The following is a 57,671-nucleotide window of genomic DNA, read 5'->3' on the forward strand; positions in this document are numbered from 1 at the left end:
GGCAAAGAGTGGAACCAGGGGATTATATGGTGGAAGTAGAATTGCTGCCCATGGCTTTAACTGGTCCTGCGGAACCAGTGATTGCTAAAACTTCTATAGCAGTTCCAGAAGAGAATAAAATATTTAAAGATATACAGGTCAAAGGAGAAAAGGGAAAATATACTATTAAAGGTATTGCTGATACAAAAAATAAGCTTTTGTATACAATAGAGGATGGTCATAATGAACTGATTTCTAAACAATGGGTAACGAAAAAAAAGAATGGCATATTTACAATCCATGTAGATATTCCAGAGCAAGATCTGCCGAAGAATGGCACTCTTATTCTTTATTTAATTGAAGAAGCAGCTAATTATGATAAACCATATCCAATAGAATTGGAAAGTTTTTAGCCATCAATAAAAAATTTAGAAAAAGCACACTGCTGGATAATGATTGGGCGGCATAGATGATATGAAAAAGGCCTCACTATTCAGCAAGCGGATTGCTGAAAATAGTGAAGCCTTTTATGCTAAAGAAATTTAATGGCTGCTAATGGCATCAATTTCTTTTTGCAGTTCTGCTAATTGGTGTTGTTCGGCGATAGTGGTATTAGCATATGCAGAGCTGATTGCATTTTTTGCTACTGCCAGCAAATGTTCTGCATCTGCGCCTTCCGCCACTTTTAATGCTTCTACTGCTTGTCTTGCTTCTTGAAATAGTCGATTTCCCATTTATATTCCTCCATGAGTAGATTCCTTCACATTGGACATTTTATAGCTTTCTGCTTCAGCATAGGTCATGTGATAAGGGATACGTTCAGCATGCTTAGATACGGAGTCTACACCCTGTTGTACAAAGCGTTTTGATTTATTACGTTTTCCCATAGGTAATCCCTCCAAATATAAGTGGTGGAAGCAGTTCTAGAATCAATTGCTGCTTCTTTTATAGTATGGAACAAAACAGGGAGGCTTATAAACGGAAAAGTTAACCACTTTTTCTTAAATTACTTTTAAATTAAGGGCCTCATTTAGATAATGAGCAATTCCATCTTCTTCATTACTTAATGTTGTTTCATTTGCAAGCGACTGCAATTCTTTAATTCCATTTCCCATTGCAATGCCCTTTCCAGCATATTCAATCATTTCAAAATCATTATCTTCATCTCCAAAGGCAATAATATTCTCCTGTGGAATTTGATAGTACTCTGATACTCTTTTTAGACCAACTGCTTTATTTAATCCTGTTCTTACAATTTCGATAACATGAAAAGGATCTGCCCAGCGACGATGGTCAATCAAATCAGCATGTACATCAGTCAGATGGCTGCGGATCGTTTTTCCTTGTTCTTCTTCTGTATGAATAAGCAGACAAGTGGGAGGCGCTTCTAAAAAAGTAAGAAGATTTCCAGTTGTTGTTTTCGGATTGCCTAATGAAAAAATATCAATCAATTTTTCATCATGATAATGAAAGTACACGTCATCCATTACCTCTGCAATGATATTGTGAAAGGAAAATTCATGGCACGCTTCAATAATATCTTTTGCTGTTTTGATATCCAATGGAGTATGGTGAAAACCCCATTGATAATCTTTGGGATGATGAATAAATGCACCATTGAAGTTAACGATAGGAGTATCTAAATTTAATTCACGATAAATGGCTTCGCTTGCACGAAAAGGTCTCCCTGTAGCAATCATCACCATATGGCCTGCTTCTCTTGCTTTTTGAATCACTTTTTTTGTTAAGGGAGAAATAGTTTTATCATTTTTTAATAATGTTCCATCAAGGTCAAGTGCTATTAGATGTTTTTTTGTCATAGTTTCTCCTTCTATTATGTTTGATATGGTAAAAATAGCTAATCTTACATAACTGCTGCTGTTGTTTCCATAACTATTGTTTAGAAAAACTAAACACTTCATGCTAAACTTAATTTACTTTACTATTCATTATATACATATAAAATTTTATTATAATATATGCATTATTTCTACTATTTACTGTAAAGGTTTTATTTAGATTAGATGGATGGAAAGTAAACATAAGAAATTTTGAAAACTTCTGCATAACGACCAAAATAAGTAAAGCCATTATTAGTGAAAACTTTTTTATGATTTTTTCAGGAAATAGAATGGAAGGGGTTTTTGAATGATTATCATTGAAAAATTATACGTAAATGAAATACCTACACTGCATATAGTAAAAAAAGAATACTATGATCAAACATTGCCATATATTCAATTTATTCATGGATTTACAAGCGCAAAGGAGCATAATCTTCATTTTGCCTATAATTTAGCGGAAAAGGGATTTAGAGTAGTATTGCCAGATTGTCTTTACCATGGGGAAAGGGATGAAGGCTACCGCAAGATGGAGCTGAATATAAGGTTTTGGGATATTGTAGTGAAAACCATTGATGAAATTAAAATAATTAAGGATTACTTTGAGAATAGACAAATGATTGATCCAGAAAAGATTGGGCTTGTCGGCACTAGCATGGGGGGAATCACTACACTTGGAGCATTAAGAAAATATCCTTGGATCCATACAGCAGTAAGCCTTATGGGAATGCCTTATTATGAAAAATTTGCACAATATACAATTGATGAAGTAAAAAGGAGCGGCTATAATTTGCCGCTGACAGAAGATGAAATAGCTAGTCTTCTTTATCAGTTGGAACAATTGGACTTAAGCAAAGAACCAGAAAAACTGAATAATAGACCTTTAATGTTTTGGCACAGTAAACAAGACAATGTAGTGCCATATGAATATTCTTATCGATTTTATGAAAAGATTAAAAAAATGTATCAAAAGGATGCTGAAAAACTTGCTTATATTAGCGATGAAAAATCAGGACATAAAGTCAGCAGAGAGGCTATGCTGAAGACTGTTGACTGGTTTGAAAAATACATGCTTCATAAACAGCGTGTCTAATAATTGTTCTTAATTTTGTCCTTTTTCAAATAAGCTTTTTTTTGTTATGATAAAAGAAGGCAATAAAATGAAACTAACAATCAGGATTTTATGGGCAAGTTTCTATCCACCTGAATTTTTTGTTTTTTTATAATCTTTTAGGTGAGGGTAGCCCGTTAATGCGTGATAAATGTTTTTTGCCGACAATGAAGTATACTAGGGAGAATATCTTATAAATAAATGATGTTATCAACAGCAAAGGAGTGTTTTACAATGAATGAAGAATTAAAAGAAAGCATCATGGGGGCATTGGAGCTTGTCATTGACCCAGAATTAGGCGTAGATATTGTTAATCTTGGTTTAATCTATGATTTAGATTTAAAGGAAGACGGGGTATTAACGGTAAAAATGACATTAACGGCAATGGGCTGTCCATTAGCAGGCGTTATTGTTGATCAAGTGAAAGCTGCACTTAATGATATTCCGGAAATTAAAGAAACAGAAGTAAATATTGTTTGGACGCCTGCCTGGACAAAGGACCGCATGTCTCGATATGCAAAAATTGCATTAGGTGTGCAATAAAAAAAGTTTAAGCGGAAAATGGCTTTGGCTGTTATGGAATGCCATGGTTTAAATAATCCTTTTCTAAGGGAGCGATAATCTTCTTTAGAAAAGGTATAGCATATAGTCAACAAACTTTTTTATTTAACTAAAGTCCGGGATTAAGATTCTCAAAATTCTGTCTTTTTTTGATACTGTATTAAAGATGGGGTATATTAATCCTATTTTCATATTGATAATAGTACTTTTTGAAAAGTGATATTAACCTATACAAACTGGAATCAAGTCTCTAAATGGAGTTGAGAGATCATGACACTCGCTGCAATACAAGATAAATTAAATAGACCATTAAGGGATTTAAGAATAAGTGTTACCGACAAATGCAATTTTCGCTGTCAATATTGCATGCCTGCGGAAATATTTGGGCCTGATTTTCCTTTTCTTCAAAAAGATGAATTGCTTTCATTTGAAGAGATTGAAAGGTTAGCTGCGATAGTTGCAGAATTAGGGGTAGAAAAAATTAGACTTACTGGAGGCGAACCGTTAATTCGCAAAGATCTTCCTGTTTTAGTGGATAAACTAACCAAAATTAGTGGGATAAAAGACATTGCTTTAACAACAAATGGAGTGCTTCTTCCTAAGTATGCCAAAGAGTTAAAAGAAGCAGGACTCAAAAGAGTAAATGTTAGTTTAGATAGTTTGGATGATGAACTTTTTGGAAAAATAAATGGCAGAAATGTTGGCGTCGCACCTGTGAAAAAAGGGATACAGGCAGCAAAAGAAGCAGGACTTGGCGTTAAGATAAATATGGTATTAAAAAAAGGCTTAAATGATAAAGAAATATTGCCGATGGCTCAATTTTGCAAAGAAGAGGAATTAGAACTTCGCTTTATTGAATATATGGATGTTGGCAGCACAAATGGCTGGAAGCTGGATCAAGTGATGACAAAAAAAGAAATATATGAAATTCTAAAACAGCAGTATGAACTAGAGGCAATTGGTTTTGACTATTATGGGGAAGTTGCCAAAAAGTATCGCTATAAAGGAGAAAATATTCACATTGGTTTTATTACATCAGTGTCCGAATCTTTTTGCTCCACTTGCACAAGATTAAGACTATCGGCAAATGGAAAGCTTTATACATGCTTGTTTAATGGAAGCGGCCATAATATTCGCGACTTTTTGCGTCAAGGGGCATCCGATGCTGATTTAGTTAAGTATATCCAAACTATTTGGTGGAATAGGCAGGACAGGTATTCAGATGAACGTACAGAAGAAACAGCAGCATTGCGCAAAAAAGTAGAAATGTCTTATATTGGCGGCTGAGTGCTGTCCAGTAGAATAAGGAACTGGAATAGAAAAGGAATTAGAAGAAATAATGTATGATGTTTATCAGAGGCTGGATGACAAAAGCCTGCTTTCTTTGTTGCTTGTCCTGTTCGGATGCTCATTGCCTACTTTGGTAACTCCGCTCCTCTCAAGGCTTCGCTCTTTGATGTGCAGACGTTTTTAATCAGCCTGAAAATTTGTATTTTGACTTTTTCTACAATCTGAGAAATACTTTATGCTTATCATAGTATTTCTTTTTTTAGGTTTTAATAAAATGCATAAATAAGAGTTGGGGGAAAATAGAAATGGCGGTAGAAAAAAGATTTCCCATTTTAGTAGAAGATGCAATAAAAAGGGTGATGGAATATAAAAAGAAAGGAACAAAGGAGCTTGTATCAATTTTTGACAGCAATGGCCGCTATATATGTGAAGATATAGCAGCTTCACACGATATTCCCAGATTTAATCGCTCCAGCTATGATGGATTTGCATTACGATCATTAGATACGATTCATGCATCTGAGGATAATCCTATTGAATTAGAAATAATTGATGAAATAGGAGCTGGACAAGTTTTTAAAAAGAATTTGGGCAAATACCAAGGAATAAGAATAATGACAGGGGCAATGCTGCCGCAGGAGACAGATGCCGTAGTGATGTTCGAAAAAACAGTGGAATGGAAAAAAGAGAACAAAACTTATATAACTATAGATCATGCTTTAAGTAAAGGAGAAAATATATCCTTTCAAGGAGAGGATACAAAAAAAGGCACGATACTCATTCCAGAAGGAACCAAAATAAATCCAGGAATAGTAGCTCTTTTAGCAACCTTTGGAATTGAAAAGGTTCCCGTTGCGAAAAAGCCTATTATAGGGGTATTTGCTACAGGAACTGAATTAGTGGAAGTGCATGAAGAACTAGAAGAAGGGAAAATAAGAAACAGCAATGCATATATGATCTTGGCACAAATTGAAAGAGCAGGTGCTGTCCCTCACTATTTCGGCAAGTTGCCAGATATTATGGAAACAAGCTATGAAGCCATTCAACGTAAAATAGATTCTGTTGATATGCTGATTACAACAGGTGGCGTTTCTGTTGGAGATTATGATCTATTGCCAGATATTTACCGCAAAATGGGGGCAGAAGTTCTTTTTAATAAAATAGCAATGAGACCTGGAAGCGTGACTACTGTAGCGCAGTTAAATGGAAAACTATTATTTGGACTTTCAGGAAACCCTTCTGCATGTTATGTTGGGTTTGAATTATTTACAAATCCAATTATAAAAAGTTTTTTGTTTTCCAAAAATCCTCATTTGTCTGTTGTTGATGCTGTACTTATGGAGGACTTTCCGACAGCCAATCCATTTACACGCCTAATTAGAAGTAAAGTTTCCATTGTCAATGGAAAGCTAGAGGCACGGACAAGCGGGGTGGATAAATCCAATATTGTGAGCAGCTTAGCGTTTGCAAATGGGCTAATGATATTGCCTGGAGGAAATAAAGGATATAAATGCGGCGATAGGGTAAAAGTAATCCTGTTAGAAGAAGATGGGGGTCAGTTCTCATTGTAAGAAGATAAAAAAGAGAGTAAAAAATTATCAAAGAATTTTTTACTCTCTTTTTGTTAGTTGAATTTTAGGGAATCATCCAGGAAAACACATTGTTTTGCAGGAAGGTAATAATACATATTAATAACAGCAGGAATACACTATGCTTCACAGTAAAGCGAAGTAGTTCAGATTCTTTGCCTGCAAGACCTACAGCAGCACAAGCGACAGCAATAGATTGCGGGGAAATCATTTTCCCTGTAACTCCTCCACTTGAGTTGGCTGCAACTGCAAGCACAGGATCCATGCCAACAGACATGGCAGTAATTTTTTGCAGATTTCCAAATAGCAAATTGGCAGAAGTATCAGAGCCGGTGATAAATACGCCAAGCCATCCAAGGACAGGAGAGAAAAATGGAAACAATGCTCCTGTTTTAGCTAATGTCATTCCAAGAGTTGTCGACATTCCGGATGCATTTGTTACATAGGCAAACCCAACTACAGATGAAATTGTTAATATTGGCAATTTTAATTCATAAAGTGTTTCCTTTGTTGTTTCATACACATCTTTCCAAGAAAGGCGAGAGATATATTTAGTGATAATACATGCAAATAATATAGCAGTGCCTGCAGCTCCTAAAACTTCTATTTTATAGATGGCGGCCACTGCTTCACCAGCACCGTTGATAATTTTATTATGAATCAATGGCACTTCAGGCATAAAGGTAAGTAGTTCCCCTAGCTTGTTAAGCCCTTTTAAAATAGCGTTTGCACCTTCGTAATGACCAGTCAGTGCTGATTTCACAGCAGGAATTCCCCAAAGCGAGATAAATGCAGTCAACACTAAAAAAGGAGACCAAGCATGAAAAATTTGACCAGCTGTATATGTAGATTCTGTTGTTTTCTTTTGCTCAGCTGATGCAGCTGCAATTTCTGCTTCTCCTTTAAAACGGAAAATAGTTTTTGGTTTCCAGAATTTCAAGAAGATAACAAGAGCAAATAAGGAAACTAATGCAGATAAAATATCCGGCAATTCAGGTCCAAGGAAATTAGATGATAGATATTGTGTAACAGCAAAAGATACGCCGGATATTAAAATGGCAGGCATTACTTCCCATACTCGTTTAAATCCAGCCATAATAATAACTAAATAAAATGGGATAAAGACTGAAATAAATGGAAGCTGACGTCCAACCATTTTGGAAATTTCCATAGCTGGAATGCCGGTAGGGCCTTCTACAGCAGTAATTGGGATACCGATTGCTCCAAATGCAACAGGAGCGGTATTTGCCAGCAAACAGATACCGGCGGCATATAATGGGTTAAAGCCTAGTCCAACTAGAAGGGCAGCGGAAATGGCAACAGGTGCCCCAAATCCAGCAGCCCCTTCTAAAAACGCTCCGAATGAGAAAGCAACAAGCAATGCTTGAAGTCTGCGGTCTTCTGTAATAGATAAAATAAAGTTGCGGATAATGGAAAATTGGCCGCTTTTAACAGTTAATTTATACAAAAGCACCGATGTGACAATAATCCAGCCAATTGGCAAGAGACCATAAACAATTCCTTGGCTTGCTGACATAACACTCATTCCAACAGGCATTTTGAAAGCGATTACAGAAAGAAGCAAAGCAAGCAGCAAGGTTGTAACACCTGCGATATGTCCTTTCATCCGTTTAATAGCGAGTGCCCAAAAAAAGTACAAAATTGGAATTAACGCTACTATAGCAGATAATGCCAGATTGTCGCCAACGACGGTAAAGTTTTGTGTAAACGTCATAAATTCATCTCCTTTATTTTCTTTCAATGTTGCGTTTTCACTTTTCACTTTTTAATTTATTATTTATTGCTTCATCATCAGACGAAAGAAACCGTTTGCAATTTTACGCATCATAAAACTTGGTCATCTGATGACTTGATGAACTTATTATAAAATGATATTTTCCAAAAAACAACATAAAATTGACGATTTATTGTCTTTTTTTATGCACATTGCAACTTTTAGCAGTATAATAACATAAAAAGGATGGGCGCGTTGGAGGTACAACAATGGAATTTAAGCAGATTCGACCTAAAAAAATCTATGAAGAAATAGCAGAAGCTTTACATGAAGGAATTCGTTCAGGCGATTTAAAGCCTGGTGAAAAACTGGCATCTGTTCAACAGCTTGCAGAAAATTTCCAAGTAAGTCGTTCAGCCGTTAGAGAAGCGCTTTCTGCATTAAAAGCAAAAGGATTAATCGAAATGAGGCAAGGGGAAGGAACCTATGTAAAAAAATTTGAAGCAGATCAAATTATGTTTTCCCTTCCTTCTGCTATTCTGATGAAAAAGAAGGATATTAATCATCTCCTTGAAGTAAGAAGAATCATGGAACTAGGAGCAGCAGCGGCTGCAGCAAATAATCGAACAAATGAAGATTTGAAAACAATGAAAGCAGCTTTAGATGAAATGAAACTGGCAAATGGCGTAGAAGAACTAGGAGAAAAATCAGACCTAAACTTTCATTTGGCAGTTGCTGCAGCTTCGCAAAATCCTTTGCTTGTAAACTTATTGCTTAATGTTTCCGATATAATGCAGGAAGCGATGAAAGAAACGAGACGATTATGGCTATTTTCTAAACAAACAACAACAGAACGTCTGTATGAAGAGCATCTTACGATTTATGAGGCTATTGTGAAGAAAGATGAAAATAAAGCAAGTGAGGCTATGCTTTATCATCTGCAAAAGGTAGAGGAAGTCCTCAAAAAATATTTTGATGAAAAAGAGCATCACGAATAAATTTCAGCTTAAAAAGCAAAGACAAAAAAAATTTTTCTTGCAAATTGAAAAAATTAGGAATATATTAATGAAAACGCTTAATTTAAGAATATATAAAATATGGTAGTTTATTTGGCTTTTGTTAAAAGTGAATAGAATCAATAAAAAAACACTCTATGGAGGCATATAGAGTGATTTTACAAAAAAAAGGTCATCAGATGACCTGTTCACATGTATATTTAAAAAGGATAATGGATTGTTTAGGGGGATGTCATAATGAAAGTGACTTTATTTGCAACTTGTTTAGTTGATATGTTTCAAAGTGATGTTGGGAAAGCAACAGTAGAATTATTAGAACGTTTAGGATGTGAAATTGATTTTCCGACTACACAAATTTGCTGTGGTCAGCCTTCTTATAATAGCGGCTATGTAGAGGAAACCAAAGGTGCCATGAAAACAATGATAAAAGCATTTGAACATGCTGAATATATTGTTTGTCCTTCAGGATCTTGTGCTTATATGTTCCATGAATATCAGCATATTTTTAAAGGAAATCCTATCTGGGAGCCAAAAGCGAAAGAACTTGCCAAAAAAACATATGAATTAACTCAATTTATTGTAGATGTGCTAAAAGTAGAAGATGTTGGAGCAAGTTTTAATGGAAAAGTAACTTACCATACTTCTTGTCATATGACTAGATTATTAGGTGTCAAAGAAGCTCCTATTAAACTGCTGAAAAATGTAAAGGGTTTAGAATATGAAGATTTGCCAGGAAAACAAAACTGTTGTGGATTTGGCGGAACTTTTTCGGTGAAAATGGGGCAAATATCTGAACAAATGGTAGATGAAAAGGTTAGTTGTATAGAAGAAACAGGAGCAGATTATATTATTAGTGCAGATGCAGGCTGTTTAATGAATATTGGCGGACGTTTGGGAAGAAAAGGAAAACCGGTTAAAGCGCTTCATATTGCAGAAGTTTTAAATAGCCGTTTATAAAAGGGGAGGGAGATTTTAGCTATGTCAATGAAAACTAGCTCCGTAGAATTTAAGTCTAGGGTAAAAAGCGAATTGCAAAATGAATTTATGCGTGGTGCTGTTTCAAAAGCACAAGAAACTATTCAAGGAAGAAAAAACGCAGTTACAGATGAAATGGGAAACTGGGAAGAATGGCGTTCACATGGGGAAGAAATACGCCAGCATGTCCTGGAGAATCTTGACTATTATTTATACGAATTAAGTGAAAATGTGGCCAAAAGAGGAGGGCATGTATTTTTTGCAAAAACAGCAGAAGAAGCGAGCACCTATATTGAAGAGATAGCCAAAAAGAAAAATGCTAAAAAGGTAGTAAAAGCAAAATCAATGGTGACAGAAGAGATTTCTCTTAATCAAAAGCTCGAAGGCACTGGCTGCAAGGTTATTGAAACAGATCTAGGAGAATACATTTTGCAAGTAGATGATCATGATCCTCCGTCGCATATTGTTGTTCCAGCATTACATAAAAATAAAGAACAAATTCGTGATGTATTTGCAAAAAAACTAAATTATACGAATACAGAAAGACCAGAGGAACTGGCATGGCATGCCCGCCAAGTCCTTCGTGAGGAATATTTAACGGCAGATATTGGGATAACTGGCTGCAACTTTGCAGTAGCAGAAACGGGTTCCATTACCCTTGTAACAAATGAAGGGAATGCAGATCTTGTTGCAGCATTGCCTAAAACACAGATTGTTGTAATGGGAATGGAAAGGATTGTTCCCACATTTGATGAAATGGAAGTACTTGTTGGAATGTTGACAAGAAGTGCAGTAGGCCAAAAGCTGACGAGTTATGTAACTACTCTAACAGGCCCTAAAGAAGCAGGGGATGTAGATGGGCCAGAGGAATTCCATTTAGTTATAGTGGATAACGGAAGATCAGATATACTTGGCGGAGAATTCCAATCGGTTCTTCAATGCATTCGCTGTGCAGCATGTGTAAATGTTTGTCCTGTCTACAGACAAGTAGGCGGACATTCTTATGGGTCTATTTATTCAGGTCCAATTGGAGCTGTATTATCCCCACTTTTAGGTGGGTATGATGAATTTAAAGAGCTTCCATATGCATCTACATTATGTGCAGCTTGTACAGATGCATGTCCAGTGAAAATCCCTCTTCATGAATTATTGCATAAACATCGCCAAGTCATTGTAGAGAGGGAAGGAAAAGCTCCAGTATCAGAAAAGCTGATCTTTAAGGCATTTGGTCTTGGAGCTGCTTCGCCAGCTTTATATAATATCGGTTCAAAAATGGCGCCGGCATTAACAAAACCTTTATCTAAGGGAGACAAAATTACTAAAGGAGTCGGGTTAATAAAAGAATGGACGGATATCCGCGACTTCCCTGCTCCAACCAAAGAGAGATTCCGTGACTGGTATAAAAACCGCGATAAAGGAGGCAAAAGCTAATGCAAGGAACTATTCAAAATAGAGATGCCTTTTTAAAAAACATTGCAACAAGATTGGGCAGAGAAAGAAAAGTAGAAGTGGCAAAACCTGCATGGGCATATAATCCTCAGGAGCAAGTGTTAAAAGATGCAACAAAAGATGAATTATTAGAAGTATTAAAAACACAGTGTTTAAAAATTCATACAGATCTAATCATTACAACTAAAGCAGATCTCCCGCAAAAGTTAGAGGATTTGATTTCAGAATATGGCGGCGGACCAATCGTTACTTGGAAAGACTCCCGCTACGGGGAATATGGTGTCAGCAATTTATTAACACAAGATTTGCCTAATAAAAATATAGAAGTATACGAATGGCAAGCATCAAAAGGCAAAGAAAATATTCAAAAAGCAGAAAATGCTAATATTGGCATAACAATCAGTGAAATAACGTTAGCCGAATCAGGCACAGTAGTTTTGTATAGTGGCAATGATCGAGGCAGAACCGTCAGCTTTTTGCCAACAAACTCTATTATGCTTATACCAAAAAGCACACTAGTGCCACGAATGACACAAGCAGCACATAAATTAAGAGAAAAAGTGCAAAATGGAGAAAAAATCCCAAGCTGCATCAATTATATTACAGGGCCAAGCAACTCAGCCGATATCGAAATGGATTTAGTTGTAGGTGTGCATGGACCTGTAAAAGCATCGTATATTGTAATAGAAGATTTATAAATTGATTGCAATGAAAAAGCTGTCCTAATGCAGGGCAGCTTTATTTGTGTTGATGGAAAGAATGGACAATGAAAAGATTCGGTAAGTAGCAATATGGTGAATAAAAGGAGTGGGACGGCGAATGAATAGCTGATAACCATGGAATAATCTCAAGCCAATGCAAACCAAGCATTAAAAATATAATGTGGAGAGTAAATTTATTCGTTCTTCATCCGCAACAATTCAGTTAAATTTTATTTCTATGTATTTCACTCTAATAAACTGCCGAAAAAGTTAGAAAACTAAAACTTTTATGAAAAAACAGGTTGATTTTATAATGCTAAGTTTTTATAATAAGAGAATCGAATATTAATAAATATAAAAAAAAATGATTAAATATACATCATTTCCTATTGAAGGAGGAAATTATGAAGGCAGCAATCATCGGTACTACAGGCTATGGCGGGGTAGAATTAATTAGGATTTTGCATACACATCCAACCATTAATATACATTCTGTTCATACAACAAGAGAAGAGGTTCCAGTTTGGAACGAATATCCTCATTTATATAATATTATTGAAAATAAATTAGAAAAAATAAATGTTGCGAAAATAGCAGAGGAAAGTGATATCGTATTTTTTGCCACTCCATCAGGTGTATCCAGTAAATTAGTGGAAGAATTTTCTCATACAGCAATCAAAATGGTCGATTTGTCTGGTGATTTGCGATTAAGGAATACAGAAGATTATAAAACATGGTATAAAAAAGAGCCTGCAAAAGCGGAGTTGATTAATAAATTTGTATATGGTCTTACAGAGTGGAACAGAGAAGAAATCGCAAAAGCAAAATGGATTTCCAACCCAGGCTGCTATCCTACCGCAGCATTATTGGGATTGGCTCCAGCAGTAAAAGAAAAAATAATTCGAACAGATAGTATTATCATTGATGCAAAGTCGGGAATTTCAGGTGCAGGAAGAAGTCCATCAAGGGATACCATGCTTGCAGAAATGAATGAAAATTTCAAAATTTATAAGGTAAATAAACATCAGCATATTCCAGAGATTGAACAGCAATTATCAGATTGGAACAGCGATATTAAACCAATTACATTTTCAACACATTTATTGCCTATCAATAGAGGGATTATGTCGACGATACATGTTTCATTAAAAGAAGAATATACAACGAGTACTATTCATGAATTATATGAAGAAGCATACAAAAATCATCCTTTTGTCCGTGTTCGACCATTAGGGCATTTTCCGACTATTAAAGAGGTCAGCGGGTCGAATTACTGTGATCTTGGTGTGGATGTGGATGAAAGAACAGGAAGACTAACTATTATATCTGTCATTGACAATTTAATGAAAGGGGCAGCAGGGCAGGCGGTTCAAAATGCAAATATAATGAATGGATTGCATGAAACGACAGGGCTCAACTTTTTACCGCTGTACCCATAAGAAAGGAGCAAAAAAAGTGCAGGTTATATCAAATATCAATGAAGAACAATCATCATGTATAAAAGAAATCGTAGATGGAAGCATTGTTACACCAATCGGATTTAGTGCGGCAGGTGTACATGCCGGACTGCGTTATAACAAAAAGGATTTGGGAGCAATTGTTAGCGAGGTGCCTGCAAATGCTGCTGCTGTATATACAACAAGCCATTTTCAAGCAGCTCCATTAAAAGTAACTCAAGAATCAATTCAAGCAGAAAAGCTAATTCAGGCAGTTGTCGTAAATAGTGCATGTGCAAATGCTTGTACAGGAGAAAAAGGGATTCAGGATGCATATGAAATGCGTCAATTATTGGCTGAACATCTGCAAGTCAAAAAAGAATACGTAGCCGTTTCGTCAACAGGCGTTATTGGAGAATATTTAAAAATGGATAAAATTGCTGCAGGAATCCAACAAATAAGCGCAGGAAATACAGCGAGCCATGCAGATGCATTTCAAGAAGCAATTTTAACAACAGACACAGTCATGAAGAAATGCTGTTATACGGCAAAAATCAACGGTGTGACAGTGACGATGGGCGGAACTTCTAAAGGATCAGGAATGATTCATCCTAATATGGCAACAATGCTTGCATTTATTACAACCGATGCCAAAATAGATTCTGATTGTCTGCAAAGCTCATTAAGCAAGGTCATTCCGACGACCTTTAATCAAATAACAGTAGATGGAGATACATCAACAAATGATACGGTTTTGGTGATGGCAAATGGAATGGCCGCAAACGAAGCACTAACAGCGGAACATCCTGATTATCCAGTATTTTTAGAACTTTTAGCAAAAACATGCGAAAGTTTGGCAAAGCAAATTGCTAAGGATGGAGAAGGAGCAACGAAGCTTATTGAAGTAGAAGTGTCAGGAAGCAAAACAGAAGAAGAGGCAAGAGCCATTGCAAAACAAATTGTTGGCTCTAACTTAGTGAAAACAGCTGTTTATGGTTCTGATGCTAACTGGGGCCGCATTATTACAGCGATTGGGCAAACGAATACAGATGTTAATCCAGCTTCAGTAGATATTGCAATCGGAAATATTGTGATGCTGAAAAATAGTGAACCACAAGATTTTTCTGAAGAAGAAGCAATAAACTATCTTGAACAGGATTTTATAAAAATAACAGTTGATCTTCATAATGGAGAGGCAAAAGGAAAAGCTTGGGGCTGCGATTTATCTTATGATTACGTCAAAATAAATGCAAGCTATCGGACATAAGAGGTGACTTCGATGAAAACAATCCTTATAAAATGCGGTGGCAGTGTTATAGATCAATTGAAGGAAGATTTTTTTGCCAGTTTAGCAGAATTGCAAAGAGCTGGCTTTCAATTAGTTTTTGTTCATGGAGGCGGCCCTGATATTAATGAAATGCTGGAACTTACAGGAGTTGCACCAGAATTTCATAATGGTTTACGGAAAACAACAAAAGAAACACTGAATATTGTAGAGATGGTGCTCTCAGGAAAAACGAATAGAAAACTTGTGCACTTATTAAATAGCCATCATTTGGAAGCAATCGGAATAAATGGCACAGATAATCAAATTATTCAAGGATCTCTTATTGATGAGGCAGCACTAGGATATGTTGGAAATGTGGAAGCCGTGAATAATAAGTTAATCACAAAGCTTTTAACAGCTGGATTAATTCCTGTCATAACGCCGCTTGGCATTACAGAAAATGGGCAAATTTTAAATATTAATGCAGATTATGCAGCAGCAGCAGTTGCCAAAAGCTTAAATGCAGAACATTGTTTATTTGTGACAGATGTTGATGGCATTTTAATAGATGGAAAAGTAGCGAATATTCTTGAACAAAAAGAAGTTCACCAGTATATAGAAGAAGGACAAATAACAGGCGGCATGATTCCAAAAGTGACATCCTCACTTGCAGCGTTAGAGAGCGGTTTAAAAAGTGTTATGATTGTCTCAGGAAAAAAAGCGATTTATGATGGGAAAACATTGTTTGGCACACAAATTGTTGAGAAACTGGAGGTCATAAAATGAGTCATTTATTTCCAACTTATGCAAAATGGGAAATTGAACCTGAAGCGGCAAAAGGCAGCTGCTTAATAGGAACGGATGGAAAAAAATATTTGGATTTTACTTCAGGAATTGGTGTTTGCGGTTTAGGACATTGCAATGAGGAAGTAAAAAAAGCAGTTGAAGAACAGTTAAACAAGTTTTGGCATGTATCTAATCTATTTCCTGTTGCATTGCAAGAGAAAGCTGCAGAATTAATCGTTAAAGGAAGCGGAATGGATTGTGTTTTCTTCAGCAATAGCGGTGCAGAGGCAAATGAAGCGGCTATTAAGCTAGCTAGAAAAGCGACCGGCAAATCAAAGATTATTACATTCTTATCCTCCTTTCATGGCAGAACATTTGCAACGATGTCGGCAACGGGCCAAGATAAAATAAAGAATGGATATGGACCCATGCTAGAAACATTTGAATATGTTCCTTTTAATGATATATATGCATTAGAACAGCAATTAACGGATGATACAGCAGCTGTTATGCTAGAAGTAGTTCAAGGAGAAGGAGGCATTCATGTAGCTGCAAAAGAATTCCTTCAAAAGGCAGAAGCGCTTTGCAAAGAAAAAGGGGCACTTTTGATTATTGATGAAATTCAAACAGGAATAGGCAGAACCGGCACTCCATTTGCATTTCAGCAATTTGATTTAAACCCAGATATCATTTCTATAGCAAAAGGACTTGCAAATGGCATTCCAGTTGGCGCTATTGCTGCGAAAGAAAATTTAAAAGAATTTTTTGGCGCAGGAAGCCATGGAACCACATTTGGAGGAAACCCATTAGCTATGGCAGCAGCCAGCAAAACAATGGAGATTGTCTTTAATGAAGCCTTTTTACAAGAGGTCAATGAAAAAAGCAACTATTTAATTCATGCACTCCAAGACAAATTAAAATCAAACAAATATGTAAAAGATATTCGCGGCTTAGGGTTAATGATCGGAATTGAAGTAGATTTGGAAGTGGCGACTATTTTAAGCGAGCTAAGAAAAGCAGAATTTATTGCATTGCCTGCTGGCACTAATGTTATTAGACTGCTTCCGGCATTAACGACTACAAAAGAAGAGATAGACTCGGCAGTAGAAATAATCGGAAAACTTTTAAATTCTTACACAAAAATGACAGTTTAAGATGTATTTTCTTGCAAGTTAATGTATAATTATAAGAAATGAAAAATAAATATACAGTCTGAATCAATCGATCAATAAATTCAGATCAACTTAAAAGAAGTGTAAAATTGAGATATAGAGGTGTACAAAATGGAAGGATACTTGCACTTAAAGAATGGAGCGAAATATAAAGGAACATTTCAAACAAAAGCTGTGAATCAAACAGCAAGTGGAGAAATTGTTTTTTTTACTGGAATGACAGGTTACCAAGAGGTGCTGACAGATCCTTCTTATAAAGATCAAATCATTGTTTTTACTTATCCATTAATTGGTAATTACGGAATAAATAATGAAGACTTTGAAAGCAAAAAGCCACATGTAGCTGGAGTGGTTGTATATGAAGCAAATAAAGACGCTTTTCATTACCAATCACAGCATTCATTGTTGGAATATTTAGATAAGTGGAATATTCCTTTAATATCACATGTGGATACGAGAGCAATTGTAAAAAATATCCGTCAGGCTGGTTCAATGCCTGCTGTTTTAACAACAGAGGAAATGCCTCGAAAAGAAGACTTTTCTCTTATAAAGGATACAAAAAAAGTGGCAAAAGTTTCTGAAAGCGATTTGCAGCAATATGGCAACGGTGATCATCATATTGTTTTAGTGGATTTCGGCAAAAAGGAATCAATGGTGGACTGCTTATTAGAAAGAGGCTGCAAAGTAACGGTTGTGCCATACAACACAGAATTTGAAAATATTCAAAATTTAGCTCCAAATGGAATTTTATTATCAAATGGACCTGGGGATCCAAAAGAATTAAAAGAAGTATTGCCAACTGTGCAAGCGCTAATTCAACATTATCCAACGTTAGGCATTTGCTTAGGCCATCAGCTAGCAGCCTTAGCATTGGGTGCTGAAACTAGCAAACTATCGTTTGGGCACCGCGGTGCCAATCATCCAGTAATGGACAAAAAAAATCAAAAAGTAATTATGTCTTCCCAAAATCACAGCTATGTGGTTGTAGAAGACAGTTTAAAAAATACAGGATGTACAGCACGTTTTTACAATTTGCATGATGGATCTGTAGAGGGCCTGTCTCATGATATCTATCCATTGCAAACCGTACAATTCCATCCAGAAGCAAATCCAGGTCCTGCTGAAGGACAGTATATCTTTGATGAATTTATAGAAAATGTTAAAGCAAATTATGGGAGAGTTTTCGCACATGCCTAAAGACACAACTATTCAAACAATACTCGTAATCGGATCAGGTCCAATCGTTATCGGTCAAGCAGCGGAATTTGATTATGCTGGAACGCAAGCATGTATGGTGCTAAAAGAAGAAGGGTATAAAGTTATACTTGTAAACAATAATCCAGCAACTATTATGACAGATCAAACATTTGCAGATTCTATCTATTTTGAGCCGCTCACAGTGGATGTTTTAGAAATGATTATCCAAAAGGAAAAACCAGATGGTTTGCTTGCAACACTAGGTGGGCAAACGGGCTTAAACTTAGCTTTTCAATTAAGTGAAAAAGGAATTTTGGATAAATATAATGTCAAACTTCTTGGAAGCTCTATTGAATCGATAAAAAAAGGGGAAGATCGTGAAGCATTCCGTGAATTGATGTATGAATTAAATGAACCAGTGCCAGAAAGCAAAATTGTTCATCATGTCGAAGAAGCTGTTCAATTTGCAGAAGAAATCGGCTTTCCAATTATTGTGCGCCCGGCCTATACGTTAGGAGGAACAGGCGGTGGGATTGCAGCAAGCATGGATGAGTTTACAAGACTTGTTTCTGGCGGTTTACAGGAAAGTGCTATCGGACAATGTTTGGTGGAACGAAGCATTGCAGGATTTAAAGAAGTAGAATATGAAGTAATGCGTGATCATATGAATACATGCATCACTATCTGTAATATGGAAAATATTGATCCAGTTGGCATTCATACAGGTGACAGCATCGTTGTTGCACCTTCGCAAACATTAACAGATGTGGAATATCAAATGCTTCGTTCTGCATCTATTAAAATTATTTCCGCATTAGGCATTATTGGTGGATGCAATATTCAATTTGCCCTTGATCCAAAGAGCAAAAAATATTATTTAATTGAAGTTAATCCTAGGGTGAGCCGATCTTCTGCCTTAGCATCAAAAGCAACTGGCTATCCTATTGCCAGAATGGCAGCCAAACTTGCTGTAGGTTATACATTAAATGAAATTATCAATCCAGTAACCGGCGACACTTTTGCTAGTTTTGAACCAGCTCTTGATTATGTGGTGGTGAAATTTCCAAAATGGCCTTTTGATAAATTTCCAAATGTTTCTCGAAACCTTGGAACACAAATGAAGGCAACTGGTGAGGTAATGGGAATTGACCGTAATTTAGAAAGAGCACTATTAAAGGCAATTCGATCATTGGAGATAAAAGTAAATGATTTAGAACAGCCAAACTTAGCGGATAAAACAGTGGATGAGTTATTCACTAAGCTAAAAGAACAATCAGATGAAAGATTTTTTGTTGTTTTAGAGTTAATGAGAAAAGGCATTAGTGTTGATGAACTTCATTATTTAACAAAGATAGATCTATTCTATCTTCATCTATTCCAACGATTAATTAATATGGAAATAGAAATAGCGGCAGCAAGTCTTGAGGCTGCTACTAAAGAAATGTTTTCTAAATGGAAAGAAAAAGGCTTTAGCGATGCGTTTCTTGCTAGCAAATGGAATGTAGAAGAAAAGGAAATCCGCAAAAAACGCAAGTCTTTAAATATCTTGCCGATTTATAAAATGGTCGATACATGTGCTGCAGAGTTTGAGGCAAAAACAAATTACTATTACTCTAGCTATTATGGTGAAAATGAACAGACAGAAAGCAATAAAAGAAAAGTTTTAGTAATCGGAAGTGGGCCAATTCGAATCGGCCAAGGAATTGAATTTGATTACTGTTCTGTTCATGGTGTATTCGCTCTTAAAGAAGAGAATATTGAAACGATTATTATCAATAATAATCCAGAAACAGTAAGTACAGATTTTGCTACTGCCGATAAACTTTATTTTGAACCGTTAGTAATTGAAGATATTATGAATGTAATTGAGTCAGAAGGCATCGAGGAAGTAATTGTTCAATTAGGCGGCCAGACTGCTCTAAATGTTGCCAAAGGCTTAGAAGAATATGGTGTAAAGATTTTAGGCAATAGCAGTCATGTGATTGATCTTTTAGAAGATAGAGACTTGTTTTATCAATTATTAGATGAAGAAGATATTCCTCATATTAAAGGAGATATTGTTTTTGCAGAAGAAGAATTATTAGCCTCTGTTGAAAAATTAGGATTTCCTATTCTTATTAGACCATCCTATGTAATTGGCGGTAAAGGGATGGAACGAATTGAAACAGAACATGATTTGCAAAAATATTTGCAGACAGATATTCCATATCCCGTTCTTGTTGATCAGTTTATGTATGCAAGCGAAGCAGAATTAGATGTTGCAGCAGATGGATTTGATATTTGCGTTCCAGCAATTATGGAGCATATTGAAAAAACTGGCGTACATTCAGGTGATAGCTTGTCTATTTTGCCAGCTAAAAACTTATCACAGCAAGTGAAAGAAAAAATGCTTGCTTATGCGCAAAAAATTGTCAGACATACTTCTTATAAAGGTTTAATGAATATTCAATACATTATTGATGCAGATAATGTGTATGTGCTCGAAGTTAACCCTCGAGCAAGCAGAACAGTGCCGATTGTAAGCAAAGTAACAGGGATTCCATTAGTGCAAATTGCCACAAAAATAATGCTTGGAAAATATGTTTTGACAGAGGAAGAAAAAACATTTAAAGACAATATCCCATTTACTTGCATTAAATATCCTGTGTATTCTAATTATGCCTTAAAAGGGCTTGATTCAAAGCTTGGGCCTGAAATGCGATCAACTGGTGAAGGCATAGCACTTGCAAGTTCTATGGAAGAAGCTTTAAAGAAAGTGTTCCATCCTTCTTTAAAGAAAACAGAAAAGAAACAAATTGTCATCAAAACAGATAAAGATGCAGCTGCGCTTTGCGCCAAGGCAGAAACACAAGGACTGGTTGTAAAAACAGGAGCAGCAGGGATGCATGCTTTGCTTGCTGAACCTGAAACAGTCGCTTTTTATAATAATACTGGTCTTGAAAGTGATCAAACATTAAGGGAATTAGCGACAAGAAACCGTATTATTACTTTTACGCAAGAAGAAAGTGCAGAAGCATTTATAGATTCTTTTAAAGCAGATAAATTTAGTGTGAATTCAATCGATGAATGGCATGATATGTTAAAAAAGGACGTGAGTACAGTATGATTACAGCATCAAGTACCAGCTTAAAAGGCAAAGATCTGTTGACATTGGCGGATGTTTCACCTGAAACGATTTTAAATCTTTTAAATAAAGCACAAGAAATTAAAAAAGCAAAGGTAAATGGAGAGGAATATACGCCTCTAAAAGGAAAAACATTAGGGATGATTTTTGAGAAATCCTCTACAAGAACAAGAGTATCTTTTGAAGCTGGAATGCTGCAGTTAGGGGGCCATGCTTTATACTTAAATAGTCGTGATCTTCAAATCGGCAGAGGAGAGCCAATCTCTGATACAGCTAAAGTGTTATCAGAATATCTTGATGCAATTATGATTCGGACTTTCTCTCATGATACAGTTATTGAATTAGCGGAGTATGCATCTATTCCCGTTATAAATGGTTTGACAGATCTTTATCATCCTTGCCAGGCATTGGCAGATTTACTTACTATTTTAGAAGTAAAAGGTACACTGAAGGGATTAAAGCTTGCCTATATAGGTGATGGAAATAATGTAGCGCATTCTCTTTTAATGGCTTGTTCAAAAGTCGGCATTGATATTGCAATTGCGACACCAGAAAACTACGAAGCAAATAAAGAAGTAGTTGCAAAAGCAGAAAGTTTTGCAAGTGCAAGCGGTAGTACGATTTGTTTAACAACAAATCCAATTGAAGCAGTTGCAAATGCAGATATTATCTATTCAGATGTCTGGACTAGCATGGGCCAAGAAGAAGAAAATGAACAACGATTAAAAGATTTCCAAGGTTTCCAAATTAATAGGGAATTAGTGCAGCATGCAAAAGATGATTATATGTTTTTGCATTGCTTGCCGGCTCATCGGGAAGAAGAAGTAACAGCCGAAATCATTGATGGCAGCAACTCATATATATTCCAGCAAGCTGGCAATAGATTACACGCCCAAAAAGCATTATTAGTTGAAATTTTAGCTTAAAAAACCCCTTTAAAGGGGTTTTTTTAGTATGCCCTGGTTCTTTAAAATTACTCTATGGAAAAAAGTTGTTCCGTTGTGCCAGTTTCTTTTATTTTTCCTTCAATTATCTAATGATTTGTTTCATTTTTTTTAAAATAGCTATTTTTTTACAAAAAATGTCGTGTTCGAATATTCATTTTTTCAGCTTAATGATTTAAACAATATTTTCCTTAATGACAACAGGGAAATCGGAAATAATAAAAAAGCAGTTAAGAATGCAATTAACTGTATGTATGGTGTAAGGAGGAATTTTATGGGACAGAATAGACAGTTTCGTGCCGGTCAAAAAGCGCCGAATAATGGAATGTATATAGAGATTGGTGAAACAGGAAGCAATGTCAATAATCCTCAGTTTTTAAAAATGAGGGCAGGAGATCGATTCCCAGAAAACTCTAATCATAATAGAGTATGGACATATCAAAGAAAGCCATAACTTAAAACAGTGAATAAAAGCATGGATGAAATTAGTCCAACAATACAAATGAATTTGTCGTTATCTAAAAGCCATCCGGATTTTGCGGATGGCTTTACATATGATTAGAAAAGCCTATAATAATATTAAAGGTCAAAAAAGGTCAAAGGAGGCTTTTTGTCATGAATATGGATCAAATGACAGAAAGAGCGCAGCTGGCAATAAATGAAGCGCAAAGTCTTGCTGTAAAGGAAAGTCATCAAGAAGTGGATGATATTCATTTATTCATCGCAATGATGAAGCAGGAAGATAATCTATTAACTGCTGTACTGCACAAACTTCATAAAGAACCAAAAATATTAATTGAAAAATTAACAAAAGAACTAGTCAAAAAACCACAAGTAACAGTAAGCAATGCAGCACAAGGTCATATTTATATAACGAGCAGTCTACAACGAATATTGGTTCAAGCAGAAGAGGAAAGAAAAAACATGGAAGATGATTATCTTTCTATAGAACATCTTATTGTCGCTGTTTTTTCTGAGAAGAGTTCAACTGTTGGAAAGTTATTAAATGAAATGGACGTTTATAAAGAGGATGTAAACAATAAGATTATGGAGATAAGGGGGAGCCAGAAGGTGACATCAAAAAATCCAGAAGCAACTTATGATGCTTTAAAAAAATATGGCCGTGATTTAGTAGCCGAAGTTAGAGCGGGGAAAGTCGATCCAGTAATAGGAAGAGATAATGAAATACGCCATGTAATTCGCATTCTTTCAAGAAAAACAAAAAACAATCCTGTATTGATTGGAGAGCCAGGTGTTGGAAAAACAGCGATTGTAGAAGGTCTGGCTCAAAGAATTGTACGCAAAGATGTGCCAGAAGGATTAAAGGATAAAACAATTTTTTCATTAGATATGGGTGCACTTATTGCAGGCGCCAAATTTCGTGGCGAGTTTGAAGAAAGATTAAAAGCAGTGCTTCAAGAAGTGAAAATGAGCAATGGACAAATTTTATTGTTTATTGATGAACTTCATACAATTGTTGGAGCAGGAAAAACCGATGGAGCGATGGATGCTGGCAATATGCTAAAGCCAATGCTTGCAAGAGGAGAACTGCATTGTATTGGTGCGACAACATTAAATGAGCATCGCCAGTATATTGAAAAGGATCCAGCGCTAGAACGCCGTTTTCAGCAAGTGCTTGTGAAAGAGCCAACCGTGATGGATACAATATCTATCTTAAGAGGTTTAAAGGAGCGTTTTGAAATTCATCATGGTGTTGCTATCCAAGATCGTGCAATTATTGTAGCTGCAACAATGTCAGACCGCTATATAACAGATCGTTTTCTTCCAGATAAAGCGATTGATTTAATTGATGAAGCATGTGCGATGATCCGGACAGAAATTGATTCCATGCCTATTGAAATTGATGAATTAACAAGAAAAATTATGCAATTAGAAATAGAGGAAGCGGCATTAAGAAGAGAAAAAGATAGCTTGAGCCAAAAAAGATTAGCAACTATCGGAAAAGAACTAGCCGATTTAAAGGAAAAGGCCAATGCGTTGCAAGCTAAATGGCAATTAGAAAAAGAAGGCTTGCAAAGAATCCAAGAAAAAAAAGAAGAAATAGAAAAAAAGAAAAGAGAATTAGAAGCTGCTGAAGGAAAATATGATTTGAATAAAGCAGCAGAGCTAAGACATGGAACGATTCCTTTATTGGAAAAACAATTAAAGGATTTAGAAGAAAAGGTCAGCAAAAAAACAGAAGAAAAACTGTTAAGAGAAGAAGTAACAGAAGATGAAATTGCAGGCATTGTTGCTAGATGGACAGGCATACCTGTTTCTAAATTAGTCGAAAAAGAAAGAGAAAAATTGCTGCGGCTAGAATCTATCCTTCAGGAAAGAGTGGTTGGACAAACAGAAGCTGTTCATCTGGTGAGTGACGCTGTATTAAGAGCGCGAGCTGGCATTAAAGATCCCAATAGACCGATTGGATCCTTTCTATTTTTAGGGCCGACAGGCGTGGGGAAAACTGAATTGGCAAAAGCATTGGCTGCTAGTTTATTTGATAGTGAAGATCAAATCATTAGAATTGACATGTCTGAATACATGGAAAAACATGCAGTATCCCGTTTAATTGGTGCACCTCCTGGATATATAGGGTATGAAGAAGGGGGACAATTAACGGAAGCTATTAGAAGAAAGCCATATTCTGTGGTGTTATTAGATGAAGTAGAGAAGGCTCATCCCGAAGTATTTAATATTTTATTGCAAGTTTTAGATGATGGGCGGATTACTGATTCACAAGGAAGAATGGTTGACTTTAAAAATACAGTCATTATTATGACTTCTAATATAGGATCACACTTATTATTAGAGAACAAAATAATGGACTTTATTCCAGAGGAAACAAGAGAAGGGGTAATGAATCAATTAAAGATGCATTTTCGTCCAGAATTTTTAAATAGAATTGATGAAATAATCTTGTTTAAACCTCTTGCAGTTTCCGAAATAAAGGAAATTGTCACGAAACTTATTGCACAATTGCAGTCAAGATTAGCAGAACAACAAATAGTGATTTCTATTACAAATGAAGCAAAAGAATATATAGCGCTAAATGGTTTTGATCCAGTTTACGGTGCAAGACCTTTAAAAAGATTTTTGCAGCGGACAGTGGAAACTTATTTAGCGAAAGATATTATTGCCGAAAAGATAAAGGAAAATGATCATGTAGTAATCGATGTAGAAGAAGGAAAGATCATGCTTCTGAATGAACGATAAAATTATGGGCATATGCAAAAAAAGAGAACTGGCTAAAAGTCCAGTTCTCTTTTTTGCATACATAAATAATCTCTTTTGATGGATATATTTTTTTCGTTTTACTAGGTCATCTGTTTTATAATGATTAATGAGCACTTTCTTCACGATTAGGTTCATTTGGAATAATGGCTCCTAGTACAAAAACTAATACAGTAAAGATAATGCTTAAAATAAAGCCAGTACTAAGGCTAAATGAACTGCCATTCATGGAGCTAACAACGTATGTAAGCATTTGCGCAAGTAAGAATGACCAAATAAATGTAAACAAATAACGCACTTTAATTCACCTCACAACAATTTTCAATTCTTTGTTCATCTTATCATATTGTCAGAAATTAATAAATGTCTATTGCTTTAACTTATTATGAAAAGGCTGTTTTCCTAAAACTTGTGGTTGTTTAACAGAAAAAATGGGAGAAAAAAGATATAAAGCCTGAATATAGGTAGACTCCTGTAGGGGTGCAAGAAAGGAGTCCATGCGACGAGGAGGATCAGCGCTCCCCCATAGAAAATAAAGTGTAATCAGGCTGTGTTTTTAAAAGCAACAATGCATACAAAAACAGCCTATGAAAAAGCAAACTTTAATAATTGAATCTTTTTATAAGAGGAACAGGACTATTTTTAAGTTCAATGCAGTATAGTCAAAAATGTGCGCGCATAATATTATTGTAAGTATATGTGTATGCTGGAAAAGAAAGCGAAGTCCTAACCCTTTTTTGTATGCCTTATGTACAAATTCATCATAAAGAAGATAGAGAAAATAGGCAAACTCCCTTACATTTTTAAAAAATGCTCATACATTATTAAAAGGAAAATGTTATAAAGGAGTTTTAGAGATGGAGAACCGGAACTTCCAATTGGATACCGAATGGAATATGATACATTACCCTCCTCAACCAAACGGTTTCGGTGTCTTGATAATCGGGGATGACAGAAACTTTGTAAATCAGTCAACAAGTTTTTGGACACAAAATGAAGGGAAAAAGCAATTGGTTGAATCACTTCTTGAAAAAGGCTACACTATATTTTATTCTAATTTATATGGAAAAAATTGGGGTAGCAATCAAGCTTGTCAATTAGCAGAACGGTTATATCGATATGTAATACGTTCAGAAATCCTCAATCAGAAAATTCATTTAATAGCGGAAGGAATGGGGGCGCTAACCGCCATCCAGCTAATGAAAGAAATGAAAGTCAATATTCGCTCCGTTGTTTTATTTAATCCTATTTTATCATTAAAGGATCATATAGAAAGAGAAAAGGAACATAAATTTTTTTTTAAGAAGTTATGTAATGAAATATCAGTAGCTTTTCATTTGAATGAAGAGGAAGTTTTGCCATTTTTAAAGGGGCGAAAGGAAATTTTATTAGAAGAAACGTCTGCTCCTGTGAAAATTATTCAAATTTTGCATGATGGCAAATCCTATTATCAATCTAACTATTTAAAAAAAGAATCTACAGAATGGAAGAAAAAAAAGCTGCCAATTATTGTTTCATATGTTGTGCCAGAAAAAAGAAGTACTCTTCCAAAGCACATACATTTGTTTTTTCAAGCTAATGAAAAATATTTATAAAGTGAAACGGCAAGCGGTGATTTCTGCATTCCCCATTGCTTAAGGCGCAAGAATAGGATGATATAATATAAATCGATCACACAGAGTCTGCCGCAGAATTTGTGAGGGTTATAGCTTGTTAAATAGAGATAAAAATGAATAAGGAATTCTCTGGGGTTAGAGGATTCCTTTTTCTTATGCAAAAATCAAGATGAAATAATTAATAAATGGAAGCATATTATACAATAATGAGTTTTTAGGGAGGCACAAAGATGGATAATTTTATAATAATTGGAAAATATCATTTTATTGGCTTGCATCTTTGTTCGGCATTATTGGAAAAGGGGCTTAAAATAAAAGGGCTATCTTACCCTGGTTTTTCTGTACATCAATTGGAAGAAAAAGAAATGGTTTTTGGGAGAAATGCTAATTTTATTGATATAGACTGGGAGCAGCGATTAAAACAGATAAAGGAAGGAGAGACAATCATTATTTTTGATTGTTATACATTAGATAAGCTAGATGACTTAATTACTGCGATGCAAGAATTTTTCAAAGGAAATCGGCGGAAAATGCCTAAAAAAGTGGTGGCTATTTGTCCTGTTACAATGGAAGAATCACAAAATAAACAATGTGTGAAGTTTTTTAGCGAAATGAAGATACCATATCAATTTATATATTTACCAACGATTTACGGTCCTTGGCAGCCAGAAAATTTTTTGTTTCAACAAATCTTCTTAAAGGAAACAACAAAAAACTTGCTTCCAAGGCAAAATGAATATACTAAAGATGCTATTTTTGTGGAAGATGCGGTGGAAGAGATAATTGAGCAGATAAAAAATCAGCAAAATGAAGCCATCTTACTGCGAAGTGCTGTACAAAAACATTGGCAAAAATGTATGGATGTACTAAACTATTCAATAGATTATGTAGAGGATAGTGAAAATTATTTTGCAGAGAATAACTTTACAATTAATGTAAAAAATAAAAATAGAATCACAGATAATTTAGCTTTGCAAAAAAAAATATTAAAATGTATATAAATCCTTTTTAATCTCTTTGACATGAAAACAATATAGGAATTTTGGGAAAGGCATAAACAATGCGAAAACTTAAGAAAATTTTATTGATTTTCCTTCTGTTATTTTCTTTTTTACTGCTGTCTTGTGAGCATGCTGTAGAAAAAAAAGGGAAAATTCAAAAAGTTGGACTCCTTGTGGAGGGAACAGTGAGTGATCAAGGATGGGGAACAAAGGCCTATACCGGGTTACTTAATATTCAATCAAAATATGATGTTGATATATTTTATAAAGAGGGAATTACTTCAGAACAAATTGCCGAAAGAGCGATTAAAGAATTTCAAAATAAAGGTGTAAACCTTATTTTCGGAAATAGTTCAGCGTTTGGCACTTTTTTTAATGCTCTTTCCAAAAAATATCCCAATATACATTTTGTTAGTTTTAATAGCAATGCTAAAAATCAAAATACGACAAGTATGATATTGGATGGCTATTCAATAGGATTTTTTGGGGGGAAGGTTGCAGGTTATATGACAAAAACAAATATAATTGGAATTGTAGCCGCTTTTGAAAATCAGCCAGAAGTGCAAGGGTTTACGGATGGAGCAAAATTTGAAAATAAACAGGTGAAAGTATTAACAAAGTATGTACATAGTTGGGATAATCGGGAAAAAGCTAGCTTATTACTCGAACAATTATTGTCACAGAATGTTGATATTGTTTATCCGACAGGAAATAGTTATAATCAGGAAATCATTGAAAAAGCAAAAGCAGAGGATTTATATTCCATTGGTTTCGCTACAGATCGCACAGATTTAGGTGATGGAAATGTATTAACTAGCACCATTCAAGATATAGCTGAACTATATGCATATACAGCAAAAAAATTTAATGAGGGTGACTTGTCCGCTGGAAATATGTATTTTGGGATGAGCGACAATTTTACTTCAATAGGTGAATTTAGTGAACATGTAGATAAAGAATTTATTTTAAAAATAAATAAAGAAATAAATGACTTTAAAAAATCAGGCAAATTGCCAAATGAACAAAAAGCGGAGGATAATGAAGATGACAACAAATGATAAAACAATGGAATTTATGCAAATAGCTATGAAATATCTGCCAGAAGCAAAAGAGGAATTAGACAGAGCAGGTGTAGAGTTATCTTTTGAGATGATTCAGCCATTTATGAATCTTTTTACAAAGGTAATGAATGAAGCATATGAACTAGGCAAACTGGATGGTGCTGGAGATAAGCAAGGTATCTAAACCGAAATTCCAATACTAGCTTAATAAGGGAAACAAAGACAATTTTACTGTGAAAATTCAGAGTGAAATTGTCTTTGTTTTGTTTATATGGAAATGTACTGATAGTGCAAGGATTTTCACGTTTGTGTGAAAATCTCTGTATTAATTTAAGCTTCCTTTCATTTTATACTAAAAACATCAAATGAAAACGCTTAAAGAAAATGGAGGTTAACATAAATGAAAAATACATGGTTAGCATTAGAAGGTAAAGTAGCTGTTGTAACAGGGGGATCTTCAGGAATTGGATTGCATATTGCACAAGAATTAGTAAAAAACGGCGCTCAAGTAATTATTTCTGATTTAAATGGAGAAGAAGGTCAACAGGCTGATGGCTCTTATTTAATCAAGTGTGATGTAACAAATAAAGCAAGTGTCGATGGAATGATTGCAAAAGTAGTTGATCACTTTGGAACCATCGATATTCTTATTAATAATGCAGGCATCAATTTGCCGAGACTATTGATTGATGTAAAAGGTGAGAAACCAGAATATGAGCTAAGCGAAAAAGACTTTGATTTAATGGTTGCAGTAAATCAAAAAGGTCCTTATTTATGTGCACAGGCTGCTGCAAAAGAAATGGTCAAGAAAAAAAACGGTGTCATTATCAACGTTGCATCTGAAGCAGGGCAAGAAGGATCAGCAGGCCAGAGCTGCTATTCAGCAACAAAAGGTGCAGTGATTTCATTTAGCCGTGCTTGGGCAAAGGAATTAGGCCCTTACAACATTCGTGTGGTAGCAATTGCACCTGGAATTCTTGAAAAAACAGGATTAAGAACGAATGCATATAATGAGGCCCTTGCCTATACTCGTGGGGTAACCGTAGATGGACTATCAACAGATTACAGCAAATCTATTCCATTGGGGAGAGAAGGTTTATTAAAAGAAGTTGGAGATCTTGTATCTTACCTAGCATCCGAGAGAGCAAGCTATATTACAGGAACAACTTTTAATATTTCAGGTGGTAAATCACGTGGATAACAATGAATGCATAAAGGTTTGAAGAATATCAGATATTGGCCTTTTTGCAAAATTGCTCTACTAGAATAGTAAAGAAAAATTTTATAACAAAAAAATTTTTTTTCTATATACTTAACAAAGGAACATGCAGCAAAAGGTGGTATAGAAAGATGTCTGATATAAATAATGATTTACGGATTGTGCAAATAATTGATTTAACCAGAAAAAAATCATATGTTTCGTTAGATTATATAGCAGAGTCAACTGGTGTCAGCACACGAACAATTAGAAATTATATAAAGCAGCTAAATTCTGATTGGAATGGAACTGCAGAACTTGTTAATGAACGAGGAAAGGGCCTTCGCTTACTAATAAATAACCAAAATCTTTTTGATCATTATTTAGAGAAGTTGAATAAAGAGAGGATATTACAAGATTCTCCACAAAAAAGGCTTGCTGCTATTATAGATTGCCTGCTTAATAATGACATAATTACTTTAGATGAGATAGCTATGAGACTCAATATTGGCAGAACAACATTGGTTAATGAATTAAAAAAAGCGACTGTCTCATTGGAATCTTATAGTCTATCTATTGCAGGAAAACAAAATGAAGGAATGCATCTAACAGGAAATGAATTAAATTTGCGTTTTTTCATCCTTGATCATGTATTTGAATACCTATATGGCGATTATCCCTTAGATGAAGACATTAAAGAGGAATTAATAAATGTTATCGATCAATATGATTTAGAATGCACAACACAAAGTCGATTAATGCAATCAATAACTATTATGCTGGATCGATTGTTAAAGGGATATGCCATTTTAAAGGTAGAAGATAAATATAAGGCGTTATTAAAGTCCAAGGATTTCCAAATTGCAACAGAATTAGCACGAGTAATAGAAAAAGGTTTGCCTATTAATATACCAATTCAGGAAGTATTGTTCATAACACTTCCAATTGCCGGGAGAAGAACGCCGACAAATAACCGGACAATGGCAGAAATCAAAATAACGGATGAAATAGATAATCTGCTGGAGAGGATTTTTGATCGACTAGGTTTTCGAAAAGAAATTATTTATGAAAAGGGCGAATTTTTTGAAGACTTGCAGTATCATATTACCTTTATGCTTAATCGATTAATGTTTAATATTCGTTTGAAAAATCCCTTGCTAAATGATGTCAATCAAAAATATCCTCTTGCTTACAAAATGGCAGAAATAGCAGGCAAAGTAATCAAAGAGAAATATGAGCTAGAAGTTTCGGAAGATGAACTTGGTTATCTTGCTTTCTACTTTAGTGTATATATCGCTCAAACTGATGTAAAAGTTAGAACATTGCAGAAAGTAGCAGTTGTTTGCGGTACAGGCAGGGGAACTTCCAAATTAATAAGCATCCAATTACAGCGTGTGCTTCATCAGAATACCAGAATAAATCTCTTTTCAGAGAAAGAAGTATCGAAAGAGCTGCTGAAAGATTATGATATCGTTTTTTCTACAGTAAAATTATCTTTTGAAACAGATGCATCTTTAATAATGATAAATGAAATATTTGATGAAAGCACTATTGCACGACAAATTGAAAAAGTGACTTATTTACAGAAGTTTAAACTAAGAGATATTGGTAATGGCCATTCTATTTTAAAATTATTAACAAATGAAAATAAGGTATTTTTTCTGGATAATAAGCAGACATATCATCAAAATGTAGAAATGATGATTAATCAATTAACAAATTTAGGATTTTTAGATGAAGGATTTAAAGAGAGACTTATTAAACGTGAGGAAAAGGGATCGATGATCTTTGATAAATCTATCGCTTTGCCACATACCATAAATTATCAATCTAATAAATTGGAAGTAGCTTTAGGAGTTTCTTCAGAAAAAATAGAGGAAAATGGCAAAGAAATTAAATTAATATTTTTATTGGGAATACCAAATCAGACTGATAATGATGATAGTTTAATTGTAAAAATATATGAAGAAATCATTCGATTGGCATCAAATGATTTACTTGTTCAAAAGCTAGCTGGATCGAAGACTTATGAGGAAATAGCAAACTACCTCGAAGAAATAGCCGACAAATAAGGAACCTGTAGATTGGAAGTGAAAAAATGCAAATATATATAATCATGATTTTTATAGCAGGTGCGTTTCTTGTCCAATTAGGGCTGGGATATTTGCAGATCAAACATTTTACAAAAGCATATATGGAAATGAGGAAGCTTGGGAAAGTAGCAATTGGAAAAAGGCCAGGAAAGCTCCGCGCTGGTACAATTGTTTTCTTTGCTATAAATAATAATGGGAAAATTTTAAAGGCGAAAAAAATGCAAGGGGTTACAGTGATGGCGAAGTTCCGCGATTTGAATGGTTTTACAGATAAAAATATTAAAACCATTCAAGATGAGGATATGAAGCATTGTAATAAATTATTGAAATTAGCTATTCTTGATGCAGTAAATAATTACAAAATTATTATGAGCGGTGGAGAAATACCAGAGAAAAACAGCTTCTTTAAGAACATGATATTGAAGGCAGAACAAGTAGTTTCAATAAAAAAATAATTAAGAGGTGATCACTATGGATCTGATCGTACATTTTGCAGAAGGCTTTTTAAAATTATTCCAAACAGGTGCAGATACATTTGTTTCATGGATGAAAGGTATTGTTCCGGTTGTATTATTATTGATGGTTGCTATGAATACATTAATCCAGTTAATCGGAGAAAATAGAATTAATCGTTTAGCAATGGCATCATCTAAAAATCCGCTATTAAGATACATGGTATTGCCATTTCTAGGTTCGTTTATGCTAGCTAACCCAATGGCTTTATCTTTAGGACGTTTTTTGCCGGAAAAGTATAAACCCAGCTATTATGCGTCTGGAGCTTATTTCTGTCATACAAGTAATGGTTTATTCCCACATATCAATCCAGGAGAATTATTTATCTTCCTAGGAATTGCAGCTGGAATTGAACAACTTGGCTTTAGCACTGCTGAATTAGCGGTCCGCTATTGTTTAGTTGGGATTGTAATGAACTTCTTTGCAGGATGGATTACTGACTTCACAACAAAAATGGTAGAAAAGCAACAAGGCATTAAATTAAAAACAGAAGTTAAATTACATCATTAAGAGAAAGTTGAAGGAGGTTATTAAAATGACAGAATATCGATCCGTTAAAATAGTAAAAGGAAACGGTGGTTTTGGAGGACCTTTAACGATTGCTCCAACGCCTGAAAAAAATAAAATTGTTTATATTACTGGCGGCGGCGCTAAGCCAGACATCGTGGATAAAATTGCAGAACTAACTGGAGCTGAGGCTGTTAACGGCTTTAAAACTTCTGTTCCTGATGAATCTATTGTACTTGCCATTATTGATTGCGGCGGAACCTTGCGATGTGGCATTTATCCGCAGAAAAGAATTCCTACAGTTAATATAATGCCTACTGGAAGAAGTGGTCCTTTAGCTAAATTTATAACAGAAGATATATATGTATCTGCAGTTGATGTAGATCAAATAGAATTAATTGAAAACGGTGCACAAATGCATATAGCAGCAGCGGCAGAAAAAATTCCAGAAGAGAAAAAAGAGTTTAAATATAGCAGTGATCAAAAGATCTCGCAAACAATGGCTGCAAGTAGCAACAAAAGCTTTTTAACTAAAATTGGCCTTGGAGCAGGTAAGGTAATTAATACATTTTACCAGGCAGGCCGTGATGCTGTTCAAACATTAATTAATACGATTATCCCATTTATGGCTTTTGTTTCATTGTTAATTGGTATAATTCAAGGATCTGGAATCGGAAACTTTTTTGCTAAATTAATGTCACCGCTTGCAGGGAATGTTTGGGGGCTGTTATTGATTGGATTTATTTGTTCGTTGCCATTCTTATCTCCACTATTAGGGCCTGGAGGAGTTATCGCACAAATTATAGGTACTCTCATTGGTGTAGAAATTGGGAAAGGCAATATTCCACCGAACTTAGCATTGCCAGCACTATTTGCAATCAATACACAAAACGCTTGTGACTTTATTCCAGTAGGTTTAGGACTTGCAGAAGCGGAAGCAGAAACAGTAGAAGTAGGAGTTCCAGCAGTGCTTTATTCAAGATTTTTGATTGGTGTGCCAAGGGTATTTGTAGCATGGCTAGCAAGTTTCGGATTATATTCAAACGGTTAACAGGTTTTTGAAACTGCATAAAACTCAAATTTAAATAAATGACAATGGGGAGGGAAGAGCATCTTGCGTGAGAGATGCTGAGATATTATGAAAACAATTTATGAGAATAAAATTCAAAGTATTGGTGATTTTGCAGATACTTTTTTGGAAGAAAAAATGGTTATTTTATTTGGTGATGGTGCACCTCAAGATTTAAAGGATTTTTGCTATAACATTGATGTCGTTGAGACAGATGGAGAAATTGAGGAAGGACAATATCTTTTAATTAATGGCGATCAATATAAAATAACTTCTGTTGGAGATGTTGTACAAAGAAACTTGACTACGCTAGGGCATATCACAATAAAATTTGACGGTTCAACAACGGCAGAATTGCCAGGAACATTATATGTAGAAGATAAAATTTTGCCTAAATTTGATTTAGGAACAGAATTGAAAATAATTAATGAATAAATACGCTTATCGCAAAAAAGTCTAATTGCGACTTTTGCGTGGAAAGGGATGCCAAAAATAAGAAAGGTTATAACTAAATTCTCTTAAGTTTGATGTGGAGAAGGAGATAACTAGTCTTTACTTGCCGGCATCCTTTTCTATTTGAATTAGTCTATGCAGTGCAAGGGAATTAGCGTCTATTCCTCTTTCACTAAAGCATTAGAATTGGGGGAATTAAATTGAGACTTTATATTGATTCAGCAAATTTAGAACAAATTGCGTATTTAAATGACTACTTTCCAATAGCTGGAGTAACAACAAACCCATCTATTATAGTTAAAGAAAAGAAACCGTATATGGAGCTCCTTAAAGAAATTAGGGGAATCATCGGAGAGGAAAAAGAATTGTTTGTTCAATTAATTGGTGATACAGCAGAGGAAATGATGGCAGAAGCACAATATATTAATCGTGCTATTGCTGGAAAAGTAGTTGTGAAAATACCTGTTACAACAGAAGGCATTAAAGCAATAAAATTAATTAGCGCCTATAAAATTCCTGTATTAGCAACAACCATTTATACTTCTATGCAAGCATTAACTGCATCTATGGCAGGTGCTGATTATGTTGCTCCATATGTGAATCGAATTGATAATTTAACTGGAAATGGGATAAAGGTCGTACAGGAAATCAGTGAATTATTTTCTGCATATAACTGTAAAACAAAAATATTAGCGGCAAGTTTTAAAAATGTCCAACAAGTTCATGATGTTTGTTTAGCTGGTGCACATTCTGTGACTGTCAGTGCAGAATTAATGGGAAAACTTATTGATTTTCCCTCTACCAATGCAGATGTAGCAGCATTTAAGAAGCAGTGGCAAGGTTATTATGGAATGGATAAACAATCATTAAATTAGACTAGTTTTTCGATCCTATTGTGCTAGTAACATAGATTGCTACTTTTTTAAGAAGGCTATTGATGGTTGGAGGGGAGAGCCCTCTTATTATGGCCTAGAAGACGAAAAAATAACCGCTTACGAATAAACGGAAACTGATTTATCGACAATTTTTATGAAAATGATGTTAGGAAATAATCTAATGTAAGGATGGATAAAATGAAAGATAAAAAAGTTGTTTTTTTTGATTTAGATGGAACACTTTTAACTAGAGATTTATCAGTTGCTCCAAGTTCTATCGAAGCAATCCATAAGTTGAAATCATGTGGCATCGATCCTATTATTGCTACAGGCAGAACCCTAATGGAAATAGACTATGTTTTGAAGGCTACTGGTATAACATCCTGTGTTGCAATGAATGGACAATATGTACTATATAATGGAGAGGTTATTTATGAAAACCCTTTAAATAAGAAGGAAGTTACAGAACTACATATAGCTGCGAAAAAAAATGGTCATGAAATGGCTTTTTATAATGCTGATAAAATAACAGTAACAGCAGCAGGATCTATCTTAATAACAAAAAACTATGAGCGTGTTGGCGGGAATTACCCACCGTTAGATGATCGACTGTATTTAGATGAATTCATTCATTTAATGCTGATATTTTGCGAACCTGGAGAAGAGGCATATTATCAGAAGAAATTCCCTAACTTTCAATTTGTTCGTAACTCTCCATATGGGTGTGATATTTATCCTGCGGGGTCATCAAAAGCAACTGGGATAGAGCGGCTAATATCTCATTTGGAACTGTCATTAGAAAATACATACGCTTTTGGAGATGGTTTAAATGATTTAGAAATGTTTGATCTAGTTAAGTATTCTGTGGCGATGGGTAATGCTTTAGATATTGTCAAAAAATCGGCATCATATATTACTAGTTCCCATAATAATAACGGAATAGCAGAGGGACTTCAGGTTTTGGGTTTATTAGATCAGTCAGTTTCTAAATAAATAATTTAGGTCTAATCTCTGACAAAAAATATGGGGATTAGACCTTTTGTTGGGGAGAAGCAGCTAAGAAATATCAGTCTATCCATTTTTTTATAAATGGTGTAATTTTTTTTATGATCGGTTTAAACTCATTGGCAGAAGTCATGAAGCTATCTACACTTTTCATCAATAATTCGAGATCAATTTGCTCTAAAAAGTTTGCAATTGCATCAAATTGTTGATTTTCCTCTTGCTGTTGGTTATTCTCATGTTTTTTTTCTTCTTTTTGTGCATGTTTGCTGTTCATCCCTAAAATCCATGCATCACCGCGATGACGCTCAGGTCTATTCTTTTCCTGTGTTTTGCTATGTGAGTTTTCTTCTTGATCTTCCGTCTTTTTTCTTATTGAGGAATAGTTTGTACCAAACATAAACAGGCGAAAATGATCTGTTCTTTCCCCATCTTCGTTTTTCTCTAATTCATCTTCCATTAACATTCTCCCTCTTCCATTTATTCATATTTTGCCTTAATAGTATCCTATGAGAGAAAAATAATAGATGATTAGACAAGTGCATAGAAGATATAAATTATTATGTTGCAATTTCCATTAAAAATTTGATAAAATTAGTACCAAGTCATAATAATTGATAATAATATATTGTAAACTGATTAATGTATAAAAATAAAAGATGAACAATAGAAGAAATCATGCAAACATAAGCTGACCATTAAATTTTGAAAAAAGATGTTTATGCCGTATAATCGGTTTTATTAAAGGAGCTGAGCACTTTGAGCACAGGAGTAATTGGGATTGGACGGGCATTGCCCGAAAAAATATTAACAAACTTTGATTTAGAAAAAATGGTGGATACAAATGATGAATGGATTCGAACAAGAACAGGAATCGAAGAAAGAAGAATAGCAGATGATAACACAAATACATCCGATATTGGATATGAAGCTGCGAAAAAGGCAATAGAAAATGCTAATATTTCTGCAGAAGATATTGATCTTATTTTAGTTGCTACAGTAACACCAGATCAGCCATTTCCTTCGGTAGCATGTATGCTGCAAGAACGATTAGGAGCAAAAAAAGCAGCAGCCTTGGATATAAGTGCAGCATGTGCTGGTTTTATGTATGGAATGGTTACAGCTAAACAGTTTATTGATAATAATGTTTATAAGTACGTTTTAGTAGTAGGTGTAGAGAAGCTTTCAAAAATTACAAATTGGGAAGACCGAAATACTGCTGTTCTTTTTGGGGATGGTGCAGGTGCAGCTGTACTAGGAAAAGTAACAGAAGGAAGAGGCATTCTTTCATTTGAACTAGGCGCTGATGGTACTGGAGGCAAACATCTGTATCAAGATGATTTTATTCAAATGAATGGAAGAGAAGTCTTTAAATTTGCAGTTCGCCAAATGGGAGAAAGCAGTGAAAATGTTTTAGAAAAAGCGGGACTTTCTAAAGAAGATGTAGATTTCCTTATTCCGCACCAAGCAAATATTCGCATTATGGAAGCATCTAGACAAAGGTTGAATCTTCCAGAAGAAAAACTATCAAAAACAGTGCATAAGTATGGAAATACAAGTGCTGCATCCATTCCAATTTCTCTTGTAGAAGAAGTAGAAGCAGGCAAAATCAAAGACGATGATGTTATTGTTTTGGTTGGCTTTGGCGGCGGTTTAACATGGGGGGCCATCGCACTTCGTTGGGGAAAATAATTGATTACAAATTAAATAAATAAAAAATCAAAGCCTAATATTTCATGTAGAAACGAATGAAAGAAAAAGGAGAGTTATAATCATGAATAAAAGAAGAGTAGTTGTTACAGGAATAGGTGCAGTTACGCCTTTAGGCAAGGATGCAGCAATTACCTGGGAAAATATTGTCAATGGTGTTTCGGGCATCGGGCCATTAACTAGAGTCAATGCAGATGAATATCCTGCAAAAGTTGCAGCAGAAATTAAAGATTTTAATCCAGAAGATTTTATGGATAAAAAAGATGCGAGAAAAATGGATCGTTTTACACAATATGCACTAGCAGCATCATTAATGGCGGTAAAAGATGCTGATTTGAAAATAACAGAAGAAAATGCAGCGCGGATTGGTGTTTGGATTGGATCAGGAATCGGCGGGATGGAAACATTTGAAAATCAATATGAAATCTTCCAAAAAAGAGGCTATAAACGTGTGAGTCCTTTTTTTGTGCCAATGTTAATTCCTGATATGGCAACAGGACAAGTATCCATTACGCTTGGTGCAAAAGGGGTAAACTCTTGTACTGTAACAGCATGTGCAACTGGTACCAACTCGATTGGAGATGCATTTAAGGTCATTCAGCGTGGAGATGCAGATGCGATGGTTACAGGTGGTGCTGAAGCGCCGATTACAAAAATGTCCGTTGCTGGATTTTGTGCGAACACAGCATTATCGACTAATCCAGACCCTAAAACAGCAAGCAGACCATTTGATGCAAATCGCGATGGGTTTGTAATGGGAGAGGGAGCAGGAATTATTGTATTAGAAGAATTAGAGCATGCGTTAAAAAGAGGCGCTACTATTTATGCAGAAATAGTAGGATATGGAGCAACAGGTGATGCTTATCATATTACTTCCCCAGCACCAGGGGGAGAAGGCGGAGCAAGAGCAATGAAAATGGCCATCGATGATGCTGGTTTGAAACCAGAAGATGTGTCCTATATTAATGCACATGGAACTAGCACAGCCTATAATGATAAATTTGAAACAATGGCAGTGAAAGAAGTATTTGGAGAATATGCTTATAAAGTTCCAATGAGCAGCACAAAATCTATGACAGGCCATTTATTAGGGGCAGCAGGAGGAGTGGAAGCGATCTTTAGCATTTTGGCTATTAGAGATAGCGTCCTTCCACCAACGATAAACTTTGAAACTCCAGATCCTGATTGTGATTTAGATTATGTAGTTAATAAACATCGTAAACAAGATGTAAATATTGCTATGAGTAACTCTTTAGGATTTGGCGGCCATAATGCAACTATTATCTTTAAAAAATACCAATAAAATAATTAAAAGGACAGTTCCTTATTATAAATAGGGGGGCTGTCTTTTTTTTAGGATATATTAAAGCTTATGGACGATTTTGAGAAATTTTATTGATTGGATCGAACGCCTGAAGCGGAAAACAACAGGAAAATTTAACAGAGTCTTTTTATAAAAATGCTTTCTAATATTAATTTGTAATAATTACAAATTAATATTGACTATAATGAAAAAGTATATATAATTATAAATAAAGATAGCAACATGAGGAAAGCGTTATCAATATAGAGTTAATCATTGGCATAAAATGATTAAAGAAATTGCTGGTGAAAAAATGAATTTGCCGCCTTTCATTATATTTTATTAAAAAGGAGGTTCCTATGCTTAGTGTTGATATGGCCATGAAGGCATTAAAGGAAAAAAAAATTCGATTAACTCCTCAGAGGCTTGAATTAATTAATATTCTGTCACAGGAAAACAAACATTGGACGGTTGAAGAGTTATACCATATATTAAATGAACGAATGCCATCTGTCAGCATTACGACGATATATAATAATATTAATTTATTTTGCGAATTGGAAATGGTGAAAGAAATCCAGTTTGGTGAAAGCTTAAGCAAGTATGAATGGAAAAAACGGGATCATTATCATATAGTGTGCAAGGCATGTGGAGACATAGTAGATGTGTGGTATCCAACTTTAAAGGAGGTTGAAACTGTTGCAGAATCTATATCAAAATTCCAAATCAGCTCCCATAACCTTCAATTTTACGGAGTGTGCAGCCAATGTTCGGAGTAATAAATCAGAGAAAGAAAACGAAATGTGTTTGCAATGTAATCAGCCGATTAAACGGTTAAAACATTCCATTATTTGTGGATGTGGGTTTAAAATAAGAAAAATAACCTAAAAACTTGTATGAGCAATTCATACAAGTTTTTTTTTCACACTTATTGATTATAAACATACAGTAATAAATCAAGAATGCAAAGTTTTAGAGAGTGCCAGTATTTTCTTTATGGAAGATAAAATGTAAAGGAGAAAAATAAATGGGGTAATAAAAACAGATAAATGGCTGGAAACTAATTTTTCAAAACCTGTTGCTATATGCGAAGAATTTGCAGATTTGTTTAAAGAAGATCGTCCTAAACGAGTTTATCAATATTTAGTGAATTTCGGCATGTATCGCCCAAATCGCCAAACAAAAGAAATTTATGAAAAACTAGTGGAAATGAAAGTATGGGATAAAGTGCAAAATATCTTTGCAAAGTATAAAAAATTATGGAAAGGCCCAGATATCCCTATTTATATTTTTCCATTTGAGCCCCATAGAAAAAGCAAGGAAACGAAGTCTGGTGTATCATTTCCTGATAAATTATTTTTGTTTATCGGGTATATAGAAGATGATAAAGAACTAGAAGCCTTGTTGATTCATGAGTATCACCATGTATGCCGCATCCATAATCAAAAGAAACAAATAGAAGAGTATACTTTGCTAGATTCCATTATTATGGAAGGATTGGCAGAACATGCTGTAAGGCAATATTGTGGGGAAAAATATAATGCCCATTGGTGTCAAATGTATAAAGAAAAGGAAATACTAAAATATTGGGAAGAAGATTTCAAGGAAAATTTGAACATATTGAAAACAGAAAAATTACATGATGCATTACTTTTTGGTTTAGGACCTCATCCAGACATGGTTGGCTACTGTTTAGGATATTATTTGGTAAGCAATTATCTGGATCAGAGAAATTCAACAGACATAACATTATTTAAGGCAGATAGTAGAGTATTCATTCAGAAAATGCTTGATGAATAATTTGATTGTTAAGCAAGAGGATACAGCACAAATGATGGAGATACATAACTTTTTATCATGCATCTCCATTATCTGTAGCTAAGGTATTTATGAACTTGTACATATAAATAAAACAAGAGCATATAAATAGAGATAAATAGAGTTTACTAAAAAAACTGTTTGCCTATTAGTAAGGGATAAATAGATAAAAAGAGATCAAAAAAGGGAAAAAACAATTAGTTTTATTTAAGAAGAAAATTTTAACAAAACCTTAAAAATCAGGAATAAAATGCCTGATCTATGCCCATACTGATTGACAAACAGATGTTGAAGTGAGGGGTTATAATATGCAGTATCTTCATGATGTTTGGGTAAATTGGTTTGAAGGGGAAGAAAATGGCTATAATGTTTGTCATTTTCACGAATGGAGGAAAGATGATGGAGTAGAGCTGCTGGATCAAGTTCCGCTATTAAAAATAGATTCCGTTTTATTTAACTACATAGAAAATGATTTAGCAGAGCTGCCGCAGCAATTATTGGATGAAATATACCAGAAAGCCTATTTACGAAAAAATCACGAACGAATTCAACTTGAGTATTGTTTTGTTGTATCAGACGGTGTAGGGATTTTGGTTGTTGATACGCTTGGATATTCGGTGCCGATTAGAAAAAGCAGAATGATACCGAGACAAGAACAACTTGCTTATGAGTTATTAGAGAGCCAAGAAACAATTTCTTATACGTATAAAGTCAATGAAGAGCAAAAGGAATTTCATATTTTATCGCCTGAACCGGAAATTATGAATGGACTAACGAGAAAAGAACGACAATTAAAGCAATTATTGTTTATGGCGCTAGACCAGCTTTATTCTTCAGAAAATGTAGCGGAAGTGCGATATTGGTATACGGAGTGGAGTCCAGAACGCTATTTTGAAATTCAACGTTTAGATTTTGAGAATGCTTGGAAAGAACTATATGAGAATACCAAATATGGATGGACTGCTAAACATGAGCAATTTTGCGAAAAATTAATAAAAGGACAGCCATTTTTTGAAAAAATGTGGGAAGTGGAAAATGGCCCACGTGTAAATTAATAAAAAGCTGCAGCCCTGTTAATTGGCTGCAGCTTTTTGCTGGATATTAAGTCTCTGTAATCGCTGTTATAACAGAATGGTAAGAAAGGAGATTTATTATCGGCGTTTTCTGCCCAATCCCATTGCATTCTCCATTTTTTTGACCATTTTTCCTGCGACTTTATTAGCTTTTTCTGCTCCTAGATCTAAAATGTCATCAAGTTCAGTAGAATTCATCAACTCTTTATATTTTTCTTGTATCGGCTTAAGGCTTTCTACGACTACTTCTGCCAAATCTGCCTTAAAGTCGCCATAACCTTTTCCTTCATATCGCGCTTCAAGTGCCTCGATGCTTTCGCCTGAAAGGATGGAGTAAATAGATAAAAGGTTAGATACACCTGGTTTATTTTCTTTATCGTATTTTACAATGCCTTCTGAGTCGGTAACTGCACTTTTAATCTTTTTTACAATTTGAGATGGTTCATCTAATAATGTGATAGTCGCTTTTTTATTTGGATCAGATTTGCTCATTTTTTTTGTTGGTTCTTGCAAAGACATAATGCGCGCTCCAACTTTTGGAATGCGAACTTCTGGAATCGTTAAAATATCATTATATTTTTTATTGAATCTTTCTGCTAAATCACGAGTTAATTCTAAATGCTGCTTTTGATCTTCGCCAACGGGAACAATGTCTGTTCCATATAATAATATATCTGCGGCCATTAGAGGAGGATAGGTTAACAGCGCTGAAGAAACAGCATCCTTACCTGCTGATTTATCTTTAAACTGTGTCATTCTTTCTAATTCTCCAATATAAGAGATGCATTGCATAATCCAAGCACCTTGAGCATGCGCCGGCACCTCTGACTGAATAAATAATGTTGCTTTAGATGGATCAATTCCTACTGCAACATAAAGTGCTGCAAGAGAGCGAATATTATTGCGCAAAGTTAGCCGATCTTGGGGCACGGTAATTGCATGCTGGTCCACAATGCAAAAGTAACAGTTGTATTCGTCTTGCAGTTCTACAAATTGACTTAATGCCCCGATATAATTTCCTAATGTAATAGTGCCGCTTGGCTGTATTCCTGAAAAAATGGTTTTCATAATAGCCTCCTGATTTTTATAGGTGAATGTTTTTTCTTCTCTTAATGAATAATCCTTGATACTATATTTAAACAAATACAAAAAGGACCATACGTCTCCTATTATTGGAATAGGGACGAATGGTCCGCGGTGCCACCCTAAATTGCTTTAAAAAAAGCCACTTAAAGCCTTGGTATCGAAAGGCAATCGCTGAAAGTATAGTTTGCAAACTTTATGCATTTCCACTTCAGTGCTCAAAAGTCCATTCCTTATACACGGTTGTTTGTTTTCACCATCCACAAACTCTCTTTTAAACCGAATATATAAGTACTACTCTTTATCACAGCATCATTTTAGAGATATTTTTATATTTCTAAATTAAACTAATTTGCATGAAAAATCAAGAAAAGCGCAGAATTTAATTATCTAGAAGTAAAGCTATTTTAAAAATATAACAAAAAAACTTGCTGTAGAAATGCATCAAGGAGAAAAGTTAAATATTGCAATGTTTTAATGTATTAAAATATTTCTAAATAGTATTTTATTCTACGAAATTCTACAAAAAATTCTTGCAATATATTATATGCATATATATAATTGAAAATACGAGTGGACAGGAAATTAATATTTCAGACTATTTAAACAAAGGATGCATAACAAATACATAATTATTTGTTTATTATTATTATTATAGTAAACTATGAAAATAATATGGGGTTAAAGTGAAAATGATATTTTTCTTTTTCTTAATATAATAGGTAGGTTAAGTATATTTAAATTAACTGACTATTCTGTGAAAACACCTGGGATGTATTCTTGTTTTTTTTCTGGAGAACCTAATTTTCGAAAGATCCACACGTGGAAAAAATATAGGGGGGTAATAACTATGAAGAAAAAAACGCTTGTACTTCTTAGTCTAGTGCTTGCACTTAGTGCATTTCTTGCTGCATGCGGCGGCGGAAAAAGCGGTGATGACAAGAAAAAAGTATCACAAGATTTACGTTTGAATCTTACAACTGAACCATTTTCTTTAAACCCTGGTTTAGCGAATGATTCTGCATCAGGTAACGTATTGCGTCAAACATTTGACGGTTTAACTCGAATCGGCAAAGATGGAGAGCCGGAAAACGCAATCGCTGAAGACATTCAAGTATCAGATGACCAAAAAACATATACATTCAAACTTCGTGATGCAAAATGGACAAACGGTGATGCAGTAACTGCAGAAGATTTCGTTTATGCTTGGAAATGGGCATTAGATCCTAAAAATGAATCACAATATGCTTATCAATTGTACTACATCAAAGGCGCTGAAGCTGCTAACATGGGCAAAGGCAAATTGGATGATGTAGCAGTAAAAGCAGTAGATGATAAAACATTAGAAGTAACGCTTGCGAACCCAACACCATATTTCACTCAATTAACAGCATTTTATACTTATTTGCCTGTTAACCATAAAGTAGCTGAAGCAAATCCAGACTGGTACAAAGATGCTGGCGATGATTATGTTTCAAACGGACCATTCAAAATGACTACATGGAAACACTCAGAACAAATCGTTCTTGAGAAAAATGATACTTACTGGGATAAAGATACTGTAAAACTTGATTCTGTTGAGTTTTCAATGATCAATGATCCAAATACTACATTAAGCATGTTTGATAATGATGAATTAGATCGTGCTGGAGCTCCTTTTGATACAGTGCCAACTGATTCTATGAAAGCTTTAAAAGATAAAGGTACACTGCAAACACAAGCAATTGCTGGTACTTACTGGTATAAATTTAATACAGAAGTAAAACCATTAAACAACGTAAATATTCGTAAAGCATTAACATATGCAATTGATCGTCAATCTATTGTTGATCAGATTACACAAGGTGGACAAATTCCAGCAATGGCAGCTGTTCCTCCAAGTATGTTTGCTGAAAATGAAAAAGGCTATTTTAAAGATAATGATGTAGCTGCAGCTAAAGAAGCATTAGCAAAAGGATTAAAAGAATTAGGCTTAAAAGATGCATCTGAATTACCTGCAATCACTTTATCTTATAATACAGATGAAGCACATGCGAAAATTGCACAGGCAGTTCAAGATATGTGGAAAAAGAATTTAGGAATCAACGTTAAATTAGGAAACGAAGAATGGGCAGTTTATATTGATAAACTACATTCTGGAGATTACCAAATTGGACGTATGGGCTGGTTAGGCGACTTTAACGATGCAATCAACTTCCTTGAGTTATACCGCGACAAAAAAGGCGGAAATAATGATACAAACTGGGAAAATGCAGAGTTCAAAAAACTTCTTGTTGATTCTCAAACAGAAACAGATTCAACTAAACGTCAACAAATGTTAAAAGATGCAGAAACAATTCTTATGAATGAGCTTCCAATTGCTCCTATCTACTTCTACACAGATAGCTGGGTACAAAAAGACAACCTTAAAGGCATTGTAATTTCTGGTCTTGGTGATGCTCAATTAAAATGGGCGTATTTCGAATAATAAAGTAAATTAAAAGTTAAAAGGTATATGGAGCAATAGCTTCATATACCTTCCTTTCTAATTGGAGCTAATTAGAAAATAATGGAGGTTAAACCATGATAAAGTATTTGACAAGACGTCTGCTGTTTATGATTCTGTCTTTACTGCTTATTGTTACAGCAACGTTTTTCTTCATGCGCTTGGCACCAGGTAATCCATTTACATCAGAAAAGCAGCTGCCGCCAGCGATTGAAGCTAATTTAAATGAGCACTATGGATTAAATGACCCATGGTATGTACAGTACGGAGAATATTTACTACGAATAGTACAGTGGGATTTTGGCCCATCTTTTAAATATAAAAGTCAAACAGTAAACGATTTAATTAATGAAGGTTTCCCAGTTTCTTTAGTATTAGGGCTTGAAGCGATATTTATTGCTTTAGCTGTTGGGGTAACATTGGGAATTATCGCAGCATTAAAACATAATAAATGGCAAGACTATTTAGCAATGATTATTGCAGTACTAGGGATTTCTGTGCCTTCTTTTATAATGGCGGCCTTTTTGCAATATATATTTGCAATAAAATTAGGCTGGTTCCCAGTTGCAAGATGGGGAACATTCTCTCAAAGCGTGCTTCCGGCAATCGCACTTGCTGCAGGACCAACAGCATTTATTGCAAGGCTAACTCGATCTTCTATGCTTGAAGTGCTAAACAATGATTATATTAAAACTGCAAAAGCAAAAGGTCTAGGAGAGTTTGTTATAACAGTGAAGCATACTATTAGAAATGCAATTCTTCCAGTTGTATCTTATATGGGACCATTATCAGCAGGGGTTGTAACAGGAAGTTTTGTTATTGAAAAAATCTTTGGTATTCCAGGGCTTGGCGCTCACTTTGTAAAAAGTATCGGAAACCGTGACTATACAGTTATTATGGGTGTAACAGTATTCTATAGTATTATCCTATTAGTATCTGTTCTTCTTGTCGATATCTTGTATGGATTAATCGATCCGCGCATTAAATTAGCTGGCGGGAAGAAAGGAGAGTAAGCATGCAGCAAATTTCAAAGGATAAATTTAAAGTAGTAGGCAACAGCAGAATAGAGGCCGAAAAAATTACGAAACCTAGTCTTTCTTTCTGGAAAGATGTTTTTATGCGTTTCAGAAAAAATAAACTTGCTATTTCAGGGCTAGTGATATTAATTATTCTTATTGTTATGGCACTTATTGGTCCATTACTAACGCCGTATAATTATTATCAAAACGATTTAATGAAAGCAAATCAACCTCCAAGTGCTGAGCATTATTTTGGTACAGATGATCTTGGGCGGGATATGTTTGCACGTATCTGGTATGGTGCAAAAATTTCATTGTTTATCGGAATTGCAGCAGCTTTAATTGACTTGGCAATTGGTGTAATTTGGGGAGGTATTTCCGGTTATAAAGGCGGCAAAACAGATGAAGTGATGATGCGTATTGCCGATGTGTTATATGGGATTCCATACTTATTATTAGTAATTCTATTAATGGTTGTCCTTGGGCAAGGATTGGGAACAATGATTCTTGCTATGAGTATCACTGGGTGGATTAATATGGCTCGTATTGTACGTGGACAGGTATTATCCTTAAAAAATCAAGAATACATTTTAGCTTCCAGAACATTAGGTTCAGGGATTACAAGAATTATGAGCAAACATTTAATTCCGAATGCAATGGGACCAATCTTAGTTACATTAACATTAACAGTTCCAACTGCAATTTTTACAGAGGCATTTTTAAGCTATTTGGGATTAGGCTTAACGCCGCCATTAGCAAGTTGGGGGACAATGGCAAATGATGGGATTTCTGCTATGACGTATTATCCATGGCGCTTATTTTTCCCAGCTATGTTTATTTGTTTAACTATCTTTGCATTTAACGTTATTGGCGACGGAATTCGCGATGCATTAGATCCAAGACAACGTAAGTAAGGAGTGAGATAGATGGAAAAATTATTAGAAGTAAAAGATTTAAAGGTCTCATTCCATACGTATGGAGGAGAAGTGCAAGCAGTGCGCGGTGTTTCCTTTGATTTATATAAAGGAGAAACATTGGCAATCGTAGGAGAATCAGGTTCTGGAAAGAGTGTAACATCTCAAACATTAATGAAACTGATTCCAATGCCTCCAGGGGAGATTAAAGGCGGGCAAATTTTGTTTAATGGAGTCGATATTGTTCCAAAAACAGAAAAGCAAATGCAGCAAATTCGCGGAAAAGAAATGAGTATGATTTTCCAAGACCCAATGACATCATTGAATCCGACGATGCGCATTGGAAATCAAATTATGGAAGTATTGATTAAACATCAAAATATGTCCAAAGATGCTGCGAAAAAAAGAGCAATTGAATTGTTGACACTTGTAGGGATTGCCATGCCTGAAAAGCGTGTTAATCAATATCCCCATGAGTTTTCTGGCGGTATGAGACAACGGGCAATGATCGCTATCGCATTGGCAGCGAACCCTCATTTGCTGATTGCTGATGAACCGACGACAGCACTAGATGTAACAATTCAAGCGCAAATTCTTGATTTAATGAAAGAACTGCAAAATAAATTAGAAACAAGCATCATCTTTATTACCCATGATCTTGGTGTTGTAGCAAATGTTGCTGATCGGGTAGCTGTAATGTATGCTGGACAAATTGTAGAAATGGGAACTGTTGATGAAATTTTCTATGATCCAAGACATCCATATACATGGGGACTTTTAGCATCTATGCCGAGTTTGGATAATGATGATCAAACAGAATTGGCAGCTATTCCTGGAACACCGCCAGATTTAACACATCCGCCGGTTGGAGATGCGTTTGCGGCAAGAAATCCATATGCTTTGGCAATTGATTTTGAACAAGAACCGCCTGTTTATCAAGTGTCGGAAACTCATTTTGTGAAGTCTTGGCTATTGCATCCAGATGCTCCAAATGTTGAGCCGCCTGCATCTGTTAAAGAAAAAATTCGTCCGTTAGCCTCTAATTTTGCAAAACCAGTACTAGTAGAGGGGGATAAAATCAATGGCTGAGAAACTACTTGAAATTAAACATTTAAAACAGCATTTCAATGTGGGAAGACCAAATTTAGTAAAAGCAGTTGATGATGTGACATTCGACATTTATAAAGGGGAAACACTTGGACTTGTTGGAGAATCGGGCTGCGGCAAATCAACAACAGGAAGAACGATTATCCGTTTATATGAAGCAACAGGTGGAGAAGTTTTATTTAATGGAGAAAATGTGCACGGGAAAAAATCAAAAGCAGATTTGAAAAAATTCAACCGCAAAATGCAAATGATTTTCCAAGATCCTTACGCTTCTTTAAACCCAAGAATGACTGTTGCTGATATTATTGCAGAGGGAATCGATATTCATGGCTTAGCAAAAACGAAACAAGAGCGTATGGAAAGGGTATATGAGCTGCTTAATACAGTTGGTTTAAATAAAGAGCATGCCAACCGTTATCCTCATGAGTTTTCCGGCGGACAAAGACAGCGTATTGGAATTGCAAGAGCGCTTGCTGTTGATCCAGATTTCATTATTGCGGATGAACCGATTTCAGCTTTGGACGTTTCTATTCAGGCGCAGGTTGTTAACTTAATGAAAAAACTTCAAAAAGAAAAAGGATTAACGTATTTATTTATTGCCCATGATTTATCCATGGTAAAATATATAAGCGATCGAATTGGCGTAATGTATTTCGGCAAATTGGTGGAACTTGCACCAGCAGATGATCTATATAATAATCCAATTCATCCATATACGAAATCTCTTTTATCTGCCATTCCTTTGCCAGATCCTGAAACAGAGCGTACTCGTAAAAGAACAACTTATGATCCTCGTGTTCATCAATATAAAGAAGGCGAAGAAGTAAAAATGCGTGAAATAAGACCAGGTCATTTTGTTTATTGTTCAGAAGCAGAATTTAAAAAATACCAGGCACAATATAAAGATTAACCAATAACGATCTCTAGATATGAGATCGTTATTTTTTTATGTCTAATAAGCTTTAAAAAATAGTCCTGGTAACTTGCTGGCTGCTTTTTGAGTGCGATCCTAGAGAAACATCCCTTTGACTCGCCTTTTTCGCAGAAATCTCACACCTTTACTTCCAATCAATAAAGGAGCAAAATCATCAATGAACTTTAACATAGCAAGAAAAATAAAAAAGAAGGAAGCTATTTTAAAGATGATTAGGGTATGTTAATAATAGATAATACATAAAGTGAATTTTAAATCATGTAATAAGGAGTTTTATTTATGCATTGGTATGATAAATTAAATGAATATTTTCCAATCGAGGAAATGAAATCACAAGATCATATGGAGACATTGCTGGAGGATTTTCCAGAGCTGTATCATAAAGACGAGGGGAAATACCATGTGTTGATGTATGTAGAAGCGGATGAGTTTGTTTTTATAGACTATCTATTTGTATCAGCCGAGTCAAGAGGGATGGGAATTGGCCATCAGCTAATAGAAAAATTAAAAGGGAAAAATAAACCGATCATTTTAGAAGTGGAGCCTGTCAATTATAAAGATTCAGACACTAAAAAAAGATTGATGTTTTATCAGCGAGAAGGCTTTCAACATGCATCTTCTATCGGGTATAAAAGAAAGTCATTGGCAACTAAAGAAATTAATGAGATGGAAATTTTGTATTGGGCTCCAAATGAAGAAGGAGAAGAGGTTGTTTTACAAGCGCTAGTGAAAACTTATAAAAAAATTCATACGTATAAAGATACACATTTTTATGGGGAGCCGTATGAGCCTGCGGATGAAGCAATTCAAATAAATGCTGAAGATAAAAGAAAAGATATTTTTGATGAAATTTGACTAATAATGTAAAAGTTTTAAAAATAGTATGTATGTTTCTATCATATTTTCAATGAAATTGTCGTAATTGAGAATCTATTTAGTTGGTTTATAAAATAAGTAGGACGGGTATAAAAAAGTAGCAGTTTTTAAAATAATAAAAAAACAAAAAAAAAATAATATTTAATAATAAAAATGAAACCTTTTTCTATCTTAATCGTCTATATTAATAAGTTAAAAATAAACAGAGGAATTCTGTGGAAAAAGTGCAGAATTCTCCAAAATAAAAGGAGGAAATCACAGCAAAAAGTATAAATGATAAGCAGATGGAACTTTTCCGAAATTGTTTGCATAATTGACTGATGATATTAAAAAAACATATACCAAAATATATATAATTAGTGTATAATATTTAATATAAATTACTTGATTAAATTAATTACAATTTAATAATATATAATATTCAAGTGTTTATACTATTTTAAAATTATTTCCATTACATGTCTAAATAAAGGGAGCGTGAATTTGTAAAATGGTAACATTATACACTTCACCAAGTTGTACATCCTGCAGAAAAGCAAAAGCATGGTTAGAAGAACATGATATAGCTTATAAAGAAAGAAACATTTTTTCTGAACCATTATCTATCGAAGAAATCAAAGAGATTCTTCGCATGACAGAAGATGGAACAGACGAAATTATTTCAACAAGAAGCAAAACATTTCAAAAATTAAATGTAAATTTAGAAACGATGCCATTACAAGATCTATTTGGATTAATTAAAGATAATCCAGGGCTGTTGCGTCGTCCTATTATCATTGACGAGAAAAGACTTCAAGTTGGATATAACGAGGATGAAATTCGTCGTTTCTTGCCAAGAAAAGTACGCACATTCCAATTGCGTGAAGCGCAGCGTTTAGTAAATTAATAAAGTATATAATTTATAGGGTCTGACGGGTTTCTATCTTTTGTGTTTTGGATAGAAGAGTCAGGCCTTTTCATATATATAGTATGCAGAATGCAAGCAGAGAATGATAAAAACACACATTAAATTTGTGAAGAAAGATTGTTTTTGATAAAATACAAGAAATAAAAGCAACTTATTTTTATCATATATTCACGGTCTTTTGATTCCTTCTCAAGGATAATAAGAGAAAAGGCGAGATTTAGGCAGAAACTTGTACACAAAGGCATGATTGAAGGTTCACTTTATGTATTCCTTGCCTTTAATATTTTTAATATTCCTTTAAAAGCTGCAAGGATTGAAATTATTAGGAACGGCTATAATACTAAATATAATTCTTTTTGAATAGGTTAGTTAATATAAATAAGTAAGAAGAAAGTTTAAATAGGCGAATAATGGTTTTTAAAATTCTCAGTATATTTTAATTCCCTTTGCATCACTTTTGTCATAAAATATAGAAGTACAAGGTACAAAATACGGAAATGACTAAGTACGAATATGATAAATTGGGTAAAGAGTAACTAAATTATCTGTATGGGGGTATTAGTCCCTTCCATCATAGCCTGAAGGGAGTTTTGCAGAATGGAAATAGAACGCATTAATGATCATACAGTTAAGTTTTACATTTCGTACATTGATATAGAAGAGCGTGGATTTAAGCGAGAGGAAATATGGTACAACAGAGAACGAAGCGAAGAATTATTTTGGGAAATGATGGATGAAGTTCATCAAGAAGAAGACTTTATTCTAGATGGACCGCTTTGGATTCAAGTTCAAGCATTAGATAAAGGCTTAGAGATATTAGTGACAAGAGCACAATTATCTAAAGATGGACAAAAATTTGAAATTTCCATACCAGAGGATAAGCTAAAGGATTTGCCGTTAGATGAACGTTTCGAAGATTTAATTGATCAGCAGTTTTCTGTTAAAGATATTGAGGAAGATTATGATGAAATTTTAGAATTTGTAATTGAATTCAAAGATTTTGAAGATGTTATTGCACTTTCAAAAGTACATGGCTTAGAAGATGTGGATTTAAAACTTTATAGCTATAAAAATATATATTATGTATTTATGCGTTTTTTAGAAGATGTAGAAGAGGAAGAAGTAGATAACCTTTTAAGCATTCTTTTGGAATATGGGCAGGAAACAAAAACAACAATTCATATACTAGAAGAGTATGGAAAAACAATTATTGAAAATAATTTAATGGAAGAATTAAGAAAGTACTTTTCTTAAAATACCGATTTTTAATGAAATCGGTATTTTTTTTTGATTAGATGACATATTGTCTAGGAAGAGGCATGTATTATCCACCTTCAGGGTACATATAGAATTAAGAGGGAAGAATATTAACAGCAAATGATATAAAAGAAATATGGGCAGGTGTTCAGAGATGAATCATACAGCTAGATTAAGTATTTTTTTAGCAGTTTCAGGACTGTTTGTTTATATTTCTAATTTTTTTATTACGATAAAAGGAGGATTTTATGGACAGTTAAGCATGCTGATTAGCTTTTCTGTTATTTTTATTGGATTTGTTATCTTTTTTGAAAATAGACATCCAACCCAAACATTAACTTGGCTTATTGTTTTGGGGAGTTTTCCTATAGTTGGATTTATTTTTTATTTATTATTTGGCAGGAATTATCGAAAAGAGCGAATGTATAGAAAAAAGTATTTTCTTGATAAAGAGGCGTTTCTTAAGATTGAAAGGGAAATTAGTTATGGTACTGAAGAACGAATAGAACAGTTAGAAGTGCATCAAAAAAACTTATTTCGTCTTGCTGAAAAATTGAGCAATACCCCTATTTCCTTTGGTTCATCAACAAATATTCTCACAAATGGGGAAGAGACTTTTTCTGCAATACTTGAATCGATTAAAGGAGCAAAGCATCATATCCATTTAGAATACTATATTGTCCGCCATGATAAAATTGGCGAAGAAATAAAAGAAATATTAGTAAAAAAGGCAAAAGAGGGAGTGAAAATCAGATTTTTATATGATGCAGTAGGTTCTTGGCAGTTATCAAAAAAATATATTCAGCATCTTAAATTAGCTGGTGTTGAAATGATTGCATTTGGACCAGTTAGAATGCCTGTATTAAATAGTAAATTTAACTTTCGAAATCACCGAAAGATTATTGTGATTGATGGCAATATAGGATTTGTTGGAGGCTTAAATATTGGGGATGAATATTTAAGCAGAAATCCTTCTATTGGCTTCTGGCGTGATACTCATTTAATGGTAAAGGGAGAAGCTGTTAGATCTTTGCAGCTTATTTTTTTGCAAGATTGGTTTTATATGACAAACAGCAGTTTTTTGACAATCGACTATTTAACTCCTGCTTCGGAAGAAAATACACATGGTGGTGTTCAATTGATTGCTGGCGGTCCTGATAATGAATGGAGTGTGATAAAAAATATATTTTTTAGCATGATGGCAACAGCCACAAAATCTATCTGGATTGCCACCCCTTATTTCATTCCAGATGAAGATATCTTTTCAGCCATTAAGATTGCTTCATTAAGTGGACTTGATGTCAGACTGCTTGTCCCAAATAAACCAGATAAGCGAATTGTTTTTCATGCATCGCGTTCCTATTTCACAGATTTATTAGAAGCTGGAGTCCGTGTATACGAGTATGAAAAAGGGTTTATGCATAGCAAAATTGTTGTAGTAGATGGAGAAATCGCCTCGATTGGAACATGCAATATGGACATGCGGAGTTTTCATTTGAATTTTGAGGTCAGTGCTTTTTTGTATAAAACAAATAGTACAGAGAAATTAGTAAAAGAATTAGTGCATGATATGCAGCATTCTAAGGAGCTTCATTTAACTGAATTTAATAAAAGGCATGTAGGGTTTCGGATATTAGAATCTACCTCTAGACTATTGTCACCATTATTATAGCATGCCGCTTTAATGAGTTTTTGCCACGTCCGCCAACAATTTGTTGCTTAAGGAGTTTTAGGCTGCATAGAAGCTGTCACAGGACGTGGTGTAGTCTGTGTTCAAAGGGATGAATAATATTAATATTGGAGCAGCTGAATTTTTATCACGCATTAACGGGCAGTAAAATCCCTACTGATTGAAGTTTCACTTTATGAGCAAAACTTGGCGGTGCTAGTTAAACTGACTTTTTATTCGCAGTTTTTAGAAAAAAAAATTGCAGCCAGATAGATAATTAATGAAGGAAATAAACAATCTTAGGGAGAATAGAAGTATAGTAAAAAAAGGAGTGTGATTTAGATTGTTTACCGCCAAGCTAGGCAATGGACAAATAATTAATTTATGGAAGATAAAAAGGGACAATCTCAAAAAAATGCGTCAAAACGTTTCTTTTTACTGTCCTGAATGCAACGGAAAAGTGATTTTGAAAATGGGGGAGAAAAAAATTATGCATTTTGCCCATGAAAAAGACATGGGGTGTCAAGCAAATGCAGAAGCTGAGTCAAGTTATCATCTGGAGGGAAAACGACAATTATATTATTATTTGAAAAAAATTGGATTACATCCAGAATTAGAGCCATATTTTTCTTCTATTAAACAACGGGGAGATATAGGAGTTGTAATCAATAATCAGTACTATGTGATAGAATATCAATGTTCTCCCATTAATCCAGACTTATTAAGAAAACGAACATCTGGTTATTTAAATAGAAAGATTATGCCCATTTGGATTCTTGGATTTAAAAATATGAAAAAAATAACAAGAGGCACGCTCCGGTTATCTGCATTTTCAGCTCAATTCATCGTAAACTATCATGAGCAGTATATTCTTCCATCTTATTGCCCCGTACAACAAAAATTCTACTTCTTCCATTCCTTTTTTCCTTTGACAATTAATAAGACTTATTGCATATGCGAATCACAATCATTAAGTGAGTTAGCCTCTTTTCCTTTTCTTCAGAATTCTAAGCTTATGCTTCCCTTGGATGAATGGAAGCATGGAATTAGAAAACAGAAAATGCATCATATTCATTACCATACAACTATCAATAACCAGTTTTTAAAAGAAATCTATCCTCATAATCTCCATCCGCATTTTTTGCCTCCATATACGGGCATTCCGCTTCCAACTGCTATCATATTTGAGACACCTCCTTTATTTTGGCAAACATTTATTATTGTCGATAGTTTTTTAGGAGAAAATAAAGGGAAAATAATTTCTTTTCAAAAAATATTGGACTATTTTTCTTGGAGAATCGACAGCCAGCATATTAAAATAAGAAAATTTCCATTAGCAGCTGATGAAAGCAGATGGAAACATGCTGTTTTAGACTATTTGCAAATTCTTGTGCAAATAAATATAGTACAAGAAATTAAACCCAAATTTTTTTTGTTTCAAGGAGAGATACAAACAGATTTTCATTATCAAAAACAGCATAATTGGGAAGATGAATTTTATAAAAAATATGCTGAAGTTCTGCTGGCAAAGAAAATAAATAAAGGAGAAATAGGGTAAATTAATGGAGCATAAAGATATGCTTTTTAGAAAAATGACCGCTAAAGCAGGAAATCTTAAAAAAAAGTAGAATTATTGAAGGATAGTATAAAGTTTCGCCATGCGAAATTTAGGACTGGGGGACTAAAAATGACAAAAGAGTCAAATGTAAAAAAATTGCCGCTCCGCAAAGAAGTGCCAGCAGAGGATACATGGAAGCTAGAAGATATATATGCAACAGATGAAGAATGGGAAAAGGAATTTAAAGAAGTACAGCAGCTTTCAGAACATGCGGCTGAATATCAAGGGAAATTGGCAGAAGGAGCAGATACCCTTTACAAGGCCCTTGACTTTCAAGATAAGCTGCTAAGCCGTTTAGGCAAATTATATACATATGCTCATATGCGTTATGATCAAGACACGACAAATAGTTTCTATCAAGGATTTGATGGAAGAATTAAAAATCTTTATGCTCAAGCAGCCAGCTCGCTTAGTTTTATTGTTCCAGAAATTTTATCCATCGAAGAAGCAACAATCAAAGGCTTTTTAGAGGAAAAGGAAGAATTGAAGCTATATGAAAAAGCATTGGAAGAAATTAATCTGCAGCGTCCACATGTTCTTTCAGCAGAGCAGGAAGCTTTGCTTGCACAAGCTTCAGAAGTATTGGATGCATCCAGTAATACATTTGGCATGTTGAATAATGCAGATTTAGAATTTCCGAGCATTAAAGATGAAAATGGAGAAGAAGTGGAAGTGACACATGGCAGATACTCTCGTTTTCTTGAAAGCGAAGATCAGAGAGTGCGTCGCGATGCATTCATGGCAGTATATGAAACATATGGGAAATTTAAAAATACGTTTTCCTCTACATTAAGCGGAACAGTAAAAAATCATACATTTAATGCAAAAGTCCGCAATTATAAATCAGCGCGACATGCTGCACTTTCTGCAAATAATATTCCAGAGCAAGTCTACGAAAATTTGGTGGAAACGATTAATGAATATTTGCCTCTTCTCCATCGCTATATTAAGCTTCGCAAAAAAGTGCTGAGTATAGAAGAATTGCATATGTATGACCTTTATACACCATTGGTGAAAGATGTGAAAATGGAAGTCAGCTATGAAGAAGCAAAAGATTATATGATAAAAGGGCTGGCGCCGCTTGGAGAAGAATATGCCTCTAT

Annotated in this window: 53 protein-coding genes and 1 other annotated feature (2 of these 54 running past the window's edge); of the genes, 46 read left to right on the forward strand and 7 right to left on the reverse strand. The window is 34.7% G+C overall.

The genetic code is table 11. From position 1 onward, the window contains the following. A protein-coding gene (locus NCCP28_RS05730) for a BsuPI-related putative proteinase inhibitor (protein WP_248560447.1) crosses the window boundary here: on the forward strand, positions 1–392 show its 3' portion. Its footprint begins 343 nt before the window's first position; the window shows 392 of its 735 coding nt (coding positions 344–735); the start codon falls outside the window, past its left edge; it ends in the stop codon at positions 390–392. A gap of 129 nt (positions 393–521) precedes the next feature. Here the strand turns inward: NCCP28_RS05730 and NCCP28_RS05735 are convergent, their stop codons facing one another. The 3 genes from NCCP28_RS05735 to NCCP28_RS05745 all read right to left on the reverse strand — a co-directional run bounded on the left by NCCP28_RS05735 (position 522) and on the right by NCCP28_RS05745 (position 1,799). Further along, positions 522–713 carry a DUF3813 domain-containing protein gene (locus tag NCCP28_RS05735; RefSeq protein ID WP_248560448.1) on the reverse strand — a complete coding sequence of 64 codons (192 nt, stop codon included), beginning with the start codon at positions 711–713 and terminating at the stop codon, positions 522–524. Beyond that, positions 714–866: a hypothetical protein gene (locus NCCP28_RS05740; RefSeq protein ID WP_248560449.1), complete on the reverse strand. Its 153-nt coding sequence runs from the start codon at positions 864–866 to the stop codon at positions 714–716. A gap of 114 nt (positions 867–980) precedes the next feature. Beyond that, positions 981–1,799, reverse strand: coding sequence for a Cof-type HAD-IIB family hydrolase (locus NCCP28_RS05745; protein WP_248560450.1), 819 nt, complete (start codon positions 1,797–1,799; stop codon positions 981–983). 328 nt (positions 1,800–2,127) lie between these two features. Between NCCP28_RS05745 and NCCP28_RS05750 the strand changes: the two genes are divergently transcribed. The 4 genes from NCCP28_RS05750 (at position 2,128) to NCCP28_RS05765 (ending at position 6,353) form a co-directional block, all read left to right on the forward strand. Further along, complete coding sequence (locus NCCP28_RS05750; protein ID WP_248560451.1) at positions 2,128–2,913, forward strand: alpha/beta fold hydrolase; 786 nt, start codon at positions 2,128–2,130, stop codon at positions 2,911–2,913. Positions 2,914–3,165: 252 nt separating this feature from the next. Then, entirely contained in the window at positions 3,166–3,474 is a 309-nt protein-coding gene (locus NCCP28_RS05755) for a metal-sulfur cluster assembly factor (RefSeq protein WP_248560452.1), read from the forward strand. Positions 3,475–3,762: 288 nt separating this feature from the next. Further along, positions 3,763–4,779: a GTP 3',8-cyclase MoaA gene (gene moaA, locus NCCP28_RS05760; RefSeq protein WP_248560453.1), complete on the forward strand. Its 1,017-nt coding sequence runs from the start codon at positions 3,763–3,765 to the stop codon at positions 4,777–4,779. Between the two features lie 308 nt (positions 4,780–5,087). Further along, complete coding sequence (locus NCCP28_RS05765) at positions 5,088–6,353, forward strand: molybdopterin molybdotransferase MoeA (protein ID WP_248560454.1); 1,266 nt, start codon at positions 5,088–5,090, stop codon at positions 6,351–6,353. A 64-nt stretch (positions 6,354–6,417) separates the two neighbouring features. Here NCCP28_RS05765 and NCCP28_RS05770 read toward each other — a convergent pair whose 3' ends face one another. Beyond that, positions 6,418–8,106: an L-lactate permease gene (locus NCCP28_RS05770; RefSeq protein ID WP_248560455.1), complete on the reverse strand. Its 1,689-nt coding sequence runs from the start codon at positions 8,104–8,106 to the stop codon at positions 6,418–6,420. Positions 8,107–8,375: 269 nt separating this feature from the next. On the opposite strand from NCCP28_RS05770, the gene NCCP28_RS05775 reads away from it, so the two are divergent. From NCCP28_RS05775 to clpB, 13 genes are all read left to right on the forward strand, one after another. After that, on the forward strand, positions 8,376–9,104 hold the full coding sequence (locus tag NCCP28_RS05775; RefSeq protein WP_248560456.1) for a FadR/GntR family transcriptional regulator: 729 nt from the start codon (positions 8,376–8,378) through the stop codon (positions 9,102–9,104). A 255-nt stretch (positions 9,105–9,359) separates the two neighbouring features. Beyond that, complete coding sequence (locus NCCP28_RS05780) at positions 9,360–10,079, forward strand: (Fe-S)-binding protein (protein ID WP_248560457.1); 720 nt, start codon at positions 9,360–9,362, stop codon at positions 10,077–10,079. A 21-nt stretch (positions 10,080–10,100) separates the two neighbouring features. Beyond that, a complete protein-coding gene (locus NCCP28_RS05785) occupies positions 10,101–11,528 on the forward strand; it encodes a LutB/LldF family L-lactate oxidation iron-sulfur protein (RefSeq protein ID WP_248560458.1) in 1,428 nt (475 codons plus the stop codon). After that, on the forward strand, positions 11,528–12,244 hold the full coding sequence (locus NCCP28_RS05790) for a LutC/YkgG family protein (protein ID WP_248560459.1): 717 nt from the start codon (positions 11,528–11,530) through the stop codon (positions 12,242–12,244). Before NCCP28_RS05785 ends, NCCP28_RS05790 begins: the two co-directional genes overlap by 1 nt. 407 nt (positions 12,245–12,651) lie before the next feature. Beyond that, the gene (gene argC / locus NCCP28_RS05795) at positions 12,652–13,686 is read left to right on the forward strand and encodes an N-acetyl-gamma-glutamyl-phosphate reductase (protein ID WP_248560460.1); all 1,035 of its coding nucleotides are present in this window, start codon (positions 12,652–12,654) and stop codon (positions 13,684–13,686) included. Between the two features lie 16 nt (positions 13,687–13,702). Further along, entirely contained in the window at positions 13,703–14,950 is a 1,248-nt protein-coding gene (gene argJ, locus NCCP28_RS05800) for a bifunctional ornithine acetyltransferase/N-acetylglutamate synthase (RefSeq protein WP_248560461.1), read from the forward strand. Positions 14,951–14,962: 12 nt separating this feature from the next. Further along, entirely contained in the window at positions 14,963–15,736 is a 774-nt protein-coding gene (argB, locus tag NCCP28_RS05805) for an acetylglutamate kinase (RefSeq protein WP_248560462.1), read from the forward strand. Continuing rightward, on the forward strand, positions 15,733–16,890 hold the full coding sequence (locus NCCP28_RS05810; protein WP_248560463.1) for an acetylornithine transaminase: 1,158 nt from the start codon (positions 15,733–15,735) through the stop codon (positions 16,888–16,890). The genes argB and NCCP28_RS05810 overlap by 4 nt, the downstream gene beginning before the upstream one ends. Positions 16,891–17,019: 129 nt before the next feature. Continuing rightward, positions 17,020–18,105, forward strand: a complete 1,086-nt coding sequence (locus tag NCCP28_RS05815) for a carbamoyl phosphate synthase small subunit (RefSeq protein WP_248560464.1) — start codon at positions 17,020–17,022, stop codon at positions 18,103–18,105. Further along, entirely contained in the window at positions 18,098–21,211 is a 3,114-nt protein-coding gene (locus NCCP28_RS05820) for a carbamoyl-phosphate synthase (glutamine-hydrolyzing) large subunit (RefSeq protein WP_248560465.1), read from the forward strand. Before NCCP28_RS05815 ends, NCCP28_RS05820 begins: the two co-directional genes overlap by 8 nt. Continuing rightward, complete coding sequence (gene argF / locus NCCP28_RS05825; RefSeq protein ID WP_248560466.1) at positions 21,208–22,155, forward strand: ornithine carbamoyltransferase; 948 nt, start codon at positions 21,208–21,210, stop codon at positions 22,153–22,155. The genes NCCP28_RS05820 and argF overlap by 4 nt, the downstream gene beginning before the upstream one ends. A 292-nt stretch (positions 22,156–22,447) precedes the next feature. Next, entirely contained in the window at positions 22,448–22,627 is a 180-nt protein-coding gene (locus NCCP28_RS05830) for a YjzC family protein (protein WP_248560467.1), read from the forward strand. A 161-nt stretch (positions 22,628–22,788) separates the two neighbouring features. Further along, positions 22,789–25,389 (forward strand): ATP-dependent chaperone ClpB, encoded by a 2,601-nt coding sequence (clpB, locus tag NCCP28_RS05835; protein WP_248560468.1) that lies wholly within the window; start codon positions 22,789–22,791, stop codon positions 25,387–25,389. Positions 25,390–25,513: 124 nt separating this feature from the next. On the opposite strand, the gene NCCP28_RS05840 is transcribed toward clpB, so the two are convergent. Next, positions 25,514–25,705 (reverse strand): YjzD family protein, encoded by a 192-nt coding sequence (locus NCCP28_RS05840; protein WP_248560469.1) that lies wholly within the window; start codon positions 25,703–25,705, stop codon positions 25,514–25,516. Positions 25,706–26,264: 559 nt separating this feature from the next. On the opposite strand from NCCP28_RS05840, the gene NCCP28_RS05845 reads away from it, so the two are divergent. The 12 genes from NCCP28_RS05845 (at position 26,265) to NCCP28_RS05900 (ending at position 36,786) form a co-directional block, all read left to right on the forward strand. Beyond that, positions 26,265–27,002 carry a hydrolase gene (locus tag NCCP28_RS05845; RefSeq protein WP_248560470.1) on the forward strand — a complete coding sequence of 246 codons (738 nt, stop codon included), beginning with the start codon at positions 26,265–26,267 and terminating at the stop codon, positions 27,000–27,002. A 251-nt stretch (positions 27,003–27,253) separates the two neighbouring features. Then, positions 27,254–28,024, forward strand: coding sequence for a hypothetical protein (locus NCCP28_RS05850; RefSeq protein WP_248560471.1), 771 nt, complete (start codon positions 27,254–27,256; stop codon positions 28,022–28,024). Between the two features lie 185 nt (positions 28,025–28,209). Then, entirely contained in the window at positions 28,210–29,082 is an 873-nt protein-coding gene (locus tag NCCP28_RS05855; RefSeq protein WP_248560472.1) for a BMP family ABC transporter substrate-binding protein, read from the forward strand. Beyond that, positions 29,069–29,269 (forward strand): ComZ family protein, encoded by a 201-nt coding sequence (locus NCCP28_RS05860; protein ID WP_248560473.1) that lies wholly within the window; start codon positions 29,069–29,071, stop codon positions 29,267–29,269. Before NCCP28_RS05855 ends, NCCP28_RS05860 begins: the two co-directional genes overlap by 14 nt. Positions 29,270–29,485: 216 nt before the next feature. After that, a complete protein-coding gene (locus NCCP28_RS05865; RefSeq protein WP_248560474.1) occupies positions 29,486–30,286 on the forward strand; it encodes an SDR family oxidoreductase in 801 nt (266 codons plus the stop codon). 149 nt (positions 30,287–30,435) lie between these two features. Next, positions 30,436–32,355 (forward strand): BglG family transcription antiterminator, encoded by a 1,920-nt coding sequence (locus NCCP28_RS05870; protein WP_248560475.1) that lies wholly within the window; start codon positions 30,436–30,438, stop codon positions 32,353–32,355. Between the two features lie 26 nt (positions 32,356–32,381). Further along, positions 32,382–32,831 (forward strand): transcriptional regulator GutM, encoded by a 450-nt coding sequence (locus NCCP28_RS05875; protein ID WP_248560476.1) that lies wholly within the window; start codon positions 32,382–32,384, stop codon positions 32,829–32,831. Between the two features lie 16 nt (positions 32,832–32,847). Beyond that, positions 32,848–33,399 (forward strand): PTS glucitol/sorbitol transporter subunit IIC, encoded by a 552-nt coding sequence (gene srlA / locus NCCP28_RS05880; RefSeq protein ID WP_248560477.1) that lies wholly within the window; start codon positions 32,848–32,850, stop codon positions 33,397–33,399. 25 nt (positions 33,400–33,424) lie between these two features. Continuing rightward, positions 33,425–34,447: a PTS glucitol/sorbitol transporter subunit IIB gene (gene srlE, locus NCCP28_RS05885; protein WP_248560478.1), complete on the forward strand. Its 1,023-nt coding sequence runs from the start codon at positions 33,425–33,427 to the stop codon at positions 34,445–34,447. Positions 34,448–34,534: 87 nt separating this feature from the next. Further along, positions 34,535–34,900: a PTS glucitol/sorbitol transporter subunit IIA gene (locus NCCP28_RS05890; RefSeq protein ID WP_248560479.1), complete on the forward strand. Its 366-nt coding sequence runs from the start codon at positions 34,535–34,537 to the stop codon at positions 34,898–34,900. Positions 34,901–35,118: 218 nt separating this feature from the next. Next, positions 35,119–35,793 (forward strand): transaldolase family protein, encoded by a 675-nt coding sequence (locus NCCP28_RS05895; RefSeq protein WP_248560480.1) that lies wholly within the window; start codon positions 35,119–35,121, stop codon positions 35,791–35,793. A 198-nt stretch (positions 35,794–35,991) separates the two neighbouring features. Further along, positions 35,992–36,786: a Cof-type HAD-IIB family hydrolase gene (locus NCCP28_RS05900; protein ID WP_248560481.1), complete on the forward strand. Its 795-nt coding sequence runs from the start codon at positions 35,992–35,994 to the stop codon at positions 36,784–36,786. A 73-nt stretch (positions 36,787–36,859) separates the two neighbouring features. Here NCCP28_RS05900 and NCCP28_RS05905 read toward each other — a convergent pair whose 3' ends face one another. After that, positions 36,860–37,255, reverse strand: coding sequence for a hypothetical protein (locus tag NCCP28_RS05905; RefSeq protein ID WP_248560482.1), 396 nt, complete (start codon positions 37,253–37,255; stop codon positions 36,860–36,862). Positions 37,256–37,554: 299 nt separating this feature from the next. On the opposite strand from NCCP28_RS05905, the gene NCCP28_RS05910 reads away from it, so the two are divergent. The 5 genes from NCCP28_RS05910 (at position 37,555) to NCCP28_RS05930 (ending at position 42,681) form a co-directional block, all read left to right on the forward strand. Next, the gene (locus NCCP28_RS05910) at positions 37,555–38,487 is read left to right on the forward strand and encodes a beta-ketoacyl-ACP synthase III (RefSeq protein ID WP_248560483.1); all 933 of its coding nucleotides are present in this window, start codon (positions 37,555–37,557) and stop codon (positions 38,485–38,487) included. A gap of 82 nt (positions 38,488–38,569) precedes the next feature. Continuing rightward, positions 38,570–39,808, forward strand: a complete 1,239-nt coding sequence (gene fabF, locus NCCP28_RS05915; protein WP_248560484.1) for a beta-ketoacyl-ACP synthase II — start codon at positions 38,570–38,572, stop codon at positions 39,806–39,808. A 359-nt stretch (positions 39,809–40,167) separates the two neighbouring features. After that, the gene (locus NCCP28_RS05920; protein WP_248560485.1) at positions 40,168–40,587 is read left to right on the forward strand and encodes a Fur family transcriptional regulator; all 420 of its coding nucleotides are present in this window, start codon (positions 40,168–40,170) and stop codon (positions 40,585–40,587) included. Positions 40,588–40,912: 325 nt separating this feature from the next. Then, positions 40,913–41,608, forward strand: coding sequence for a DUF2268 domain-containing putative Zn-dependent protease (locus NCCP28_RS05925; protein WP_248560486.1), 696 nt, complete (start codon positions 40,913–40,915; stop codon positions 41,606–41,608). A 326-nt stretch (positions 41,609–41,934) separates the two neighbouring features. Beyond that, positions 41,935–42,681: a YjbA family protein gene (locus tag NCCP28_RS05930; RefSeq protein WP_248560487.1), complete on the forward strand. Its 747-nt coding sequence runs from the start codon at positions 41,935–41,937 to the stop codon at positions 42,679–42,681. Positions 42,682–42,777: 96 nt separating this feature from the next. Here the strand turns inward: NCCP28_RS05930 and trpS are convergent, their stop codons facing one another. Beyond that, positions 42,778–43,767: a tryptophan--tRNA ligase gene (gene trpS / locus NCCP28_RS05935; protein WP_248560488.1), complete on the reverse strand. Its 990-nt coding sequence runs from the start codon at positions 43,765–43,767 to the stop codon at positions 42,778–42,780. 108 nt (positions 43,768–43,875) lie between these two features. Continuing rightward, positions 43,876–44,099: a binding site (T-box leader), on the reverse strand. 533 nt (positions 44,100–44,632) lie between these two features. On the opposite strand from trpS, the gene NCCP28_RS05940 reads away from it, so the two are divergent. The 11 genes from NCCP28_RS05940 to pepF form a co-directional block, all read left to right on the forward strand. Continuing rightward, entirely contained in the window at positions 44,633–46,249 is a 1,617-nt protein-coding gene (locus tag NCCP28_RS05940) for a peptide ABC transporter substrate-binding protein (RefSeq protein ID WP_248560489.1), read from the forward strand. A 95-nt stretch (positions 46,250–46,344) separates the two neighbouring features. Next, on the forward strand, positions 46,345–47,280 hold the full coding sequence (locus NCCP28_RS05945) for an ABC transporter permease (RefSeq protein WP_248560490.1): 936 nt from the start codon (positions 46,345–46,347) through the stop codon (positions 47,278–47,280). A 2-nt stretch (positions 47,281–47,282) separates the two neighbouring features. Further along, positions 47,283–48,200 (forward strand): ABC transporter permease, encoded by a 918-nt coding sequence (locus NCCP28_RS05950; protein WP_248560491.1) that lies wholly within the window; start codon positions 47,283–47,285, stop codon positions 48,198–48,200. 12 nt (positions 48,201–48,212) lie between these two features. Continuing rightward, positions 48,213–49,289, forward strand: a complete 1,077-nt coding sequence (locus tag NCCP28_RS05955) for an ABC transporter ATP-binding protein (RefSeq protein WP_248560492.1) — start codon at positions 48,213–48,215, stop codon at positions 49,287–49,289. Beyond that, entirely contained in the window at positions 49,282–50,217 is a 936-nt protein-coding gene (locus NCCP28_RS05960) for an ABC transporter ATP-binding protein (protein WP_248560493.1), read from the forward strand. The genes NCCP28_RS05955 and NCCP28_RS05960 overlap by 8 nt, the downstream gene beginning before the upstream one ends. A 303-nt stretch (positions 50,218–50,520) precedes the next feature. Continuing rightward, complete coding sequence (locus NCCP28_RS05965) at positions 50,521–51,096, forward strand: GNAT family N-acetyltransferase (protein ID WP_248560494.1); 576 nt, start codon at positions 50,521–50,523, stop codon at positions 51,094–51,096. A gap of 511 nt (positions 51,097–51,607) precedes the next feature. Continuing rightward, on the forward strand, positions 51,608–52,003 hold the full coding sequence (gene spxA, locus NCCP28_RS05970; protein WP_248560495.1) for a transcriptional regulator SpxA: 396 nt from the start codon (positions 51,608–51,610) through the stop codon (positions 52,001–52,003). Positions 52,004–52,621: 618 nt separating this feature from the next. After that, complete coding sequence (mecA, locus tag NCCP28_RS05975) at positions 52,622–53,278, forward strand: adaptor protein MecA (RefSeq protein ID WP_248560496.1); 657 nt, start codon at positions 52,622–52,624, stop codon at positions 53,276–53,278. A gap of 157 nt (positions 53,279–53,435) precedes the next feature. Beyond that, positions 53,436–54,953: a cardiolipin synthase gene (gene cls / locus NCCP28_RS05980; protein ID WP_248560497.1), complete on the forward strand. Its 1,518-nt coding sequence runs from the start codon at positions 53,436–53,438 to the stop codon at positions 54,951–54,953. Positions 54,954–55,293: 340 nt separating this feature from the next. Continuing rightward, complete coding sequence (locus NCCP28_RS05985; RefSeq protein ID WP_248560498.1) at positions 55,294–56,508, forward strand: competence protein CoiA; 1,215 nt, start codon at positions 55,294–55,296, stop codon at positions 56,506–56,508. 129 nt (positions 56,509–56,637) lie between these two features. Next, positions 56,638–57,671: the 5' portion of an oligoendopeptidase F gene (gene pepF / locus NCCP28_RS05990; protein WP_248560499.1), read on the forward strand. It continues 784 nt past the right edge of the window; 1,034 of the gene's 1,818 nt are visible here — the first part of the coding sequence; its start codon is at positions 56,638–56,640; its stop codon lies beyond the right edge, outside the window.

Source organism: Niallia sp. NCCP-28 (genome assembly GCF_023168165.1).
Classification (GTDB): domain Bacteria; phylum Bacillota; class Bacilli; order Bacillales; family Cytobacillaceae; genus Niallia.

What these genes read in the sequence shown, in the direction of transcription:
- NCCP28_RS05735 (WP_248560448.1), bottom strand. Translation starts at nt 713, where the DNA reads ATGGGAAATCGACTATTTCAAGAAGCAAGACAAGCAGTAGAAGCATTA.
- NCCP28_RS05740 (WP_248560449.1), bottom strand. Translation starts at nt 866, where the DNA reads ATGGGAAAACGTAATAAATCAAAACGCTTTGTACAACAGGGTGTAGAC.
- NCCP28_RS05745 (WP_248560450.1), bottom strand. Translation starts at nt 1,799, where the DNA reads ATGACAAAAAAACATCTAATAGCACTTGACCTTGATGGAACATTATTA.
- NCCP28_RS05750 (WP_248560451.1), top strand. Translation starts at nt 2,128, where the DNA reads ATGATTATCATTGAAAAATTATACGTAAATGAAATACCTACACTGCAT.
- NCCP28_RS05755 (WP_248560452.1), top strand. Translation starts at nt 3,166, where the DNA reads ATGAATGAAGAATTAAAAGAAAGCATCATGGGGGCATTGGAGCTTGTC.
- moaA (WP_248560453.1), top strand. Translation starts at nt 3,763, where the DNA reads ATGACACTCGCTGCAATACAAGATAAATTAAATAGACCATTAAGGGAT.
- NCCP28_RS05765 (WP_248560454.1), top strand. Translation starts at nt 5,088, where the DNA reads ATGGCGGTAGAAAAAAGATTTCCCATTTTAGTAGAAGATGCAATAAAA.
- NCCP28_RS05770 (WP_248560455.1), bottom strand. Translation starts at nt 8,106, where the DNA reads ATGACGTTTACACAAAACTTTACCGTCGTTGGCGACAATCTGGCATTA.
- NCCP28_RS05775 (WP_248560456.1), top strand. Translation starts at nt 8,376, where the DNA reads ATGGAATTTAAGCAGATTCGACCTAAAAAAATCTATGAAGAAATAGCA.
- NCCP28_RS05780 (WP_248560457.1), top strand. Translation starts at nt 9,360, where the DNA reads ATGAAAGTGACTTTATTTGCAACTTGTTTAGTTGATATGTTTCAAAGT.
- NCCP28_RS05785 (WP_248560458.1), top strand. Translation starts at nt 10,101, where the DNA reads ATGTCAATGAAAACTAGCTCCGTAGAATTTAAGTCTAGGGTAAAAAGC.
- NCCP28_RS05790 (WP_248560459.1), top strand. Translation starts at nt 11,528, where the DNA reads ATGCAAGGAACTATTCAAAATAGAGATGCCTTTTTAAAAAACATTGCA.
- argC (WP_248560460.1), top strand. Translation starts at nt 12,652, where the DNA reads ATGAAGGCAGCAATCATCGGTACTACAGGCTATGGCGGGGTAGAATTA.
- argB (WP_248560462.1), top strand. Translation starts at nt 14,963, where the DNA reads ATGAAAACAATCCTTATAAAATGCGGTGGCAGTGTTATAGATCAATTG.
- NCCP28_RS05810 (WP_248560463.1), top strand. Translation starts at nt 15,733, where the DNA reads ATGAGTCATTTATTTCCAACTTATGCAAAATGGGAAATTGAACCTGAA.
- NCCP28_RS05815 (WP_248560464.1), top strand. Translation starts at nt 17,020, where the DNA reads ATGGAAGGATACTTGCACTTAAAGAATGGAGCGAAATATAAAGGAACA.
- NCCP28_RS05820 (WP_248560465.1), top strand. Translation starts at nt 18,098, where the DNA reads ATGCCTAAAGACACAACTATTCAAACAATACTCGTAATCGGATCAGGT.
- argF (WP_248560466.1), top strand. Translation starts at nt 21,208, where the DNA reads ATGATTACAGCATCAAGTACCAGCTTAAAAGGCAAAGATCTGTTGACA.
- NCCP28_RS05830 (WP_248560467.1), top strand. Translation starts at nt 22,448, where the DNA reads ATGGGACAGAATAGACAGTTTCGTGCCGGTCAAAAAGCGCCGAATAAT.
- clpB (WP_248560468.1), top strand. Translation starts at nt 22,789, where the DNA reads ATGAATATGGATCAAATGACAGAAAGAGCGCAGCTGGCAATAAATGAA.
- NCCP28_RS05845 (WP_248560470.1), top strand. Translation starts at nt 26,265, where the DNA reads ATGGAGAACCGGAACTTCCAATTGGATACCGAATGGAATATGATACAT.
- NCCP28_RS05850 (WP_248560471.1), top strand. Translation starts at nt 27,254, where the DNA reads ATGGATAATTTTATAATAATTGGAAAATATCATTTTATTGGCTTGCAT.
- NCCP28_RS05860 (WP_248560473.1), top strand. Translation starts at nt 29,069, where the DNA reads ATGACAACAAATGATAAAACAATGGAATTTATGCAAATAGCTATGAAA.
- NCCP28_RS05865 (WP_248560474.1), top strand. Translation starts at nt 29,486, where the DNA reads ATGAAAAATACATGGTTAGCATTAGAAGGTAAAGTAGCTGTTGTAACA.
- NCCP28_RS05870 (WP_248560475.1), top strand. Translation starts at nt 30,436, where the DNA reads ATGTCTGATATAAATAATGATTTACGGATTGTGCAAATAATTGATTTA.
- NCCP28_RS05875 (WP_248560476.1), top strand. Translation starts at nt 32,382, where the DNA reads ATGCAAATATATATAATCATGATTTTTATAGCAGGTGCGTTTCTTGTC.
- srlA (WP_248560477.1), top strand. Translation starts at nt 32,848, where the DNA reads ATGGATCTGATCGTACATTTTGCAGAAGGCTTTTTAAAATTATTCCAA.
- srlE (WP_248560478.1), top strand. Translation starts at nt 33,425, where the DNA reads ATGACAGAATATCGATCCGTTAAAATAGTAAAAGGAAACGGTGGTTTT.
- NCCP28_RS05890 (WP_248560479.1), top strand. Translation starts at nt 34,535, where the DNA reads ATGAAAACAATTTATGAGAATAAAATTCAAAGTATTGGTGATTTTGCA.
- NCCP28_RS05900 (WP_248560481.1), top strand. Translation starts at nt 35,992, where the DNA reads ATGAAAGATAAAAAAGTTGTTTTTTTTGATTTAGATGGAACACTTTTA.
- NCCP28_RS05905 (WP_248560482.1), bottom strand. Translation starts at nt 37,255, where the DNA reads ATGGAAGATGAATTAGAGAAAAACGAAGATGGGGAAAGAACAGATCAT.
- fabF (WP_248560484.1), top strand. Translation starts at nt 38,570, where the DNA reads ATGAATAAAAGAAGAGTAGTTGTTACAGGAATAGGTGCAGTTACGCCT.
- NCCP28_RS05920 (WP_248560485.1), top strand. Translation starts at nt 40,168, where the DNA reads ATGCTTAGTGTTGATATGGCCATGAAGGCATTAAAGGAAAAAAAAATT.
- NCCP28_RS05930 (WP_248560487.1), top strand. Translation starts at nt 41,935, where the DNA reads ATGCAGTATCTTCATGATGTTTGGGTAAATTGGTTTGAAGGGGAAGAA.
- trpS (WP_248560488.1), bottom strand. Translation starts at nt 43,767, where the DNA reads ATGAAAACCATTTTTTCAGGAATACAGCCAAGCGGCACTATTACATTA.
- NCCP28_RS05940 (WP_248560489.1), top strand. Translation starts at nt 44,633, where the DNA reads ATGAAGAAAAAAACGCTTGTACTTCTTAGTCTAGTGCTTGCACTTAGT.
- NCCP28_RS05945 (WP_248560490.1), top strand. Translation starts at nt 46,345, where the DNA reads ATGATAAAGTATTTGACAAGACGTCTGCTGTTTATGATTCTGTCTTTA.
- NCCP28_RS05950 (WP_248560491.1), top strand. Translation starts at nt 47,283, where the DNA reads ATGCAGCAAATTTCAAAGGATAAATTTAAAGTAGTAGGCAACAGCAGA.
- NCCP28_RS05955 (WP_248560492.1), top strand. Translation starts at nt 48,213, where the DNA reads ATGGAAAAATTATTAGAAGTAAAAGATTTAAAGGTCTCATTCCATACG.
- NCCP28_RS05960 (WP_248560493.1), top strand. Translation starts at nt 49,282, where the DNA reads ATGGCTGAGAAACTACTTGAAATTAAACATTTAAAACAGCATTTCAAT.
- NCCP28_RS05965 (WP_248560494.1), top strand. Translation starts at nt 50,521, where the DNA reads ATGCATTGGTATGATAAATTAAATGAATATTTTCCAATCGAGGAAATG.
- spxA (WP_248560495.1), top strand. Translation starts at nt 51,608, where the DNA reads ATGGTAACATTATACACTTCACCAAGTTGTACATCCTGCAGAAAAGCA.
- mecA (WP_248560496.1), top strand. Translation starts at nt 52,622, where the DNA reads ATGGAAATAGAACGCATTAATGATCATACAGTTAAGTTTTACATTTCG.
- cls (WP_248560497.1), top strand. Translation starts at nt 53,436, where the DNA reads ATGAATCATACAGCTAGATTAAGTATTTTTTTAGCAGTTTCAGGACTG.